The following is a 56,440-nucleotide window of genomic DNA, read 5'->3' as shown; positions in this document are numbered from 1 at the left end:
GGTCAACGGGGCGGCCGCGGTTGCGGTACGGCAGATGAGTCGCTATCGAGAACGGCTCGCGATGAGGTGGGTGAGGCCGTCCAGGATGCGCTGCAGCCCGAAAGCGAAGGCGTGTTCGGGGTTGTACACGCCCTGGTGGGTTTCACCCGCGGCACTTCCGACCCGAGCTGCGAGGGGGAACCGGGCAGGATCGAAGACCCTGGCCAGAAGGGGCGCGTTGGCGGCCCACCACTGCTTGTCGGACATGGCGCTGTCGCGGGCGGCGGCCTGGATGTCGAGGTCGGCGCGGGCGACGGACTGGACGAAGCCGAGCAGGAAGGTGAGGGCCGCGTCCATTTCGACGTCGTCGAGCCCGAGGCCGTCGAACGCGGCCAGTTCGTGTTCGTACTTGGCCATGAGCCCGGGACCGAGCGGCGGCCGTGTGGTGGGCAGGGTCGCCACCCAGTGGTGGCGCCTGTACAGGTCGCGGTTCTCGCGCGCGACGGCCTCCACCTTCGTACGCCACGGGGCGGCTGTGTGATCGGTACGCGGCATCCGCAGATAGGCGGTGTCCAGCATGAGGTCGAGCAGTTCCGCCTTGCCCGGGACGTACGTGTAGAGCGTCATCGGCGTGACGCCCAGCCGCTGGGCGACGCTGCGCATGGTCAGGGCATCCAGCCCACCGGAGTCGGCGAGTTCGGTGGCGGCCTGGATGACAGCGTCGACCGTCAGGCCCTGCCTGGGGCCGCGCCGGGGGCCGCCCTGTCCGGGTTCGCGCCACAGCAGTTCCAGGGTGCGGGCCGGGTCGTCTGTGCCGCTTCGTTCTTTGGCCATGTGCTCCATCTTTTCCCCTGAGGGATTCCGGGTCCGCACCCCCAAACTCTGTACGTTGTATATAGTACGGTGTACAGAGTTTAACTTCGAGCTCCAGGAGAAGTCATGAAGATCACTTCCACCGCTGTCTCCCTGACCGTCGACGACGTCCCCGCCTCCGCCGCATTCCTGACCAGGCACTTCGGCTTCCAGGAGGTCATTGCCGCCGAAGGCTTTGCCTCCCTGGTCCGCGAGGACGCCGTCAACGTGATCTTTCTGCAGCGCGGCATGGAGGTCCTGCCCGAGGGCGTCAGGGATCAGCGTGCCGCGGGTGTGATCACCGCGTTCACCGTGGCCGACCTGGAGGCTGAATACGAGCGACTGCAGAGCGAAGGCGTCTCCATCACCATGCCGCTGCGTGAAGAGCCGTGGGGTGAGCGCCTCTTCCAGGTCACCGACCCGAACGGGGTGATCCTCCAGCTGGTCGCCTGGGCCGCACCCGGGAACCGGTGACGGCCCCGAGGCCGATCGTGGAGCCGGCGGCCGACCCGTGACGCGAGAAGGGCCGTAGTGGTGCGGGTGCGGGTGAGCTGTGAAGCCGCCCCGGGCCCGTGCGGCCTGTGCCGACCCTGCCCTGTGCGGGGTCGTTCCCCGAGCCGTTAGCCTGCGACGGACCGGAACACGCGCCGCCACCAGGACAAGGGAGCCCCCGCCGTGCCCCGAATAGCCCTCGCCACCTACGATCCCGGCGCGGAGCCGAGCAAGGACCAGGATCTGCCGGTGCTGCTGCGCGCGCTGGCCGCCGCGGGGGCCGACGCTGTCGCCCGTCCCTGGGACGATCCCGACGTGGAGTGGGGCGCCTTCGACCTGGTCGTCATCCGCTCCACCTGGGACTACAGCTGGCGCACGGAGGAGTTCCTGCCGTGGCTGGAGCGGGTGGGCAAGGCGACCCGGATCGCGAATCCGGCCGCGGTGGTCCGCTGGAACAGCGACAAGCGGTATCTCGGTGATCTCGCGGGGGCCGGCGTGCCCGTCGTGCCGACCCGGTATCTCGCCCCGGGCGACCCGGTCGAGCTGCCGTCCGACCGCGACTTCGTGGTCAAGCCCACCTTCGGCGCCGGCGCCCGGTTCGCCGCCCGCTACACGCCCGACGAGCACGGGACGGCCGTACGGCACCTGGCCCGGATGCACGACGAGGGGCTGACCGCGATGGTCCAGCCGTACGTCGCCGGCATCGACGTCAGCGGCGAGCGGGCGTTGCAGTTCTTCGGCGGCCGGCTGCTGCACGCCAGCCGCAAGCGGGCCGTGCTCACCCCGGGCACGTCGTACGACGCGGACAAGGTCGCCCACCCCGACCTGCAGCGGTGGGACCCGACCCCGGCCGAACTCGCTCTCGCGGAGCGCGCGTTGGCCGCCGTGCCGGAGGCGCCCGAGCTGCTGTACGCCCGGGTGGACCTGGTCGACGGGGCGGACGGGCGGCCGCAGGTGATGGAGCTGGAACTGGTCGAGCCGAACCTGTTCCTGTTCCTGCACCCGGGGTCGGTGGACGCGGTGGCGGAGGCGATCCTCAGCGCGGCTCGTCGATGACCGCGGTGCGCTGGAGCAGGCCCCAGGTGAACTCCGCGACCACCTGACGGCCGTCCGGCACCTTGAAGGTGAGGCCCCAGCGGGTGGGGGCGGTGCCCTCCAGGGGGCGGGCGGGGGCGAAGGCGCGGGCGGCCTCGTCGACCGTGCAGGACCAGGGGGCGAGGTCGTCGAGGGTCTCCAGCTTCGGGGCGGCGGCGCCGGGCGCGCGGACCAGCCATTCGTTCCAGACCGCGCCGCCGGGGCCGACCATGACCTCGAAGCGGAGGGTGGGCCACAGGGGGAGCGGCCACTGCCAGGCCATGCACTCCAGGTCACCGACGGTGCGTTTGGTCTCGGAGTCGGGCGGGCCGAGGACCGAGCGGTAGCGAGACGCCGCGGAGCGGGAACGCGGCGAGCGGACCATCGCCTGCCACCGCTTGTTGGCCTCGCGCATGTCCGCGAGCGACGCGCCCAGCGTGCGCCGGGCGTCCTCGACCAGCTCCGGGTTGTGGTCGGCCATACGGCGCAGCAGCACCAGCTGGAAGTCCAGTTGCATGCCACCCATGGTGCACATAGCGCTACCCGGCTGGTTCCCGGCCATTGCCCGGGCAATCCTCGGTGGCTAGCCTGTGTTCGTCATGCCGATCGCCTGTTGATATCTCGAACGTTACCCGCAGCTTTGACGATATCCGGCGCTTAGACCCAAGGGAGGGGGCCGGACGTGGGACGCCTTGTGCCTGCCGTGACCCGGGCTCTCGACATTCTTGAGCTCTTCCTCGACGGGGACGGGACTCTCTCCGCCCCCGACATAGTGCGCAGACTCCAGCTGCCGCGCACCACCGTGCACGAGCTGGTGACCACGCTCTCCGCCCGGTCGTACATCGTGCCCGTACCCGGACAGCCCGGACGATACCGGCTCGGTGTCCGTCCGTACCAGCTCGGCAGCCGGTACGCCGAGCAGCTCGACCTCGCCGCCGAGGGCCAGCAGGTCGCCCGGTCCGTCGCCGAGACCTGTGACGAGACCGTCCATGTGGCGATCCTCGAAGGCACCGACGTCATCTACATCGCCAAGGTCGACTCCACGCACGCGGTCCGCATGGTCTCCGCCGCCGGCCGCCGCCTCCCCGCCCACTGCACCTCGGTCGGCAAGATGCTGCTGGCCTCGCTGTCGGAGCAGGAGCTGTCCGCGCGCATCCCGGACGACGCCGACCTCGTCGCGATGACCCCGAACAGCATCACCGAGCCGGACGCGCTGCGCGAGGCCCTCACCGGGATCCGGGCGCGGGGCATCGCCGTGGAGAGCCGGGAGTCCAATCCGGACGTCTCCTGCGTCGCCGCGCCGGTCCGCGACCGTACCGGCCAGGTCGTCGCGGCGATGTCCATCTCCGTCCCGATGATCCGCTGGAGCGACGAGCGCCGCGTCGAGCTGGAGCAGCTCGCGGCCAAGGGCGCCGCCGAACTCTCCGAGCGCCTCGGCCACCGGAGCGTGGCATGACGACGGCACGCACGGCACACACGGCGTACGAGGTCGCGGTGGCGGCGGAGGCGACGCTCGGCGAGGGCCCTACCTGGGACCCGGTGACCGGCCGCCTCGTCTGGATCGACGTTCTCGGCTCGCGGATCCACACGTACGACCCGGCTACCGGCCGCCGTACGATCCGTACCGCCGAGCAGCACATCGGCGCGGTCAAGCCCCGCGCGAACGGCGGCCTGGTCCTCAACCTCCGCGACGGCGTCGGGCTCCTCGACCCCGACGACACGTTCCGCTGGCTGCACCGCGAGCCGGTCCCCGGCCGCCGCGCCAACGACGCGGCCGTCGCTCCCGACGGCTCCCTGTGGGCGGGCACGATGCGCTACGACGAGACGGTGGGCGGCGGCACGCTGTCCCGGGTGACCGGTGACGGCTCGGTCACCACCCTGCTGCCCGATGTCACCGTCAGCAACGGGACGGGCTGGAGCCCGGACGGCAGCCGCGTGTACTACGTCGACACGCCGACCCGCCGGGTGGACGTCTTCGACTACGACGGCGAACTCCCGTCCAACCGGCGCCCGTTGGTGACCATCGAGGAGGGTGCCGGGTTCCCCGACGGCTTGACGGTCGACGCGGACGGCTGTGTGTGGGTGGCGCTGTGGGGTGGGGGAGCAGTACGCCGTTACACGCCGACGGGTGAGCTGGACCGGGTCATCACCCTTCCCGCCACGCTCACGACGGCCTGTGCGTTCGGCGGCGCCGACCTCACCGACCTGTACGTCACGACGGCACGCGTGGGGCTGGAGCGGCCGCATCCGACGGCGGGCTCCCTGCTGGTGATCCCGGGCGCGGGCAAGGGCGTTGCCCAACCTGCCTTCCAGGGCTGACCTTTCGACAGCGCCCCGTCAGGGGCGCGGGGAACTGCGCGACCAGCCACGACGGCGCCGCAGACGGTCGACTGCTCGGCGCGGCAGGGTCGTCTTTCGCCTGCGGGCCGGTGGGGGGCTGGTCGCGCAGTTCCTACCCCCGGCCTTCGGCCGGGGGTACCCCCCAGCGCCCCCTACGGGGCGCTCAGCTCGCCCAGAACCTTTCGTTCCGCCGGAGTCAGCGGCGGGCCCGAAAGCGGTGGCAGCAGCGGGCCGTTGAGTGCGGCCAGGATCGCGGTGGGCCGCAGCAGTCGTGACGGGCCCGTTTCCAGGCTGCTCACGTCCCACAGGGCTGCCGCCGCCTGGTAGGAACCCGTGGCTGCCTTCAGCAGGCGGCGTGAGTAGCGGGTGACCAGGCGGTCCGCCGTGCTCGGCTCGCCGCCGTGGGTTTCGGGGTACCAGACGTCCTGGCCCACCGCCGTGGCCCAGGCGCCCTCCACGACGCCGGCGACCCCGCGCTGCACGCGGCGGGACAGGCCGGGGGCGGCGAGGCCGGAGCGGTCCAGTTCGCGGGAGAGGGTTCGGGCGCCCTGTGCCGCCACCGACATGCCCTGTCCGTAGGCCGGGTTGAAGGTGGCCAGGGCGTCACCGAGGACGACGAGGCCCTCCGGCCAGGTCCGGGCCTTCTCCAGATAGCGGCGCGCGTTGTGCGTGCTGTGGCTGGTGTGGATGTCGGTCAGGGGTTCGGCGCCGGAGACGAGACGGGCGAGGATGGGGTCCGGCAGCTTGCGGATGTACTCCAGGAAGCCTTCCGGGTCGGACGGCGGTTCGCCGCCCCGGGTGCCGGCCAGGCTGACCATCCAGCGGTCGCCCTCGATGGGCAGGACCATTCCGCTGCGGCCCGGCCGGGACGCGTACGGGTCGGCGTGCAGCACCGTGAGGGGGAAGTGCTCGGCGCCCTCCGGCCTGCGGTAGATCCGGGTCGCGTTGACGAGGCCGGAGTCGACGGTCCGTTCGGGTATGCCGGTCACCCCGAACGCCTCCAGCCAGCGCACGACGCGCGAGCCGCGACCGCTGGCGTCGACCACGAAGTCGGCGTCGAGCACCGTCTCCCCGGATGTGGCCGCGGTGCTGGTAGAGGCCTTCGAGGAGACGCGGACGCCCGTCACGCGGCGCGCGGTGCCGGTCAGGGACAGGGCCTGTGCCGTGCGGATCTCGGTCTTGGAGTGGGCGAGCACCTCCGTGCGGACCACCCAGTCCAGCAGCGCTCGGCTACAGGTGATCATCCGGGGGCCGTCGTGCCGCCAGCGGCGCATCCAGCCCTCGGGCGTCAGCGCCAACATGCCCGAGCCGAGGGGTATCTCGTGGGCGCCTGCGGAGAGCAGCCGCTCGCGCATGCTCACGCCGGGCACGAGGTCCTCCACGGCGGCCAGACCGCCGGACATCAGCAGATGGGCGTGGCGGCCCTGCGGGAGACCCCTGCGGTGCTCGGGCCCGTCGGGCAGTTCGTCCCGTTCCAGTACGACCACTTCGTCCACGTGGCCGGACAGCGCGGCCGCGGCCAGCATGCCGGCCAGTCCGGCACCGATGACGACAGCTCTCCGCGGCATGGGGCTCCTTGTGTCCGGTCAGGGGTGTGCGGTCAGGGGTGTGCGGGCAGGGCGGGCAGTCAGGGGACTGTGGTGCGGACGGTCGGGTCACATACCCGTGTCTCAGGGGGTGTTCACCCGGGGGTGGCCCTCACCGTACCTTCCGGCACTGTGGCGGTGAGGCGTGACCGGGTGAGCGCCCGCGCCAGCTCGACCAGCCCGCCCGTGCCGGCCACCTCCGTGGCGTAGAGCCGGTACGTGCTCGGCGTGGTGCGGGGCTCCTCGTGGGCGGCGGCGCGGCGGGCCGCGTCGCTCACCATGGCCGCCTCGGCCGCGACGCGCGCCTCGTGCGCGGAGCGGCCCTGGTGCAGGGCGGCGTCCCGGGCGCGCTCGCGCACTCCGTCGTCGAAGTAGGGGGCGAGTGCCAACAGGCCGTCGTGGATGGAGACTTCGCGCCAGAGCAGGCGTACCCGGGGCGGCTGCCAGACGGAGATGGGCGGCTTCGGCGCGAGGGAGGCGAACCGCACCTCCGACCACAACGGGCCGAGGCCGCGCAGGTCGTCGAGGTCGCGCCGGCAAGCCAGGGCCACCGGCAGCAGCCTGGGCAGGACGAAGCCCGCGGAACATGTCAGGGCGCCCAGCGAGGCCATCGGCGGGGCGACACCGGTGGACAGGAAGTCGAGGTCGTGACCGGACCAACGGGCCACGAGCGCCGTGTACTTGGCGAGCTGGAAGCCCACCAGGTCCAGCAGTATCCCGGTCAGGATCAGCCGCAGCCCGGTCCTGAGCAGACCGGTGACCTCACGGCCCCAGGTGACGCACACGGCGCACATCACCAGGGTGGCCGTGCTGTGCCCGAGCAGGTAGAGCACGATCATCTCGCGCATGTACGGCGTGTTCGCGTAGTACGTGTCGAGGTCGGTGAGCCGTTCGGCGCTCGGGTCGGCCAGCGTGAACAGCACGACGATGGCGACGATCAGCGCGCCGTAGGCGGCCATGCTGCGCAGCACCAGGCGGCGGATCCGGGCCGGGGGTCCGCCCCGCCAGTTGATCAGCAGGACGAGCAGGGAGCAGCTGTACGCCGAGAGCATGCCGTAGGTGAGGGGGGCGCCGAAGTTCGGGATGCCCGTGAGGCGGTTGACGGCGGACAGGGTCAGCGGGGCCGAGCAGACGAAGACCAGGGCGCCCAGGACGATCGCGGCGCAGGTGGACACGGTCAGCGGGTTGCGCGGGACCGTCAGGGGCCGGCGGATCAGGACGACGCAGGAGAGTCCGAAGACGGCGCCCGCGAGGTACACCACGAGGCTCATGCCCGAGTACTCCCTTCCGTCGTACCGGTGCGGAGCCGGGCGGCGGCGACGAGCGGGGACAGCGCCAGGGCGTCGGCCACCCGTACGAGCAGGGCGGGAGCGGGGGTCCGCTCCGCGAACCGGTCCGGTTCGCCGGCGGGCGCGAGCCGGCGGCCCGGGTCGCGCTCCTCCGCCACGGCCGCGGCGATCACCGCCGCCCACGCGGTGGCCTCTGCCCTCTCCGGGTCGTCCGTGGTCCGCGCCGCGGTCTCCAGCGTCCGTTCGTACAGGGCCCGGTCGAAGAACGCGTCCAGGTGGCCGAGCGCGTTGTGGATGCTCGTCTGGCGCCACACCAGCCGGGTGGCGGAGGAGGACCAGCGCGGCGGGGGCAGCCGCAGCGCGCGCCGGGTGAGGAGTTCGTCCAGCTCCCGTTCCAGCGGTTCGAGGCGGGCGAATGTCCTCCGTGCCCGCCACCGCTGCGTCAGCCGGGGTCCGGTCAGCGGGGTCAGCACGCCGATGACGGTCAGCAGCGCGCTGAGTCCGGCGGCCGCCGGTGACACGGTCGTGCTGACCCAGGACCAGTCGAGGCCGCTCCAGCGGGCGACCACGGCGGCGAGCTTGGGCAGGCTGTACCCGGCGCCGCACAGCGAACCGACGCCCAGGATGATCAGGCCCGCCCGCAGCCAGCCGTGCACCTGCCGGGCCCAGCGCAGCGACGACACCGTGGTGACGGTGACGGCGGCGAGGTGCCCGGCCAGGTACAGCACGATCATCTCGGCGATGAACGGGGTGGTCGCGTAGTAGGTGTCCAGGTCGGTGCGGCGCTCCACGGGCGTGTGGCCCAGCGCGAACATCGCCGCGATGCCGACGAGGACGAAGGCGTAGCCCACGATCCAGCGGCGGGCCGTGCGGTGCACATGGGGTCCGCCGCGCCAGTAGACGATCAGGACCTGGGAGGAGGCGCTGTACGCGGTGATCGACGCGTAGGTCAGCGGGGCGGCGAGGTTCGGGACGCCGCTGAGGTGGTTGACCGCTCCGACGGTGGGCGGTGCCCCGAGGAAGAAGCAGGTGCCGGCCAGGCCCAGCACCACGCAGATGACGCGCAGGTAGGGGTCGCGCCAGTGACGTATCAGGTCGGGGGCCTTCACCAGCAGGCCCAGCCACAGCAGACCGCAGCTGACGTAGTTGATCAGGCCGTTCATCTTCCCGGTACGTCTCCTGATCCGCGTCCTGATCCGCTTCCCGGACCGCCGCTCGTGCCACGGTAGTTGAGGGCGGCGCCGATGCGCCCGGCCAGGCCCTGGTCGCTGTCCTCGGCCGCCGCGCCGTCCCGGGCGGCGGAGCCCGCGGCGGCCTCCTCCAGCCAGGGGCGCAGCCGCCCGCTCATCAACATGCCGAAGCGGTCGGCCTCCTGCTCGTCGGCGAGGCTGAAGTCGGTGCGGGCGGCGACGGGTCGGGGGCCGCCGTCGGCGGCCGGCCCGGGCGAGGGGTGGGCGTCGCGCTGGTGCATGTGCCACACCTCGTGGCAGAAGATCACGATCTGGTGCCAGACGGCGGCCCGCTTGTCGACGACGATGACGTCGTACGTGTCGCCCTCCAGCCACAGCCCGCTCGCGGTCCGGGGCGGGAACACCTCGCGCCGGACGACGACCTCACGTCCCCGCCAGCGGCGGACGGAGTCGACCAGTGAGTCGAACAGGGCCTCGGGGTCGGCGGGGACCGGAACGCGCATGGGCTCGACGAGGGCGCCGGCGAGCCGGCGCATCTCCTTCTTCGTGCGCACCGCTGCAATATGCCAGGACATACTCCGCCTCAGCCACCTCACCGTCGACGCGGCAGGAAGGAACCGGCCGCCTCCGCCGAACGCGCCGCCTCCGCCGAACGGGCCGCCTCCGCCGAACCGGCCGCCTCCGTCGAACCGGCCGCCTCCGTCGAACGGGCCGCCTCCGTCGAACGGGCCGCCTCCACCGAACGGGCCGCCTCCACCGCACCGGCCTCCTTCGGCCGGAGTGGCCCCGCCGCCACGCGTACGGCGTCGATGACGTCGGGGTGGCGCAACTCCCGTGAGACCGCTCCGATCTCCTGGAGCAGCTCCGTCGTGTCGGGGTGGCTCGTCGCACCGTCACGGTGAGCGGAGCGCCCCCCGTCGGCCACGGCGTCCAGGATCGCCACCGCCGCGGCGAGCGCCCTCGCCCGGGCCGGCGGGAACCCCAGCCGCAGCGCCGCCCGGTACGCCCGGGTGCGCAGCTCCTCGTCGAGGTGCCGGGCGAGTGGGAGCAGCACGTCGCGGATGTACGTCTCCCGTCGGACCAGGCGCAGTTCGGGGGTGGCGCGTGGCAGGAAGGGGAGGCCGTCGCCGTTGACGGTCCTCAGCAGCCGGTACAGCGGCCGCAGTTCGCGGTGGGCGAGCCGCACGCGCCGACGGTCGTGCAGGTACTGGCCGGTGTGCGGCAGGATGAAGCCGACGGCGATCAGGATGGCGGCCAGACAGGCCACGGGCGGGGCGACGTCCGTGCTCAGCCGGTCCAGGTCGTGCCCGGTCCAACGGGCCGTCACGGCGGTGAACTTGGCGAGGTCGAAAACGAGGTTCAGGCCGTAGCCGATCCCCAGGAACGTCAGCCCGCAGCGCAGCCGGGCGCCGAGGCCGTCGGCGCGGGCCCAGTTCCACACGAGCCACGAGGTGATCGCCACGGCCACCGTGTGGGCGAGCAGATAGAGCAGGATCTCCTCGCGCATGAATGGCGTGTTGATGTAGTACGTGTCGAGGTCCCGCAGCCGTTCCACGGGCACGTCCGCGAGGGCGAACAGCACCCACAGCGCCACGATCACGCCCGAGTAGACGGAGATCACCCAGCGCCTGGCGCGCCGGGTCGCGGCCGAGCGGTCGGCCGGGCCGCCCCGCCAGGCGATGATCAGCAGCAGCCCCGAGGCGCTGAACGCGGTCAGCAGCGAGTAGACCCAGGGCGCCGAGATGTTGGGCACGCCCGTGACCCGGTTGGTCCAGGCGATCGTGGACGGTGTCACGGACACGAACACGGCGCAGGCGAGCAGCAGCAGCCCGCCGACCGCGCGCAGCAGGGGGTCGCGCCAGAGCCGGAGGATGCTCGGAAGTCTGAGCACGAGGGCGGCGACGAGGATCGCGGTGGGGATCCACACGAAGGACGTGTACAGCTCGCCGAGGAAGGTCATCACCACGTCCTACGCTCCCCCCTTTCCCCGCCGTTCGCCGCACAGCCGGTCCGAGGTTACGCGCCCGGAACTGGCGGCGTCATGTCCTGCGTCGGCCGTCGTGGAACCGGAAACGACCGCTGTGTCCGGAAGTCGCTGTCGGGAAAGCGCGGAGAAAGCGCGGACCGAAATCCGTTGAAGCCTGTTCAACCCATTGACGCGGAAGCGCTTCGATTTTACGGTCCCGTTCGAAGTTACGAGCGCTCTACGAGATTTCGAACATCCTGAGGACTTCTACAGTAAGGGCAGGGCATGGGACGACCTGGCCTGAATCGCAGGCAGCTGCTGGGCGCGGCAGGGGGTTTGGCGGTCGCGGGCAGCCTCGGCTTCGCCGCGCTCGGGACCGGTGCCGACGCGCTCGCCTCCAGCGCGGACACCCGGGTGCGCTACTGGAACCTCTTCAGCGGCGGCGACGGCGCCAACATGATCGCGATGCTGGACGCCTTCCGCGGCGGACACCCCGGCATCGACGTGAAGGACTCCACTCTCCAGTGGGGCAACCCCTTCTACACCAAACTCGCCATGGCCGCCGCGGGCAACCGCGCCCCCGAGCTCGGTGTCATGCACATGGGCCGGGTGGCCGGCTTCTCCCCGGGCCGGCTCCTCGACCCGTGGGACCTGGACCTCCTCGCCGAGTACGGAGTCCGCAAGGCGGACTACAACCCCGCGCTGTGGAACCGCGGTGTCATCGACGGCAAGCTCTACGCCCTCCCGCTCGACGTCCACGTACAACTCTGCTTCTACCGCAGGGACGTCCTGAAGAAGGCCGGTCTGCTCGGCGACGACGGCCTGATGATCCCGGTCACCTCCACCGACGAGTGGTTCGACGTCCTGAAGAAGGCCAGGGCGGTCCAGAAGAAGGGCCTGCAGACCATCGGCCTGTGGACCAACGACCAGAACTTCCAGTGGTGGTTCTTCGTCGCCTTCTACACCCAGCTCGGCGGCACGTGGTTCGACGCCGACAACACCGAGGTCCTCTTCGACACCGACAAGGCCACCCAGGTCCTGGAGTTCTTCCGTAAGCACGTCACCGACGGATACGTCATCCCGGGCGCGCCGACCGGCGAACAGTTCATCAACGGCGCCCCCTTCACCTGGGAGGGCAACTGGTCGGTGCCCGTCTTCTCCGGCGCCGGGCTGGACTACGGCGCGACCCCGCTGCCGCCCGTCTTCGGCAGGCAGGCCACGCACGCCGAGTCGCACTCCTTCGTCCTGCCGCACCAGTCGGGCCGCGGCGGCGCCACGAACGAGGCCGCGCACGAACTGGCCGCGTACGTCGTCACCCACGCCCTCCAGTGGGCGGCCGGCGGCCACATCCCCGCCTACACGCCGACGCTGTCCACCGCCGCGTACAAGAAGCTCACCCCGCAGCACGAGTACGTCTCCGCGATGTACCACCAGGCCACCGAGCCGAAGGTGTGGTTCGCGGGCTCCACCGGCGTCCTCGCCCAGGACCTCGGCCCGGTGGTCGTCTCCTCGACGATGGGCTCGGCCAAGCCGCCCGCCGCCGCGCGGACGATGCGGAAACACCTCGTCAAGCTCCTCGCCTCGAAGAACCCCATGGACGGCAGGACCGCCGCGCAGGGAGGTACGGCCGCATGACGACCAGTGCAGGGACCGTCGTCGCACCGGTGCGGGCGCGGGCCGCCGCCGCCTCCGCGACCGTCCGCCGCAGGCAGGGCTTCCAGCACGGGGGCTGGTTCGTCGCCCCGTTCCTGGCGCTCTTCACGCTGTTCGTTCTCTGGCCGCTGCTGCGCGGTGTCTACCTCAGCTTCACCGACGCCAACATCTCCGGCGACGGCGCGAGCTTCATCGGCCTCGACAACTACCGTGAGGCGCTGCACGACCGGGCGATGTGGGACGCGCTCGGGCACAGCGCCTACTTCACGCTGCTCGTCGTCCCGTCCCTCACGGTGCTCGCCTTCCTGCTCGCGATGCTCGCCCACCACATCGAGCGCGGCAAGTGGCTGTGGCGCCTGTGCTTCTTCGCCCCCTTCCTGCTCCCGTCCACGGTCGCCGGCAACATCTGGCAGTGGCTGTTCACCCAGGGCATCGGCCTCTTCAACGAGACCTTCGGGCTCGACACCCCCTGGCTGACCGACAAGTCGTACGCGATGCTCGCCATCGTCATCACCACCCTGTGGTGGACCGTCGGCTTCTCCTTCCTCCTCTACCTCGCCGCCCTCCAGGGCATCCCCGACCACCTCTACGAGGCCGCCAAGCTGGACGGCGCGAACGCCTGGCACCGGACGGTCCACATCACCCTGCCGATGCTGCGCCACATCACCGGCCTGGTGATCGCGCTGCAGGTCCTCGCCTCGCTCCAGCTCTTCGACCAGGCGGTCGTGATGATGGACTTCGGCCCGGGCCCCGAGCTCTCCACCCGCGGCTTCGTCCAGTACACCCTCGAACAGGGCTTCACCAGCTACCGCGTGGGCTACGCCTCCGCGATGTCCGTCATCTTCTTCGTGATCATCGCTGCCGTCGCCCTCGGACGGACGGCGCTGCTGCGCAACCGTGAGGAGGGCATCCGATGAGCACCACCCAGATCCGCCTGAAGCCCCGCAGGCCGTGGACGCCGAGCCAGATCGTCCTGACCCTCCTCGGTGTCGCCGTCTCCGCCGTCTTCGTGGCACCGATCGCCGCGGCCCTGTTCACCTCGCTCAAGTCCGAGGCCGAGGCCGCCGAGATCCCGCCGCACTGGCTGCCGAAGGTGTGGACCGGCCAGGCCTGGAGGGCCCTGTGGGAGACCGGCAACATCACGAACTGGTTCGTCAACTCCCTCGTGGTGTCGATCCTGGTGACGGCCGTCGTGGTCACCGTCGCCGCCCTCGCCGGATACGGCTTCGCCCGCACCGAGTTCCGGGGCAAGGGCCCGCTGCTGGCCCTGGTCATGGCCGGCCTGATGATCTCCCCGGCCGTCCTCGGCGTCCCCCTGTTCACCACCGTCCAGCAGATGGGGATGGTCGACACCTACTGGGGCATGATCCTTCCCCAGTGCGCCCCCGCCGCCATGGTGTACATCCTCTACAAGTTCTTCCAGGGCATCCCGCGCGAACTGGAGGAGGCCGCCTTCATCGACGGCGCCGGCCGCTGGCGGATCTTCTTCACCATCGTCGTCCCGCTCTCCCGCCCCTCCCTCGCCGCGGTCGGTATCTTCACCTTCATCGCCTCGTGGAACAACTTCCTGTGGCCCTACATGGTGACCAACAACCCCGACCTGATGACCATGCCGAACGGCATCGCGACCGTCATGAACTCCTACGGCATCCAGTGGGCCCAGCTCATGGCCGGCGGCCTCATGGCGGGCCTGCCGCTGATCGTCGTCTTCGTCTTCTTCCAGCGCCAGATCGTGGCGGGCGTCGCCCACACGGGCCTGGCCGGCCAGTGAGGAGCCCCGAGTTGAAGCGCTTCCCCGGACTCGCCGCCCTGCTCGCGGCGGCGACGATCGCCCTCCTCCCCACCACCGCGTCCGCCGACGTCACCTACCCAGACCCGCTCCCGCTGACCGGCCAGCAGATCATCCACGACCCCACGGTCCACCAGCTCGAAGACGGCCGGTACGTCGCCTACTCCACCGGCGGCGTCATCGGCGCCCGCCTCTCCACGAACCTCCACGACTGGACCGACGCGGGCAACGCCTTCACCACACCGCCGAGCTGGTGGTACGACTACAACTCCACCGCCGACCCGTGGGCCCCCGACCTCTCCTACCGAGACGGCCGCTACTGGCTCTACTACGCCGTCTCCTCCTGGGGCACCAACCACTCCGCGATCGGCGTGGCCACCTCCCCGTCCGGCCTCCCGGGCACCTGGACCGACCAGGGCAAGGCGTTCTCGTCGGAGACGACGGACTCCTGGAACGCCATCGACCCGGCGATCGTCCGGGCCGACGGCAAGCTGTGGATGGCGTTCGGCTCGTACTGGACGGGCATCCGCATGGTGGAGCTGAACCCGCGCACGGGGAAGGCGATCCCCGCCGCCACCATCGCCCACCTCGCCACCCGCCCCGACGCCCCCTACGCCGTCGAGGGCGCCTCGATCCTCCACCACGGCCGCTACTACTACCTCTTCGCCTCGTACGACGCCTGTTGCGCGGGCGTGAACTCGACGTACAAGATCAGAGTGGGCCGCTCGACGACGGTGACGGGCCCGTACGTGGACAGCACGGGGAAGCCGATGCTGGAGGGCGGCGGCGACCTGCTCCTCGCCTCTCACGGCCGGTACACAGGGCCCGGCGGAGAGTCCACCTTCCGCGCCCACGGCAAGACCTGGCTGGCGTACCACTACTACGACGCCGACGACAACGGCACGCCAAAGCTGGGGCTGAACAGGTTGGGCTGGACAAAGAACGGCTGGCCAATGCCCCTTTAGGGGCGCGGGACTGTGTCCATTTGCGGCTCCGCCGCGTGGGCGCGAGCAATCCCCACCCATCCGCACCCGCCCACGAAACACAAGCCACCCCTCCCGAAAGGCGAAAATTGCGCACCGCCCGCTTCACCCTCGACCCGGCCTTCACCATCGGCGAAGTCAACCCCCGCCTCTTCGGCTCCTTCGTCGAGCACCTGGGCCGCTGCGTCTACACCGGCATCTTCGAGCCGACCCACCCCACGGCCGACGCCGAAGGCCTCCGCACCGACGTCCTCGACCTCGTCCGTGAACTCGGCGTCACCACCCTCCGCTACCCCGGCGGCAACTTCGTCTCCGGCTACAAGTGGGAGGACTCGGTCGGCCCGGTCGAGGACCGACCCCGCCGCCTCGACCTCGCCTGGCGGTCGACGGAGACCAACCGTTTCGGCCTCTCCGAGTACATCGCCTTCCTGAAGAAGGTCGGCCCGCAGGCCGAGCCCATGATGGCGATCAACCTCGGCACGCGGGGCGTGGCGGAGGCCCTGGAACTCCAGGAGTACGCCAACCAGCCCTCCGGAACCGCCCTGTCGGACCTCCGTGCCACCCACGGCGACAAGGACCCCTTCGGCATCAGGCTCTGGTGTCTGGGCAACGAGATGGACGGCCCCTGGCAGACCGGACACAAGACCGCCGGGGAGTACGGCCGCATCGCCGCGGAGACCGCCCGCGCCATGCGCCAGATGGACCCGTCCGTGGAACTGGTCGCCTGCGGTTCCTCCAGCCAGTCCATGCCGACCTTCGCCGAGTGGGAGGCGACGGTCCTCGCGGAGACGTACGACCTGGTCGACTACATCTCCCTGCACGCCTACTACGAGCCCCAGGACGGCGATCTCGACTCCTTCCTGGCCTCCGCCGTCGACATGGAGTCCTTCATCGAGAACGTGGTCGCCACCTGTGACCACGTGGGCGCCAGGCTGAAGTCCCAGAAGAAGATCAACCTCTCCTTCGACGAGTGGAACGTCTGGTACACCTCCAGGTGGCATGCGATCGAGAACTCCGACGCGCGGGACTGGCCCGAGGCCCCCCGCCTGCTGGAGGACAACTACAGCGTCACGGACGCCGTCGTCTTCGGCTCGCTCCTCATCGCCCTGCTCCGCCACGCCGACCGCGTCACGGTGGCCTGCCTGGCCCAGCTGGTCAACGTCATCGCCCCGATCATGACCGAGCCCGGCGGCCCGGCCTGGCGCCAGACGACGTTCTTCCCCTTCGCCCAGGCGTCCCGGTACGGCAGGGGCCAGGTCCTGGACGTTCGCGTGGACTCACCGACGTACGACACGAAGAAGTACGGCGAGACGAGCCTGCTGCACGCGACGGCGGTCAGGGCCGACGACGGCACGGTGGCCGTCTTCGCCGTCAACCGCAGCCGGACGGAGAACCTGCCCCTGGAGGTCGCCCTGAGCGGCCTCGACCTGACGTCGGTGACCGAACACAGCGTCCTGGCGGACGAGGACCCCGACGCCCGCAACACGTTGGAGGAGCCGGAGCGGGTGGCGCCGCACCAGGCCGAGGGCACATCGCTGAACGACGGCACGCTCAAGGCCACTCTGGAGCCCTTGTCCTGGAACGTGATCCGACTGACGTAGGGGCCGGCGCCCCTTGCTTTTAGGGGCGCGGGGCCGTATCAATTTGCGGCTCCGCCGCGTGGGCGCGACCAGCCCCCACAACCCGCGGTCAACGGCCGGGGGAGTCCACCCCCACCACCGGCACTCCTCCGGCCGCACTCCCCAGCAACTCCAGCCGCGCAACCCCCGGCCCGAACTCACTCGTCCCATCCGAAAGCACGGCCAAGGCCAACGTATTGGCTTCCTTGGTCCGCAGAATCCCGTTCGGCAGCACGAACCTGTGCTGCGGGCCCACATCGTTGATGTACTGCCCGAGGTTCCAGCCGTTCAGGAAGATCTGCACCCGGTACGCCCGCGCCGGATCGTCTTCCAGCACCAGTCCCACCGACGCGTCGACCCCGTCCGGCACGGCCAGTTTGAAGCCCGTGCGGTACCAGGTGACGCCCATCCCCTGGTCCGCGCGCGGGAGTTCGGCCAATTCCCAGCCGCCGTCGGCGAAGCCGGGCAGATGCCAGCCCTGCCGCTCCCCGTAGAGGCCGCCGTTGTTCAGCGGCCCCCGCACCGGATCGGGCGCGGTCTCGCCCTGGATCCGCCAACTCACCTTCGGCGAGGCGCCCTTGAAGGTCACGGCGGTCAGGCCGCGGGCCACCTTGTGGGTGTCCAGGGAGCGGCCGTCCATGTCGTGCTGCATCCGCCGCACCAGCACGGACAGCACATGCTTCTGCTGCTCGCGCCGTGCCTTCTCCGCGTCCTTCTGAGACGCCATCTGAGACGCCTGCTCCGCCTCCTTCTTCCACTGCTTCCGCAGCCCGGCGACGGAGAACTCGGCCGTGGCCGCCCAACTGCCCTGCCGGACCGTCTTCGTGTCCGGCACCGGCATCCGGTGCGAACCGAGCGGCTTTCCGTCCAGCCAGGCCATCAGCATGCCCTGGGTGCCCGTGCTGTAGGCGAGGGACAGGGACTCCAGGTCCTCGAGGTCGCCGTCCACCCGTGCCCGGTACCAGACGTCCCCGTAGTGGAAGCCGTAGTCGTCGGCGAACAGCACCGGCTGACCGTCCGGGACGGCCGTCGTACTGAACGAGGTCTTCTTGTCCGCGACCACCCACGACGAGTCGTCGAAGGTCGGCGCCGACTCGGGGTTCTCGGTCTTGCGGCGCCAGCCGGCGAGGACCGGCAGCGCCGGCTTCGGCGCCCCGGCCAGGTCCGAGGTGGCGACCAGGCTCTCCGAGAGGGTCACCCGGGTCTGTACCGGCCGCCCGTTCCAGGTGACCGAGGAGATCCCGCGCGGCCCCCACACCTCCACGCCGCTCGCCCCGACCGTGTCCCCGGTGAGCTGCACGGTCCCGCCGCTGAGCTTCGCGTGCCGCAGCAGCGCGGGGCCGTAGACCAGCAGGGTGCCGGACGGGGTGTCGTACGGGAACAGCCGGAGCGAGGTCGCGTCGTCGGCGAAGAGCAGGAGCAGCGGGGTGTCGCTCTCGCCGCGCTGGACCAGGACCCGGGTGAGCCCGCCCTGTCCGAGCGGCGCGGTGACGTGCAGGACGCCCTGGTCGTACACCCAGGCCGCCTCGGCGTCCAGGCGCTGGACGAAGGGCTCGGACGGGCACTCGAGGACCAGGTGTGCCATCTCGCCGTACCGGCCGGTGAACAGGGCGATGTCCTGCCTGCCGGCGGTGAACACGGCCATCGGCTGGGCGGTGGCGTACCGCAGCTTCCGCCTGCCGAGGGAGAGCCCGGTGGTGATGAGCCGGGCGTCGTGGGCCGGGACGGTGACCTCGATGTCGTCACCCCCGTCCCGCTTGCGGGTCTTCAGGGTGGACGTCACCTCGCTCGCCCCGTCGTTGCGCAGCACGTACACGTGCGCCTGGGTGTCCGGGTTGGTGAGGTGGTACGTCTTCAGCCCGTCCGCGTGGACATCCGCCGCGCGCTCCAGCTTGGCGAAGTCCGGGACGCGTTGCAGAAGGTGGCCGAGCTGGTGCATCGGCGCGATCTTCGGGGTGACGTTGCGGGCCTCGTCGATGACCGCCCCGTAGTCGTACGACGTGTAGACGACCGGCGCCGGCAGCCAGCCCCAGTTCGTGCCGCCGTAGGTCATGTAGACGTTGTGCAGGGTGATGCCGTTGGCGAGGTTGGTGAGGTAGAAGCGGCGTTCGTAGGCCGCGTCCCGGGTGCGCCGGGACTCGGCGTACCCCTTGCCGCCGAACTCGACCCCGCCCCACGGGTCGAACCAGCCGCCCCCGAACTCCGGCACGAACCCGGGCGTACGGGGGCTGGCGGTCGCGCCGCCCTTGAGGCCGCCGATCCCGAAGTCGCCCCAGTCCGGCGGGGTCTGGGTGGGGGCGGGGTAGCCGTCGAAGCCGTACAGCCACTTCCCGGTCTCGCCGCCGGTGTCGAAGGAGCCGGGGATCCAGTAGCCGTTGCGGCCCTTGTCGTTGTGGAAGAGGGGGACGTCGATGCCGTCCGCCCGCACCTTCTTGTAGAGGTGGGACATGTAGGCGGGACCGGCCGGGTCGGCGACGTGGCCGTCGTACTCGTTCTCGATCTGGTAGAGCAGGACGGTCCCGCCGCCGTCCGTGTGCTGGTGGCGGCGCACGATGCGGTTGACGGCCGTCAGCCACGCGTCGACGTGCCCGAGGTAGGTCGGGTCGTCGGTGCGGGCCGAGCCCCGCGTGGCGGTGAGCCAGCCGGGGAAGCCGCCGGCGTCGACCTCGGCGTTGATGTAGGGGCCGGGGCGCAGGATGACGTACAGCCCGGTCTCGGCGGCGGTGCGCAGGAACAGGTCCAGGTCGCGGACGCCGGTGAAGTCGAACGTGCCGGGCGCGGGGGAGTGGTAGTTCCACGCCACGTAGATGCTGACGGTGTTGTAGCCGTGCGCCCGCATCTTCTCCAGGACGTCCCGCCACAGGGACGGGCTCGGGAGCCGGAAGGGATGCAGTTCGCCGGACCACACCACCAGCCGGCGGCCGTCGACGACCAGGGAGTAGTGGTCGTGGCCGATGGCATGCCGCCGCCCGTCGGCGCTCGGTGCGGCGGGGGCCGGGCCGGTCGGCACGGTGCGTGCCGCGTAGGCCGCGGGCGCCACGGGGCCGCCGCTGCCGCCCAGGGCGAAGCCGAGCGCGGTCGAGCCGGCGAGGGCACTGAAGGTACGTCTGCTGAGCGCCAAGGGATCCTCCCGGGCGATCTTACGGGGCGCGGGTGCGGCCATTGTCCACGGGAGTACGCCCCACAATGGACACATGAGGATCTCGGCACGAGCGGATTACGCGGTACGGGCGGTCCTGGAGCTCGCCGTACGGCAGGACGACGGCCCGGTGAAGGCCGAGGAGATCGCCGGGGCGCAGGAGATCCCGCACAAATTCCTGGAGGGCATTCTGGGTGACCTCCGGCGTGCCGGGATCGTCGACAGCCGGCGTGGCGGGGGCGGCGGCTACCGGCTGGCCCGGGACGCGTCCGCGATCACCGTGGCGGACCTCATCCGGGCGGTGGACGGCCCGATCGTCTCGGTACGCGGCGAACGCCCGACGGGTCTGGCCTACACCGGCACCGCCCAGCCCCTGCTGCCCCTGTGGATCGCGCTGCGCGCGAACGTCCGCCGGATCCTCGAAGGAGTCACCGTGGCGGACATCGCGGCGGACGCCCTCCCGGAGCCGGTCCGGGCGCTGGCCGCGGAACCGGCGGCCTGGGAGAACCCGTAGGGGTGAGGCGAGGGTTGACGGGGCTGTGAAATCCGCCGTTGTGAATGGCCGGAGTTCGCCCTGACCGCTCGGTGCGGGGGTTCCTACGATGCGAGCGCCTCGTTCTTCACAGGAAACTCACAGGTTCTTCAAAGGTGAACCACATCGAACCTTGAGGGGCGTGAGGGTCCTGGGACCGAGGCTGTCACCCCCCACTCGATCACCGAACCGGAGAAACCATGAAACCCATGAGGCATGGACTCCTGCTCGGCGGAGCGCTCACCGCGCTGCTCACCGCCGGGTTGCCCGCTCAGGCCAACGCCTCGTCGTCGCCCGTCTTCGACGACCCGCCGCCGGACAAGATCGTGATCAACGTCGCCACGGTGAACGGCTCCGGCTGTCCGCAGGGCACCACCGCCGTCGCCGTCTCCGAGGACAACGAGGCCTTCACCGTCACCTACAGCGACTACCTCGCCCAGGCCGGCGGCAACTCCGACCCCACCGCCTTCCGGCGCAACTGCCAGCTCAACCTGGTCGTTCACGTGCCGGGCGGCTTCACCTACGCCATCGCCAGCGCCGACTACCGCGGCTTCGCCTCCCTCCAGCAGGGCGCCACCGGCACCCAGCGCGCCTCGTACTACTTCCAGGGCTCGTCCAACACGGCCTCCGCGAACCACCCCTTCCGGGGCCCCTACGACGACAACTGGCAGGCCACCGACACCACCGACTGGGCCCAGCTGGTCTGGGCGCCCTGCGGGGTGCAGCGCAACTTCAACATCAACACGGAGCTGCGGGTGACCGCCGGCAGCGCGAACCCCGGCAAGGTCAGCTTCATGACCATGGACTCCACCGACGGCGAGATCAGCACCGTCTACCACCTGGCCTGGAAGGAGTGCCCCGCCAAGTAGTCCGCCCCGCGCTCACAGGCTCCCCGGGCGGACCAGCCCGGTCCGCTTGACCCCCGCCAGGATGGGCGTGACCTCGGTCGTCATGACGTGTTCCAGGGCGCCGACGGTCTCGCTCAGGAAGACGTACAGCGCGTCGAGGTCGGCCGCGGCGACCGCCACCAGCAGGTTGGCCGAGCCGGTGGTCGCCGAGGCGAACCGCACCTGTGGATGGCGGCTGAGCCGCCGGCCGGTCTCCTCCAGGCCGCCGGGGGCCACCGTCATCCACAACAACGCCTCGGTACGGATGCCCAGCCGGGCGAGATCGACCTCGGTCGCGAGCCGTACGGCCATGCCGCCCGTCAGCGTCTCCAGGCGCCGGCGGGCGGTCAGCGCGGAGATGCCGGCGTGCCGGGCGAGGTCCGTGTAGGAGGCCCGTCCGTCCTCGACCAGTCCGGCGATCAGCTGGTGGTCGACGGGCTGGAGCGGGGTCCTGCCGTAGGCCGTCGGCAGGTCCGGGCGCAGACTGGCCAGTTCCGCCGCGGAGAGCAGGCCGCCGCTCCAGTCGAAGCCGGCCGGGAACACCCGCAGCAGCGCGTGCGAGGTCCACGACTGGACGGCCGCGGTGGCCGGAAGGTCGCGCAGCAGCAGGTTGTTGCGGGCGTCCGGGCCGTCCAGGAACAGCACGGCGCAGATCTCGTCGCCGCCGCCGAGGACGTCCACCCAGATCGTGTCGGGGCGGCGGGCCAGGGTGGCGGCGATGGCGCTGATCCGGTGGGGCTTGCACCGGATGCGCAGGGCCAGCGGGACCAGGTCGGGGAAGCGCACGGGGTTGCGGACGGCCGTCGCCCGCAGGGTGCCGTCGTGGTAGAGCGGCGCCGCCCGCCGGACCACGGTCCGCTCGGAGACGCCGAGGACCCGGCCGACGGTACGCCAGGAGGCGCGCGGGGAGGCCATCATCGCGGCGGCGATCCGGCTGTCGGTCCCTTCCAGCCGGTGGCGTTCTTTCTCCATATCCATCGATCATATGGCCGGCATTCTTGATGAGAAGCCCACTTTCTGGCTCATTTCCACGCTCCCGGTGAGGATCGGAGACATCGCAGCCGAACCGAGAGGGGTGAGCACCATGGCGGACGTCGGGAACCCGGTCGTGGCCACGGACCAGGGCAGGATCCAGGGGATCGTGGAAGGCGGGGCGGTCTGCTTCCGGGGCATCCCGTACGCCGCGTCGCCGGTCGGCGGACTGCGGTTCGCCGCGCCGCGGCCGCACCCGGGCTGGACGGGGGTGCGGGAGGCGGTGCAGGCCGGGCCGTCCGTTCCGCAGGGACCGTCCCGCCTGGAGCAGGTGATGGGACACCGGGTGCCGGACTGGGACGAGGACGGCAGCCTCACCGTCAACGTCTTCGCCCCGCGCCGGGCCCTGGCGGACGGCATGCCCCGCCCGGTCCTTCTCTGGTGGCACGGCGGCGGCTTCACGAGCGGCTCCGGCGGCTGGGACTGGTACGACGGCGGCCGCCTCGCCGCCCTCGGCGACATCGTGGTCGTCACCGCCAACTACCGGGTGGGACCGCTGGGCTACCTGTACCTCCCGGAGACCGGCGCCGCCAACCTCGGCCCCCAGGACCAGGCCGCCGTGCTGCGCTGGGTGCGGGACAACATCGCCTCCTTCGGCGGCGACCCGCGCGAGGTGACGGTCGGCGGCCAGTCGGCCGGCGCCTACTCCGCCCTGTACCTGGCGCTCGACCCGGAGACCTCCGGCCTCGTCACCCGGGTGCTGCTGCAGAGCGGCCCCTTCGGCCTGGCCCCGCAGGACCCCGAGGACGCCGCCGAGCACGCCGAGGCCTACCTGCGGCTGCTCGGCGTCCCGGCCGACGCGGACGTCCTGCGCGCCCTGCCCGCCGAGCGGCTCCTGTCCGCCTACGGGCGGCTCGCGGGCCGGCTCGCCCGCCCCGGCAACGCCGCCCCGCCGATGTACCCGGTGCTCGGCGCCCCCGGCATGCCCCGCACCTGGCAGCGGGCGCTCGCCGACGGCGCCCTGGAGGGCAGGCCGCTGCTCATCGGCACCACCGCCGACGAGGCGACCTCCTTCTTCGCCTTCGACCCGGCCGTCCAGCACCTCACCACCGCCGGCGCGTTGGACCTCCTGTCCGCCCAGGCAGGCGACCGGGCCCGGGAGATCTACGACGCGTACGCCGCCCGGCTCCCACAGGCCACCCCCGCGCGGATCTTCACCGCGATCGGTACCGACACCCTCTTCCGCGACGGCTCGCTGGAGATCGCCGACCACCACGCGGCCGGCGGCAACGCGACCCACGTCTACCGGTTCGACCACCGCCCGGCCGAGGACCCGCACTCCCTCGGCGCCGCCCACTGCGCCGAACTGCCCTTCCTCTTCGACACGTTCGAGGCCTACCCGGACAGCCCGATGCTCGGCAGGGTCGGAGACGCCGAGCGCGCCCTGGGACACGAGTTCGCCACCGCGGTCGCCGAGTTCGTCCGCACCGGATCGGTCCACGACTGGCTCCCCTACGCACCCGGGACCCCGGCCCGCATCCGCCACTTCGGCTGAGCGGCCGCTCCGGCTGATCGGCCCGGTTCAGACCCGGGCCGTCGCTGTCGGCGTCGGTGTCGCCGTCGCCCGGAACGTGTTCCGGTAGGTCTGCGGGGACACCCCGATCGCCGCGTGCAGGTGCTGCCGCAGGGACGTGCCGGTGGCGAAGCCGACCTCCGCGGCGATGCGGTCGATCGCCAGGTCGCTGGTCTCCAGCAGGTGGCGGGCCCGGTGCACCCGCTGCTGGATCAGCCAGCGGCCGGGGCTGACACCGGTCTCGTCCTGGAAGCGGCGCGCGAAGGTGCGCTGGCTCATCCGGGCGTGCTCCGCCAACTCCCTCAGGGCCAGCGGACGTTCGAGGTTCTCCAGGGCCCAGGCCCGGGTGGCCGCGGTCCCGGTGGCGCTCTCGTCGGGCACCGGCTGCTCGATGTACTGCGCCTGGCCGCCGTCCCGCCACGGCGGTACGACACACTGCCGGGCCACGCTGTTGGCGACCGCGCTGCCGTGGTCGGAGCGGACGATGTGCAGGCAGACGTCGACACCGGAGGCGGCGCCCGCGGAGGTCAGTATGTCGCCGTCGTCGATGAACAGCACGTCCGGATCCAGGGCGACCTGCGGGAACATCCGCCGGAACCGGGGCGCCAGCGCCCAGTGCGTCGTCGCGGGCCGCCCGTCCAGCAGCCCGGCCGCCGCGAGCGTGAACGCCCCCGTGCAGATGGAGACGATCCGGGCACCGGGCCGGATCCGCCCGAGCGCGGCGGCCACCGGCGAGGGCAGCTCGTCCGTGATCCGCGTCATGTCGTACGGCGGTACGACCACGGTGTCCGCGCTCTCCAGCACCTCGGGCCCGTGCCCGACGGTGACCGTGAAGTCGGCGTTGGTCGCCACCGTACGGTCGTCGGTCGCCGCGCAGGTCAGCACCTCGTAGGCGCCCGGCACGCACGGGAAGACCCGGTTCGGGATGCCCAGCTCGAAGGGGTAGACCCCGTCGAGGGCGAGCACGACGACCCGGTGGGGCCGGGTCTTCAGGAAGTCGATGTCGGCGGACATGGCACGATTCTATCGCCAGCCGCCCATGTGGCCATCGCGCGTCCCGCCCCGGAGAGGCGTTCGACGCCCGTCGGTGCCCGGGGACAGAAAGGCCTTCCGTGAGGTCCTAGCCGCGGACGACGCGACCTGCTCCGCCCGGCACGTGATCCGGGCGGTACTGGACGAAGGCCCGCCGCGGCCCACGGTGCGGCCGTCATGCCAGAAACGGCGGCAGTCTCCCGCCCTCGTTCGGGAGTCCGGCGACCGCGGAGCGCAAGGCCGTCCACGAGCGTGAGAAGAGATCCACGTCCGTAACCTACCGGGACTGTGTGGGCTCGCCCGCTGGGCGGTCGACCGGTAAAGGCGTCACGCGTTGTCGCGCGTGCTGGAACACTGCGTCGGTGACCGGCTCCGCACTGCCTCGGCTGCTTCGACCTCGTGCCCTGAGGCGCGGAGACCTCGTCGTCGCCTCGCTGTCCGGGCCACTCCATGCCGTGTACGAGCCCGACCTCGAGCAGGCGGTGGTCGTGCTCGAGCGGATGGGATTCCTCGTGCGTCGGGCACCGCTCGCGCGAGATCGCCGTGCTCGTGCAACAACCGCCCACGGAAGGCCGTCTGACGGTCCATCGGAATCCGGAGTCCGGGCGACGCGGCGTTCTTGTGCGATCCCTCCCGCGTCCCGATACTGATCGCGAACCACGCGCCAAAGGCGGCGTGCTTGCCCCAGTTAAAGGTCACGACTTCGGGTGCAAAGTCGCCGTCGCGCACGAAGTGTGGCCTCTCTGCGGTGAGTTCTCATGCTCGAACCCGAGGAGGCTGGACACCCGATGCCGTTCCCCCTGCTCAGACCCCCGAAGAGGCATGCCGACCGGCGCCGTCCAGCCGCCGTCGCCGTCGGCTTGGCCTGCGCTCTCCTGACCGCCTTTCCCGCCGCTGCGGACACGGGCACCCCCACAGGCGCCGCCGCCACCTCGTTGACGGCGACCGGTGTCAGCACCGACACGACGACCGTCACGCTGGTGACGGGCGACCAGATCGTCGTGACCACCCGGCCCGGTCAGCGGCCCACGTACATCGTGCTCCCCGCCGCGGGCGAGGACGGCGCCATCGAGTCGTACGACGACGCGTCCGGCGACCACTACGCCATCCCCGCGGTGGCGATGCCCTACCTGGGCAACGGACTCGACCTCTCGCTCTTCGACATCACCCGGCTCGCACAGGACCAGGAAGGTTCCGGCACCGCCGGCGCAGCCTCTGACAACGTTGCCAGCGCCGACGGCGGCCGAATATCCGTCGACCTGTCCTTCGCCCCGGGCACGACGCCGACCGGGCCCGCGGGGGTCACCCTGACCTCCGTGTCCGGTGCCACCGCGCAGGGATACCTGACCGCCTCCTCGGGCACCGCGTTCACCGCGGCGCTGCGCACGGCGACCGGCACCGACGTGGCCGCGGGCCGCCCGCCGGGCAGCACACCGCTGTTCGACGGGCTGACCTCGATGAGCCTGACCGGCGCGCACACCGAAGGCACTCCCGACGGAACCGTCAGCCCCAAGTACCCCCTGAAGATCCTGCAGATCGACGCGACGGGGCTGACCGGTCTGCCGGCCACCGCCTACCTGCAGCTGTACAACACGGATTCGTTCACGCGCGAGAACACCTCCGTCACCACGGTGAACGGCGTCGCGCGCATCGCGGTGCCGGCCGGGAACTACGGGCTCTACGGCCTCTTCTACGACTACGACGCGCAGGGCCGGCTGTCCGCCGTGCGCCAGTTCACCCTCAGCGACTTCACCGTGTCCGCCACCGGGACCACCACGGTGTCGCTCGACGAGACCACCGCGAGCTCCCTGTTCTCGGTCCGGACACCGCGTCCGGCGGTCCAGGACATCCTCATGGCGAACTACTTCCGGCGGGACGCGACCGGCGCCCTGGCCAGCATGCTGCTGACGATGTGGGGCAGCACCCCGCTGTACACCAACGCACAGCCCGCCGCCGAGGTCGGTGAGATCCACGACGTCATCCAGTGGGGCGCCACGGCGACCACGGCGAGCGACGCGTACCGCTACGACCTGGCGTACGGAGCGGACGGGGTGCCCGCGGACCAGACGCATGTGGAGACGGCCCGCACACTCGCCACGGTGCACCAGCACTTCGCCATCGACCCGGCGGCGAACAACAGTTACCACGGCTCCCTGCTGAGCGGCTTCGTCGACTCCTACAACGCCGTCGGCGGGGCCACGCAGGTCAGCCCGTGGAACGGGCAGCAGTGGCCCGCCGACCTGACGGAATACCTCGGCACGGGTGACGGCGGCACCTGGGCGCAGATGGCCAGTTCCCCGAGCTCCGTGTGGCAGTACGCCGATCCACTCACCTTCGCCGGCGGCCGCTCGTACTCGGTGGACTGGAACCACGGCCCGCTGAAGCCCGCGCTCGGCCGGCACGTCGGCTACCAGTTCTGCTACGCCTGCGCGGCGGGTCCGAACCTCACGATGATCCTGGACCCCGCGGTCGACAGCGTCTCGACGCACGTCGGCTTCTACGCCTTCGGGGCGGTGCCGCAGCACTTCACCCTGTACGCGGACGGGCAGCAGGTCTTCGACTCGACGAACCAGTACGGCGTCGAGATCAAGGGGGCGCCGACGACGCCGACGACCTACCGCACGGTGTACGACACCGACCTGAGCGCCAATCCGAGGTTCAGCCAGTCGACCAGGACGCACACCGACCTGACGTTCCGGTACATCCCGCATCCGGGTGGCGGCAGCCTGCCCGACGCGGACACCTGCTTCGGCGAGTCGGCGGACACCCCCTGCCAGATCCTCCCCGCCCTCACCCTCGGCTACCGGCTGACCTCCGACAACAACAACACGAGTGACCAGCTGATCCAGACCATGCGGCTCGACGTCGGCCATGTCTCTTACGACGGCGCCGGCTCGCACTCCCGGATCACCTCGGCGAAGGTGTCCGTCTCCTACGACGGAGGCACCACCTGGAAGCCCGCGCTCGTCGTGGGCCTGAACGGGACGTACCAGGCCGCGTGGCTCAACCCGGTTTCCGCGCGCGGCACTTCACCCGCGATCAAGGTGACCGCGACCGACGCGGCCGGCGGCTCGATCACCCAGACCATCACCAACGCGTACACCATCGCCGCCAGTGGAGGCACCCGATGACCCCGGCCCGCATCCGCGTGCTGCTGGTGGCCCTGACCGCCGCGGTGGCGGCCGCGGCCCCGTCCGTCTCCTTCGCGGGCACGCCTTCGCAGAGCACCGGCGGCACCGACCGCACCGGCGCGACCACGTCCACCGCGACGGCCGCGTCCACCGCGTCCACCACGTCCACCGCGAACGTGACCCCGGCGTGCGGCGCCGCGCGCCCCGGCTTCGCGCGGTGCTTCTCCCTGGTCCGCACCGACATCGACGGCGGCAAGGGGGTCCGGGGCCCGAACGCCGCGGGCAGCGCGACCGCCACCGCCACCGCCCTGCCCAGCGGATACGGACCAGCCGACCTGGACGCGGCCTACAACCTGCCGAGTTCGGGCGGCGCGGACCAGACGGTGGCGGTCGTCGACGCCGGCGACGACCCGAAGGCCGAGGCCGATCTGGCGGTGTACCGGCAGACGTACGGCCTGCCGCCCTGCACGACGGCCAACGGCTGCTTCCGCAAGGTCAATCAGCGGGGGCAGAGCGCACCGCTGCCGGTCGACCGCGGCTGGGGCGTCGAGATCTCCCTCGACCTGGACATGGTGTCCGCGGCCTGTCCGGACTGTCACATCCTGCTCGTCGAGGGCGACGACGCGAGCGTCGCCAATCTGTCCCAGGCAGTGGACACCTCGGTCGCGCTCGGCGCCACCGAGGTGTCCAACAGCTACGGCACGGCCGAGGCGAACGGACTGCAGAGCTACTCGGCCTCCTACAGCCACCCGGGAGTGGCGATCACCGTGTCCTCCGGCGACTACGGGTACGGCGTGCCGAACTGGCCGGCCGATCTCACCAGTGTCACCGCGGTCGGCGGCACCTCGCTCAGCCGGGCGGGCAACGCCCGTGGCTGGACCGAACAGGCGTGGGGCAACTCCACCGGCGGCGCCGGCAGCGGCTGCTCGGCGTGGATCGACAAACCGGCCTGGCAGACCGACCAGAACTGCCCCGGCCGGATGGTCGCCGACGTCGCGGCGGTCGCCGACCCGCTGACGGGGCCCGCGGTGTACGACAGCTACGGCGGCTATGCCGGGTGGCTCGTCATCGGCGGCACCAGCGCGTCCGCGCCGTACATCGCCGGGGTCATCGCCCTGGCGGGCAACCCGGAGCGGTACGCGGACGCGTCGTACTTCTACGGCGGCACGGCGGGGCTCAACGACGTCGTGGGCGGCACCAACGCGGAGCGCGTGGACTGCGGCGGCGACTACCAGTGCAACGGGGTCACCGGCTACGACGGGCCCACGGGCAACGGCTCGCCGAACGGCCTCGCGGCGTTCTGACCGTAGGTGGGGGCCGGCATCGTCGGCCCCCACCGAGATCAAGAAGCGGTACCGCGTAGTCTTCACCGACATCTCCCTGGCGGAGTAGGCGCTTCCGGGAGGGGTGACGCGGTGGTGAACCCGATCAGGTACGCGCGGGTGCTCGGCGGTGTCACCGCGCTGCTCGCGGGCGTGACAGGTTGCGCCGACACGACAGCGTGCGCCGGTGTCGGTGTGGTGGCCCAGGTCGGTGTGTTCTTCGCGCAAGAGGGTTACGGAGATCTGGCCGGAGCCTCCGTACGGTTGTGCGCGAACGGCACGTGTGTCGAGGACAGGCTGCGGAACGAGAGCGTCTCAAGCGTCATCTTGCCGCTGCCGGACGACATCGGCCCCGATCTCGGCACGGTCCGTTTCCGGGTGACCCGCGAGGGCAGCACCGAGCCCCTCATCGACGCGTCCGCCCAGAAGAAGCTCGGCTTCCAGTCCGACCAATGCGGCGGTGGCGTCTACAACGGGGGACTCGCCTTCACCAAGGAGCGCGGCCTGACGACCGAGATCCCGAAGAGCGTGTCGAAGGCCCGGCTCAAGCAGATCATGGACCGGGCCACCGAGCCGTCCTGACAGACCGGCGCCCCGGTCACTTCCCCGCGTACGCGAGGAAGCCGGCCCAGGCGGCGGGGGAGAGGGCGAGCGCGGGGCCCTGGCGGTGCTTGGAGTCGCGGATGTGGACGGTGGTGGGGCAGGTGGCTACTTCGACGCAGTCGCCGGAACCGCCGCTGCTGTAGCTCGACTTGTGCCAGGAGAGGGCGACTTCGAGGCAGTCACCGTCGCCGCCGCTGCTGTAGCTGCTCTTGAACCAGGTCAGTTCGGTGGTGCTCATAAGTCCCCTCGCATCCGCTGCAACAGGCTCCTGGAGTCTTCCAGCGTAAGAGCCTGTGAGCGCATCCTGGCATAGCGCTGCTGGAGGATGCTGACCTCCTTCGGTTCGGCTACGAGCAGGCCGCCGCGTTGCCCCTCGCAGTAGGCGAACCACTTGTTCTCCGGGGTCTCCAGAAGCTGCACCGGACCGTCGAGCCCTGCGTGTGACTCCCTTACCGTGGGCATGATCTGGATCTCCACGTTGCGCAGTTCAGCGATATCCAGGACGTTGGCGATCAGCTCGCGTGCGACTTCTGCACCGCCTGTGCGCCGCCGGAACAGGTGCTCTTCGAGGATGAAGCCGAAGGCGGTGTTCGGCCGCCGCGCGAGCAGTTTCTGTCGTTCCGACCGGGCCGCCCATTGCGCCTCGATCTGGTCGTCGTCGAGCGGCGGCAGTTGCTGCGTGAAGAGCGTTCGCGCGTATGCCTCTGTCTGCAACAGTCCCGGAATCAGGCGGCTCTCGTACGTGTACAGCGTGATCGCCGTCGCCTCCATCCGCGCCCACTGCCGAAACCAAGCCGCCAGCCCCGGTTGCCGCATCAGATGTACGGCCGCCCGCCGCAAGGCCCCCGTATTCCCCAGCACCCCCTCCGACGCCTCCACCAACGACTCGTCCGGCATCCGCCTCCCCAACTCCACCGATGCCACCGTGTGTTTCGAGAACCGCACCTGTTCCGCGAACTCCTCCCTGCTCAACCCGGCGTGCTCGCGCAACGCCTGGAGCACCGCTCCGAAGGTCCGCAGACTGTCCGACGACTCCGGCTCCACTCCATCGCCCACGTAGGCCACCTACCACCCCCCATGGTCACGGCCGGTGACCAGTACGGTCCAGTGCGTCACCGCGTACGCGGGCCCGGCGTACGCGGCTCTCAGCTGGAGAACCGCTGGTCCGGGGCGGCAGATTGGGCGCATGGACGCTCCCCCCACCGCCGTCACCGTGAGTCGAACACTCGCCCAGCGGCTCAGTGCCACTCCGCGTGGCGCCCGCCTCGCCCGTCATCTCGCTGTCGCCCAACTCCACGCGTGGGGCGGGCCGTTCGCGGCGGCGGAGGTGATCGACAAGGTGTCGGTGATCGTCGCGGAGCTGGCGGCCAACGCCGTGACGCACGGACGCGTGCCGGGGCGGGACTTCGAGCTGCGGGTGTCGCTGGTGACGGGGAGCGTGCGGGTCGAGGTCACGGACACCCTGGCCGAACGGCGGCCGCCCGCATCCGGCGTGGTACGGCCGGGCGGGCCGCTGGACGACGGCGGGCGCGGGCTCGTGCTGGTGGACGCGCTGGCCGATCGGTGGGAGGTGCTGAGCAGGGACTGCGCCGACGCACCGGGCAAGACCGTACGGGCCGAGGTGGACCTGCCGTTCCGGCGCAGACCCTGAGTCGGGCCCCGGGGGACGTGCCCCCGGGGCCCGGGCGTCAGCTGGAGACGCCGAGGGTGAGCGTGCCGGTGTAGCCGGCGGTGGTGGAGCCGGTGACGGTCATCAGGCCGGAGGTGGCGCCGCCGTCGTCGTAGATGGAGTCCTGGGCGAGGGTGGTGCGGGTGGTCGTGTTGGTCGAGTAGGGCGAGACCTTGGCGACGGCCGTGGTGATGGTCTCGTTGATGAAGAGCTGGCCGGTGTGCACGGTCCTGCCGCCGGTGAAGGAGCCGTCGGAGGTCAGGGTGACGCCCGTGTGGACCTTCACGTGGATGTGGATGCAGCGGCCCCGGTACCAGCCCGGGTAGATGGTGGTGATGTTGGCGACGCCGCTGGAGTTGGTGAGCACGCCGCCGCGCAGGAAGGTGCCGTCGTCGGCCTCGTTGTGGCCGTTGTTGCCGACGTACCCGGAGTACTCGCCGAGCGCGTCGGTGTGCCAGACCTCCACGAGGGCGTTGGGGATGACGGTGCAGGCGGAGTTGACGACGGTCAGGGCGAGCTTGAACGTGATGCCGGGCTTGCCCTCGGTGATGTCGGTGCGGACCAGCGCGCCGTCGAGGTAGTAGGGGCCTTCGGTCATCTCCTCCGTGAGCGTGCAGACCGCCGCGGCGGCGGCCGGCTTGAGGTCGGGGGCGGCGACTGCCGCGGGGGCCTCGGTCGAGACCGCTGCACCTACGGCCAGGGCAGCGGCGGTCGTCCCGGTGGCGACGAGTACGGTACGGCGCCCGACGGAGCGGGCGTCCTCTGAGGTGTCTGTCATGGACACGGCACCGTAGGAATGGTTGCTGTCGGAAAGCTGTCAGTTCAGCAAAGTGAACAACCGTCAAGTCCTGAGTTGAGACAGCCGGACGGACGATCACTGTTCGACGTCGCGGAACGCGCCGGTACCGGGCACGAAAGGGGCCATTGGGGTCGTTCGCCGCGACGAGGGCACCCCTTGAACGGCGAGGGCGCGCGGGAATCGGCACGGGATCCGGGTCTAATCGCGCCAGAGAACCGTGCTGGAGGAGGATTTCCATGGGTGCCACCCCGCTTCTGCCCACACCGTCCGGTCCCTACCTGGGCGCAGGGCGGCTGCCCGCCGATTTCTACTCCTTCGAGGAACTGCTGACGGACGGCGAGCGGGAGAAGATCGAGCGCGTCCGTGAGTTCCTCGACACGCAGGCCGCTCCCCTCGTCGACGACTACTGGGCCCGAGCCGAGTTCCCCTTCCAGCTGGTGGCGGGGTTCGGCGGGCTCGGGCTGGTGGACTGGGCGGACCCGGCCTCCGCGGAGACCAAGCCGAGCAATCTCCTGTCGGGATTCCTCGCGCTGGAATTCGCGCATGCCGACGCGTCCTTGGCGACCTTCTCCGGCGTGCACACGGGGCTCGCCATGGGCTCGATCCTCGCCTGTGGCTCCGAGGAGCAGAAGCAGCGCTGGCTGCCGGCGATGAGCCGCTTCGAGAAGATCGGCGCCTTCGGGCTGACCGAGCCGCACGGGGGTTCCGACGTGGCCGGCGGCCTGCGGACGACCGCGCGCCGCGACGGCGACGGCTGGATCCTCGACGGGGCCAAGCGGTGGATCGGCAACGCGACCTTCGCCGACCTGGTCGTCATCTGGGCGCGGGACACCGAGACGAACCACGTGCTGGGCTTCGTCGTGGAGAAGGACACCCCCGGGTTCACGGCGACGAAGATCGAGAACAAGATGGCGCTGCGGATCGTGCAGAACGCCGACATCGTGCTCGACGGCTGTCGCGTTCCGGAGGCCAACCGGCTGCAGAACGCGAACTCGTTCAAGGACACCGCCGGCATCCTGCGCCAGACCCGCAGCGGGGTGGCCTGGCAGGCCGTGGGGACGATGTTCGGCGCCTACGAGATCGCGTTGCAGTACGCGAAGGAACGCGAGCAGTTCGGGCGCCCGATCGGCGGCTTCCAGCTCGTCCAGGACCTGCTGGTGAAGATGCTCGGCAATGCCACCGCCTCGTGCGGGATGGTGGTGCGCCTGGCCCAGTTGCAGGACGCCGGGATCTACAAGGACGAGCACTCCGCCCTCGCGAAGGCGTACTGCACCGTGCGGATGCGGGAGAGCGTCGGGTGGGCCCGGGAACTGCTGGCCGGCAACGGCATCGTCCTGGACTACAAGGTCGGCCGATTCGTCGCCGACGCCGAGGCCCTCTACTCGTACGAGGGCACGCGGGAGATCCAGACCCTGATCGTGGGACGCGCCGTCACCGGCGGCCTGAGCGCCTTCGTGAAGTGATGACGATGACCACCGAATCCGTCTTCACCGGCCTGAAGGTCCTCGACGCGTCCTCGTTCATCGCGGCACCGGCCGCGGCCACCGTGCTCTCCGACTTCGGAGCGGACGTCATCAAGATCGAGCCACCGGGGGCGGGCGACCCCCAGCGGCGGCTGAGCTCCGTGCCGCCCAGTCCGCAGGCGAAGGCGAACTACAGCTGGCACCTCGCCAACCGCAACAAACGGGGCATGGTGCTGGACCTGAAGTCGCCGACGGCCGTCGAGGTCCTCAAGCGGCTCGTCGAGTGGGCCGACGTGGTGATCACCAACTTCCCGCACGGCACCCGCGAGAAGCTGCACCTCGGCTACGAGGAGGTCTCCGGCTGGAACCCGCGGGTCGTCTACGCCGACCTCACCGGCTTCGGGGACACCGGCCCCGACGCCCGGCAGCCGGGCTTCGACCTGACCGCCTTCTGGTCGCGCAGCGGCCTGCTGGCCTCCACCCGGGACGCGGGCGCCCCACCGACCGTGCCGGTCTGGGGGAGCGGCGACTACACGACGGCGATCGCCATCTACGCGGCGATCACGACCGCCCTCTACCGCCGCGAGCGGACCGGACAAGGGGCCAATGTCGGGACGTCACTGCTCGCCACCGGCGTCTGGGCCACCGGCACCCTGGTGGCCGGCGCCCTCGCCGACGGCACCCCCTTCGAGCTGCACGACCGGAAGGCCCCGGCGAACCCGCTGAACAACCCCTACCGGACCGCGGACGGCGAATGGCTCATGCTGGTCGCCTCACCCGCGCGCTGGCAGGGGCTCGCACGCGCCGTCGGACACCCCGAACTGCTGGAGGACCCCCGCTTCGCCGACCTGGAGGGTCTGATCCGGCACGCCTCCGCACTGGCCGAGCTGCTCGACACCGAGTTCCGCTCGCGGCCCTTCGCCCACTGGAAGGACGCGCTGGACCGGGAACGCATCACCTACAGCCTCATCCAGACACCGGAAGAGGCCGCGCGGGACCCGCAGCTGCGCGAGAACGACATCGTCGTCCCGCTGGAGGGGGTCAGCGGGCTGGCGGAGACCGTCAGCAGCCCGGTCAACCTCCGAGGGGTGCCGAAGGTGCCGGCGAGACGGGCGCCGGAGCTGGGCGAGCACAACGACGAGATCCTCGCCGAGCTGGGCTTCGGCCCCGCCGAGATCGCCGAGCTGCGCGCCCAGGGGACGGTCCCCGCCCCGGCGGAGACGGAGCCGCCGCGATGAGCATGGCGCCGGAGGAGTCCGCGGACCGGGACGCCCCTCCCCCTTCTTCACCTCCCCCTCCCCCGGCACCTCCCCCTTCGCCTTTCTCTTCACCTTTCTCTTCATCTCGCCTTCGCCCGGAAATCGTCTGGACGAAGGACTCCGGCCGGTCGGCGTTCACCGGGTGACACGGCGCCCGTTGATAGCGTCGGCGTACCCGTGCCGTCCGACCGAGAGAGACCTGATGCCCCCGACGATCCGCAGGGCCGTGATCCCCGCCGCCGGACTCGGCTCCCGTCTGCTGCCGCTGACGAAGGCCACGCCGAAGGAGATGCTCCCGGTCGGCGACAAGCCGGTGATCGAGCACACGGTGCGGGAGCTGGTGGACTCCGGCATCACCGACATCACCATCGTCGTCTCGGGCGGCAAGAGCCTGATCCAGGACCACTTCCGGCCCAATCCCGGGCTCGTTGAGCAGCTGCGCGCCGACGGGAAGACCGCCTACGCGGACGCCGTCGAGGAGGTCGCCGAGCTGGCCCGCCGCGGTCACATCACCTACCTCGACCAGTACGGCCCGTACGGCAACGGCACGCCCGTGCTGAACGCCGCCCGCTCCTTCGGCGACGAGCCCGTCCTGGTGCTCTGGCCGGACGACGTGTTCGTCGCCGACGTCCCCCGCTCCCAGCAGCTGATCCGCGCCTACGAGCAGACCGGCTGCCCGGTGCTGGCCCTGCTGCCGATGGACCCCGCCGACTCCCAGCGCTACGGCGTGCCCATAGTCAAGGAGGACCTCGGCGACGGCCAGCTGCGCATCACCGGCCTGGTGGAGAAGCCCGCACCGGCCGACGCGCCGTCCCCGTACGCGGCCATCGGCGGGTACGTCATCACCCCCGGCATCATCGACGAACTGCGCGAACAGACCCGCCGCTGGTACGAGCACCGCACCGGCGAGGTGTACCTGACCGACGCCATCAACGCCTACGCCGCCAGCCGGGCCGTGTACGGGCAGGTCATCCAGGGCCGCTGGTACGACACCGGCAACCCGGCCGACTACCTCGTCGCCCAGATGGCCTTCGCCCTCTCCCACCCCGAGTACGGGCCCGTCCTGCGCGGCCTGGTCCGCGGGCTCGACGAGGAGCAGGAGGACGCGCCGGATACGGTATGATCGTCTCAGAGCTGGTCACCACAACACCCGGTGGCTGGTACTGCGTTGGTGGTCCAAGGAAAGACGCCCCGCTTCCTGCGGGGAAATGCAGGTGCAAGGCCTGCCCGGCGCTCCATCCGGTGCCCGTCCGCATGATGCGGACGGGCACCGTGGCGTTTGCCCCCTGGCTTCTCGGCCTCTCGGCCTCGCGGTGTTCGTCGCCTCCGGCAACCCTTTCGGGCTAATCATCCCGCTTCAACCCCCTTCGGCCGCCTGTATCCAGGATCCGGCTGATATGAAACCTCCTGGCCAAAAGGAATCTTCGGGGGCGGGTATGACAACAGCACAGGTCGGTGTGGTGATCGTCGGGGCTGGACCGGCAGGGCTGGTGCTGGGGAATCTGCTCCTGGACCGCGGTGTCGACTGCGTGATCCTGGAGCGGCGCGGCCGGGACGCGGTCGAGGGCCGGGCCAGGGCCGGTTTCCTCGCCCCCCACTCGGTGCGGATCCTGACGGAGAACGGCCTGGCGGCCGGCCTGCTCGCCCGCGGGCAGACCCACACGACCTGCCTGTTCCGCAGCGACCGGGGCGAATTCACCCTGGACTACGGAAAGCTGGGCCTCGGCGAGCCGCACACCGTCTACCCCCAGCAGGAACTCGTACGGGACCTGGTCGCCGAGTACCTGCGGCGCGGCGGGGAGATCCGGTTCGGCGCCGAGGCCGAAGAGGTGACCGACGGCCGGGTGCGGGTGCGCGGCGGCGCGGACGTCACCGGGCGGTATGTCGCCGGATGCGACGGACACCGGGGCATCGGCCGCGCCGCCCTCACGGCCCACGGCGCCCGGACCGCCCGCTGGGACCATGGCGTCTCCTGGCTGGCCGTACTGGTCGCGGCCCCGCCCAGCCTGCCGGCCGTCGGATACGCCCTGCACGAGCGGGGGTTCGCCGGCCACATGGCCCGCACCGCCTCCGTCACCCGGTACTACCTGCAGTGCCCGCGAGGCACCGACCCCGCCGAGTGGAGCGAGGACCGGATCTGGACGGAGCTCGCGACCCGGATGCGGACGGCCGAGTTCGGACCGCTGCGCGAGGGCGCCGTCCTGGAGAAGACACTCGTCGACCTGCGCTCCGACGTCCTGGAGACCCTGGGCGCCGGCCGGCTGTGGCTGGCCGGCGACTCCGCCGGGCTCATCAGCCCGTCCGCGGCCAAGGGCGCCAACCTCGCCATCCTGCAAGCCGAGTCACTCGCCCGCGCCCTCGAAAGCGCCGTGGCCCACGGCGACGAAGCCGGCCTCGGCCGGTACGCCGGCTCCTGCCTGCCCCGCATCTGGCACGCCCACGAGTTCTCGCAGTGGATGAGCACCCTGCTGCACGGCCCCGACGGCGACGACGACACCGCCCGCTACGGACGGGCGCTGCAGTACGCCCGCCTGGAGAGCCTCCGCACCTCCCGCTCCCACCAGGACTTCTTCGCCGAGAACTACACCGGCATCTGATCCCCGGGATCCACAACCCCCGGTTTCTCCCCACCCCACGATCAACGGGAACCCTTCATGAACCTCTCCGTCGTTCAAGCATGTCTGACGGAAGCCGACCTGGAACGGATCCGGCACGCGGCCGGCCACGTCCGCGACCACGACACCGACCGGGTCCTCGCCGACCTGCTGCCCGATCTGACGGCCGAGGAGCGGACCGACGTCGCCCGCCATCTCGTCTACGACCACACCGCCGTGCTGGTCTTCCCCGTCTCCCTCGACGCCCTCCCCGACGAACTGCGGCGCGCCGGGCTGGAACCGGGACCCGTCACACCGAGCGTGGTGGTACGCGGACGGCTGGCCCGGCGCTATGGCCCGGCCGTCGCCGACAGCCCGGTCGGGATCGTGCATGTGCCCGTCGCCGGGCGGACCGTGGAGATCTTCGCGCTGCCCGTGCCGCCCGGCTCCCCGCTGGAGACGGTCGCCGCCGACGAACGCGCCGCCGGCCACGAGTCCCACCACGCCTTCGCCGTGACCGCCCCGGGACGGGTGATCCCGGCCGGACTGCGCACCCTGCTCACCGAACGCGCGGGCGCCGTCCCGGACGGCGGCGGCTACAACAAACACGAGAACGTCACCGTCCTCTACTTCCGCACCGCCCACCACCGCCGCTTCGAACTGCGGCTCCCCGGCCGCCACGACCCCGTGCCGGACGCGACCCTCTCCCTCCTCGGCGTCATGACCGGCGCCTGGGCCACCCAGGCCGTCCGCACCATGGCCGAACTCCGCATCGCCGACCACCTCGCCGCCCGGCCGGGCCTGGACGCCGACACCCTCGCGGACCACACCGGCACCGACCCCGACGCCCTGCGCCGGCTCCTGCGCTACCTGGCCGCCCTGGGCCTGCTGACCGCCTCGGCCGACCGCACCTACCACCTCACCGCCCTCGGCGAGCCCCTGCACACCGGCACCGAGTACTCCCTGCACCCGCTCGCGCTGCTGTACGGCGGCCCGTTCTACGACTCCTTCGCCGGCCTGACGTACGCCGTACGCACCGGGCAGGAAGCTTTCGCCCACCGCTACGGACAGCACCACTTCCCCTACTTCGCCGAACACCCCGAACTCGGCGACCTCTTCCACCGGGCGATGGCCGCGAGCGCGGAGATGTTCACCCCGGTCCCCGACCTGGTCGACTTCTCCGGCGTACGGCGCGTGGTGGACGTGGGCGGCGGCAACGGCGCGCTGCTCGGCCGGATCCTCCGGGCCCACGGCCACCTGGAGGGCGTCCTGCTGGAACGCCCCGAGGCGCTGGCGGCGGCCCGGTCTCACCTGGCCGACCTGACCGGCCGCTGCACCTTCGCCGCCGGCGACTTCACCGAGTCCGTCCCGGAGGGCGGCGACGTCTACCTCCTGTCCCGCGTCCTGCACGACTGGGACGACGAACGCTGCGTGACCATCCTGCAGCGCTGCGCCGAGGCGATGCGCGAGGGCAGCCAACTGCTCGTTGTGGAACGCCTGTTGCCCGGCGACACAGCGGCAGCCTGGGACGTCCACATGCTGTGCAACGTGGGCGGCCGGGAGAGGGAAGAGGCCCACTACGGGCGCCTGCTGGAGGGGGCGGGCTTCAAGCCGACGGCCTGCTACGCGCTCCCCCTCGGAGCGTCGCTGTTGCACGCCGTGCGGGGCTGAGCGCTCCGCCGGTTGCGCGGTCCGTTCACCGCGGGCCGGTGGGGGCCGGCCGCGCAGTTCCCCGCGCCCCTCACGGGGCACGGTTCCACCGGCCACGGCGACTTGCGACCCCGCGGGGCCGTGTCGATGTGCGGCTGCCGCCGCGTGGGCGCGGCCAGCCACGACGGCGCCGCACTCGCCCCCACACCGTACCTACCCGGCCTGCCCCATCCCCGCCGCGTTGGGCCAGCTCTGCGCGTTCGGCCACCCCGTGGCCGGCGCCGGGGCCAGTCCGGGCGGCGGAGGCGCCGGCGCGGTCATGCCCCGGACCTGCGCGGCGGTCAGTCCACCCCGCGCCGGAACCCCGGTCGGGGTGGGCCCGGCCGGGACAGGCGGCACGGGAGCCGGGGCCTGCATGGGCATCTGCATCGGCGGCGCCTGCATCGGCGCCTGCATCGGTGGTACCTGCATGGGCGGCTGCATCTGGGCCACCATCGGCTGAGGCTGCTGCATCGCGGGCGCCGCCGCCGGCATCGGCATCCCGGCGCCGCCCTGCTGCGCGGCGACGGGGAGCGGCATGCCGACACCGGCGGGGGGAGCGGCGGCGAGACCCGGCCCCATGGCCGGCGCCGCCGCGAGACCGGGCACGGGCCCCATGCCGACGGCCTGCGCGAGCTGCATGCCCGCCCCGTTGGTCTCGCTCACCAGCCGGTCCACCGCCGCCGTACCCGAGCTGTAGCTGGTCCCATTGCCCAGCTCGGGCACGGCGGCTCCCCTCCTGGACCCGTAGAGCACCTGTTCCATGGCGGACACCAGGCGACGCACGTCCACCTCGGGGCGCACGACGAGCCTCAGGAAGCGGCTGGACGAACCGATCTTGTTTCCGCACTCGCGGACCAGGATGCGGTGCTCGGTGAGCATCCGGTCCCGGACCACCGTGCCTTCGGCGCCGACGGGAAGGCGCACGAAGAGGAAGTTGCCCTGCGAGGGGTAGACGGTCAGACCCGGCAGGACGGAGAGCTGGCTGGCCATCTCCAGCCGGTCCTTGCGGACCTGGAGCAGGCTCTGCGCGTACTCGGCGCCGTGCTCCTTGAGCATGAAGACGACGTACTCGGCGAACGCGTTGAGGTTCCACTTCGGCAGCATCGAGCGGACCTTGCCGGCCAGCGAGGGGTTGGCGACCATGTAGCCGAACCGGATGCCGTGCAGACCGAAGTTCTTGCCGAGGCTGCGCAGCACGATGACGTTCGGCCGCAGCATCGCCTCCTGGACGACGCTGGGCTCGGCCTCGGCGTCGGCGAACTCCAGGAACGACTCGTCGATGACGATCAGGTCCAGGTCGGCCATGGCGTCCATGAACTGCACCAGGGCCTGCTTGTGGAGGAAGCCGCCGTCAGGGTTGTTGGGGTTGCAGATGACCGCGACCCGGGTGCCCCGCTTGCGGATGAACTCGGCGTACTGCGCGAGGTCGAGGGCGAAGCCGTTGGACTCCTGGAGCGGGAACATGTCGACGCGCTTGCCGGTCTCCATCGGCTGGTCGGTCCAGCGGCCGAAGGTGGGGACGGGGATGGCGAGGGACTCGCGGACCAGCAGGTGGTCGATCCAGGTGATCAGCTCGGTGGAGCCGTTGCCCATGGCGACGGCCTGCGGCGGGAGCTGGAGGAGCTGGCAGAGCTCGGCGGTGATGGTGTCGGCGCTGCTCGGATAGAACGTGATGATGTCCTTGAGTCTGGACGCCATCGTTTCCATCATCGCCGGGGTGGGAAAGTACGGATTGCAGGGAATGCAGAAGTCAACGGGACCGGCCCCCTCGCCCCCCTCACGGGTCAGCGCCGCCATCGACGGGCTGTGCGCGCCGCTGCGGAACAACGAGGTGACGTTGCCTGCCATTGAACCTCCGTATGAGGCGGGCCCGGTGGGGACGACCGGGCCCGTCGTCTTGGGTGGCCCGCGCGGGGGAGCACGGGCCACCTTTGAGTACGGAGACGGGTGCGGCGCTGTTCAACCCGTGTGAAAAAAGTGTGCGTTTACGTTTCTTCTTGGAACCGGGTGGTGCGGCGCCCCGTAAGGGGCGCGGAGCTGCGCCGATATGCGGCTCCGCCGCGTGGGCGCGACCAGCCCCTTACCGGCCGCGCCCACGCTCTCTCAGGCCCCGAACGAATGAACCGTCCGTGTCCTGTAGACCTGCCCCGGCCGAAGCACCGTCGACGGGAAGTTCGCGTGGTTCGGCGAGTCAGGGAAGTGCTGGGTCTCCAGGCACAGCGCGTCACCCTGCCGGTACGTCCGCCCACCCGTCCCCGTCAGCGTCCCGTCCAGGAAGTTCCCGGAGTAGAACTGCAGTCCCGGCTGGTCGGTCGCGATCTTCAGCGTGCGGCCCGACCGCGGGTCCCGCAGCGTCGCGATGTGCTCCGGCTTCGCGGTGATCCCCTTGTCGAGGACCCAGTTGTGGTCGTACCCCTTGGCCTGCACCTGCTGCGCGTGCCCGGCCCGGATGTCCCGCCCGATCGTCTTCGTCTCGCGGAAGTCGAAGGGCGTGCCGTGGACGGTCGCCAGCTCACCGGTCGGGATCAGCCCCGAGTCGGTCGGCGTGTACCGCCCCGCCGCGATCGTCAGCTCGTGGTCCTCGATCGTGCCGCTGCCCTCGCCGGCGAGGTTCCAGTAGACGTGGCTGGTGAGGTTGACGACCGTGGCCTTGTCGGTGGTGGCCCGGTAGTCGATGATCCACTCGCCGTGCTTGGTGAGGGTGTACGTCACCGTCGCCTTGAGCGTGCCCGGGTAGCCCATCTCCCCGTCGACGCTGGTGTAGTGCAGGACGAGGCCGACGTCCGAGCCCTTGGTGAACGGCTCGACGTCCCAGACGTGCTTGTCGAAACCCTGAGTGCCGCCGTGCAGGCTGTTCACGCCGTCGTTGACGGAGAGCTGGTAGCTCTTGCCGTCCAGGGTGAACTGACCCTTGCCGATCCGGTTGCCGTAGCGGCCGATCAGCGCGCCGAAGTACGGCGAGCCGGCGACGTAGTCGGCGATGTCGTCGAAGCCGTTGACCACGTTGGCGTAGTGGCCGCGCCGGTCCGGGACCTCCAGGGTCTGGACGACACCGCCCCAGTTGAGGACCTTCAGGCGGGTGCCGCCGTTCTCCAGCGACCAGCGGTAGATCTTGGTGCCGTCGGCGAGCTTCCCGAAGGACTCCTTCACCGGCTTCCTGCCTCCCGAGGCGGCCTCGGCAGTGCCTGTGCCGAGGGTGGTGGCGGCGATGCCCGCGGCCGCGGCTCCTGCGATGACCGTGCGTCTGTTCAGTTCCATCTAGCGGCTCCTTGAGAAGAGAGTTGAAAGGCGCTCGCTGGGCCCCGCGCCCCAAAGGGGCGCGGGGCGGTATCGAATGTGCGGCTACCGCCGCGCGGGCGCGACCAGCTTCCACCGGCCCGCAGTTTCCATTCGGCCTTCCAGCGGAGCGTTCGCGCTGACTTACGAACCGGACTTGCGCTTGTTCCACACGTCGAATCCGACCGCCGCGAGGAGGGCGAGGCCCTTGATGACCTGCTGCCAGTCGGTGCCGACGCTGAGGAGGTTCATGCCGTTGTTCAGCACGCCGAGGACGAGACCGCCGATGATGGCGCCGAGGATGGTGCCGACACCGCCGCTCATGGAGGCGCCGCCGATGAACGAGGAGGCGATCGCCTCCAGTTCGAAGCCGTCGCCCGCCTTCGGCGAGGCCGCGTTCAGCCGGGCGGCGACCACCAGACCGGCCAGGGCCGCGAGCACGCCCATGTTCAGGAAGACGTAGAAGGAGACCTTCTTGTCCTTGACGCCGGACAGCTTGGCCGCCGGCAGGTTGCCGCCGATCGCGTAGATGTGCCGGCCGAAGACCGCGTTGCGCATCACGTAGCCGTAGCCGACGACCAGCGCGCCCAGGACGATCAGGACGATCGGGGCGCCCTTGTAGCTGGCGAGCAGCATGGTGAGGACGAGGATCGCGGCGATCAGCGCGGTCAGCTTCAGCAGGAACAGCCGGGTGGGCGGCACGTCCAGGGCGAACTCCTGCTGGCGGCGCCGGTCGCGGAACTCCTGCCAGACCACGGCGGCGATCAGCACGATGCCCAGCAGCAGCGTGATGTTGTGGTAGTTGGTGTGCGGGCCCACCTCGGGCAGAAAGCCGTTGCCCAGGTTCTGCAGGCCGTTCGGGAACGGGCCGATGGTCTGGCCCTGGAGCAGGATCTCGGTGAGACCGCGGAAGAGCAGCATCCCGGCGAGGGTGACGATGAACGACGGTATGCCGAGGTAGGCGATCAGCACGCCCTGCAGCGCGCCGGCCACGGCACCCATCGCCAGGCACAGGACCAACGCGAGTGGCCAGGCCACTCCGTGATTGACCGTCAGCACGGCGGCGAAGGCGCCCACGAACGCCGTCAGCGATCCGACCGACAGGTCGATGTGCCCGGCGATGATCACCATCATCATGCCGATGGCCAGGATCAGGATGTAGCTGTTCTGCAGCACCAGGTTGGAGACGTTGCGCGGCAGCAGCAGGTCCCCGTCGGTCCACACGGCGAACAGGGCGACGATCAGGCCGAGCGCGATCAGCATCCCGTACTGGCGCATGTTGCGGCGCAGCCCGTCGAGGACCATCCGGAGCAGGTTCCCGTCGGCGGCCGATCCGCTCTTGCCCGGCGGCGCGGGCGCCGGGCTCTTGGCGGTGACATCCGTGCTCATCGCGTTACCTCTTTGTCCTTCGTCATATGGCGCATCAGCACTTCCTGCGTGGCCTCGGCCCGGGGCACCTCACCGGTCAGCCGGCCCGCGGCCATGGTGTAGATGCGGTCGCACATGCCGAGCAGTTCGGGCAGCTCGGAGGAGATGAAGACGACCGCCTTGCCCTGGGCGGCGAGCTGGTCGATGACCGTGTAGATCTCGTATTTGGCGCCGACGTCGATCCCGCGGGTCGGCTCGTCCAGGATCAGCACGTCCGGTCCTGCGAAGATCCATTTGCTGAGGACGACCTTCTGCTGGTTGCCGCCCGACAGCTTGCCCACCAGCTCGAAGACCGTCGGCGCCTTGATGTTCATGGACTTGCGGTAGCCCTCGGAGACCTGCCGCTCCTCGTGTTCGTCCACGATCCCGCGCCTGGCGACCTTGTTCAGCGCGGTCAGCGAGATGTTGCGGTTGATGGTGTCGATGAGGTTGAGGCCGTAGTGCTTGCGGTCCTCGGTGACGTACGCGATGCCGTGCCCGACCGCCTCGGCGACCGACTTGGTACGGATCTCCGTGCCGTCCTTGAGGACCGTGCCGCCCGCGTAACGGCCGTAGGTCCGCCCGAAGACGCTCATCGCGAGTTCGGTGCGGCCGGCGCCCATCAGGCCCGCGATACCGACGATCTCGCCGCGCCGGACATGGATCGACACGTCGTCGACGACCTTGCGCTCCTGGTCGATCGGGTGCCGCACGGTCCAGTCGCGGATCTCCAGGGCCGGTGCCGCGTCCTCCTCGCCCTCGTAGGGGGTGCGCTCGGGGAAGCGGTGGTCGAGGTCGCGGCCGACCATGCCGGAGATGATCCGCTCCTCCGTCGTCTCCGCCGACTTCACGTCAAGGGTCTCGATGGAGTGACCGTCACGGATGATCGTCACCGAGTCGGCGACCCGGCGGATCTCGTTGAGCTTGTGCGAGATGATGATCGAGGTGATGCCCTGGTTCTTCAACTCCAGGATCAGATCTAGGAGTTTGCCGCTGTCCTCGTCGTTCAGAGCCGCGGTCGGCTCGTCGAGGATGAGCAGTTTCACCTTCTTCGAGAGCGCCTTCGCGATCTCCACCAGCTGCTGCTTGCCCACGCCGATGTCGGTGACGCGGGTCTCCGGGTGGTCTTCCAGACCCACCCGGCGCAGCAGCTCGGTGGCGTGCCGCAGGGTCTCCCGCCAGTCGATGAACCCGCCCTTGGCGTGTTCGTTGCCGAGGAAGATGTTCTCCGCCAGCGAGAGGTACGGCGACAGCGCCAGCTCCTGGTGGATGATCACGATGCCGCGCTGCTCGCTCGCCCGGATGTCACCGAACGCGCAGGGCTCGCCCTCGAAGAGGATCTCGCCCTCGTAACTGCCGTGCGGATGGACGCCGGAGAGGACCTTCATCAGGGTCGACTTGCCGGCGCCGTTCTCCCCGCAGATGGCGTGGACCTCGCCCTGACGGACGGTCAGAGTGACGTCCGACAGTGCCTTGACGCCGGGAAAGGTCTTGACGATCGAGCGCATTTCCAGGACGGGTCCCGCCATGGTCTGCCTTCCAATCAGTGCTTGGCGATCAGGGGTCGGCGGATTACTTGAGCTCGGCGTCCGTGTAGTAGCCACCCTTGACCAGGATGTCCTCGTAGTTGGACTTGTCGACGCTCACCGGCTGGAGCAGGTAGGCGGGGACGACCTTGGACCCGTTGTCGTACGTCTTGGTGTCGTTGACCTGCGGGGTCTTCTTGTTCAGGACGTCGTCGACCATGGTCGCGGCGACCTTGGCGAGCTGCCGGGTGTCCTTGTAGACGGTCTGCGTCTGCTCACCCGCGATGATCGACTTCACCGAGGCCAGCTCGGCGTCCTGGCCGGTGATGACGGGCAGCGGCTGGCTGCTGGACCCGTAGCCGTCCGACTTCAGCGCGGCGAGGATGCCGATCGAGATGCCGTCGTAGGGCGAGAGCACCGCGTCGACCTTGGCGGACTTGTAGGAGGAGGTGAGGATGTCCTCCATGCGCGACTGCGCGGTCGCACCGTCCCAGCGCAGGGTGGTGACCTTGTTCAGCGCGGTCTGCCCGGACTTGACCACCAGCTCCTTCTTGTCGATGTACGGCTGGAGCACGCTCATCGCGCCGTTGAAGAAGTACTTGGTGTTGTTGTCGTCGTTCGAGCCGGCGAACAGCTCGATGTTGAACGGACCCTTCTTGCCGCTGTCCAGACCCAGCTTGTGCACGATGTACGTGCCCTGCTCGACACCGACCTTCTCGTTGTCGAAGGACGCGTAATAGTCGACGTTCTTGGTGCCGAGGATCAGCCGGTCGTAGGCGATGACCGGGATGTTGGCGTCCGCGGCCTCCTGGAGCACGTTGTTCAGGGACTTGTTGTCGATGGCCGCGATGATCAGGCCCTTGACGCCCTGGGTGATCAGGTTCTCGATCTGCGAGACCTGGGTCTCCGGGTTGTCCTCGCCGTAGACCAGCTGGGTCTTGTAGCCCTTGGACTTCAGGTTCTTGACGACGTTGTTGCCGTCGGCGATCCAGCGTTCGGAGGACTTGGTCGGCATCGCGATGCCGATCGTGCCGCCCTTGGCGCTGCCGCTGTCCTCCTTGCTGCCGCCTTCACCGCTCTGGCCGCAGGCGGACAGGGTCAGAGCGAGGGAGGCGGCCCCGGCTATGAGGGTGAGGGCGCTTCTACGAGTGCGCATGGTGATCGTCCTTGTCCTTCTCGTCGTTGAGATGTGTCAAGCAAGGTCGGTTTGAAGCGCCCCGAGGGGCGCGGGGAACTGCGCGATCAGCCACCGACGGCCCGCAGCCCCCATCGCTCATTCAGCGGCACCTTCGACGGGGAACCGGCGGAGAGAACCCGGCAACCGGGACCCCAGCGGCGCCATGTCCCCGTCCGCCCCGTGCCGCGCCAGCAGGTCCAGGGCGAGCCGGCCCCGCCGCACCCGCTCCCGCGCGGTGTCCAGGGTCACGTCCCGCAGATGGGTGCCCCACGGGTAGATACCGGGAGCCTTGGACAGACCGAACTTCAGATAGATCGGTGCGCCGCGCCGGATCAGCTCGGCGACCTCGTACATCCGGACGTAGCCGCCGAGGTCGTCGGGGGCCTCGATGTACATGTCCATGGGAGCGCCCGACACCCGGCGGATCTCGGTGAGGTGATCGAGCGTCAGATCGCTCGGCACGTTGACGGAGTCGGCGCCGAGGTGCTCGAAGACCGAGTACGAGGCCGGGTTGACCGGCCCGACGAGCGCGGACACCTTCAGCGTGGTGTCGGCCGGGATGATCCCGGCCTGCCGCGCCCGGTGCAGCGTCCACAGCACGCCCTCGTCGGCGACGAGCAGGCACTTGACGCCCAACTCCGTGGCCCGCAACGCGTCTTCGACGCATCCGGCGACGGCGTCGTGGCCGCGTGCGCGCAGTCCGGCTCCCCGCGAGTCGGAGCGCACCGACCCGCCGATGTCCCAGGTGCCGCGCGGGCCGGTGAACAGGCACAGCTCGATGTCCCGCTCGTCGGTCGCCTCGACCATCTCGGTGATCTCGGCGTCGGTGAGCATCCACACCCCGCTGCCCTGGCTGATCCGGTGGATCGGCACGTCCAGCCGCGAGGACTCCTTGAGCACGACGGCCAGCGCCTCGGGGCCCTCGCAGGAGGGGATCTCGGTGCGCCACTTGCCGCCGCCCGGGAACGTGTGGGCGGAGGCGTCGGCGGGGTCGAGGGCGGGCGCGCCCAGTCCGAGTGCGGTGAGCGCCTGCTCACCGGGTCGGCGGGCCGCCGTAACGGAAGCGTCGGTCGTCACAAGCTGTCCTTCTTGTTCGGTATTTCGGACGAGGTTCGCGGCTCGGGGTAGGAAAAGGCTTTGGTGGTACGCCGGCCACGGCGAGGTCAGGGCACGCCGCGGCCGGCGTACGGCTAGGGGCGGAGCAGCACCTTGCCCACCTTCGGATCACCGGCCCCCACCAGCTCGATGGCCTGGGGGAACCCGGTCAGCGGCAGCTCGTGCGTGACCAGCGGCAGCGGGTCGAGGAGTCCGGCCCCGAAGACGCGTACCGTGTGCGCCCAGGCATCCGGCGGCGCCCCGAAGACGGTGTGCACCTCCAGCTGCCGTACGACGAGGTCGGTCGGGTCCAGACCCTCGGCACCCGCGGCCGGGATACCGGTCAGGACCAGGCGCCCGCCACGCCGGAGCAGGGCGGCGGCGGTGCGCGCGGCGGACGCGGACCCGGCGGTCTCGATGACCACGTCGAAGTCGTCGGGGAGCTTCTGGTCCCTGGTACGGAAGTCGGTCGCCCCGAACTGCCGGGAGAGCGCCTCCCGGTCGTTCCGGGTACCGACCACCAGCAGTTCGCCCGGCGAGATCGCCTTCAGGAACTGCACGGCGAACATCCCGAGCGTCCCGGTGCCGACCACCGCGACCCGCTCGCCCGGCTGGGCGTTGCCCTTCAGCGCGGCCGCCGCGATACAGGCGGCGGGTTCGAGGAGGGCGGCGGCGGTGAGGTCGGCGTCGTCCGGCAGGGGGTGCAGCAGCCGGGCCGGCAGGGTGAGGGTGGCGGCCATGGCGCCCGGCTGGGTGAACCCGGTCTCCTCGTACCCGTCCGTGCACAGCGTGGTCTCACCGGCGTGGCACCGGTCGCACACCTGGCAGTTCCGGAACCCCTCGCCGACGACCTTGCGCCCGACGAGCGAGGCGGGCACCCCGGCCCCCACCCGGGAGACGGTCCCCGACCACTCGTGGCCGGGTGTCAGCGGGTAGCGGACGTACCCCTCGGGCCGGTTCCCCTGGTACACCTCACGGTCGCTACCGCAAATCCCGACCGCGTGCACGGCGACCAGCGCCTCGCCGGGACCGGGCTCGCGGGGCGTGTGCTCCTCGACCCGGTGGACGCCCGGCGCCTCGACGACGACCTGGGAGCTCACTTGGTCCCCTTGGGCTTGCGCTGCTCCCAGCCGTCCGCCCAGAGGTCGAAGCGGGCCTGCTGCTGCGGGAACTCCGCGGCGGCGTCGGCGTCGAACTCGACCCCGAGGCCGGGTGCGTCGGAGAGGTGGAAGTACCCGTCGACGACCTCCGGCGCGCCCTTGACCACCTTCTTGATGTCGGCGTCGGCGAAGTCGTTGAAGTGCTCCAGGATCTTGAAGTTGGGGGAGGCGAACCCGACCTGGAGGGAGGCGGCGGTCAGCACGGATCCGCCCACGTTGTGCGGGGCGACCAGCACGTAGTGCGTCTCGGCGGTGGCGGCCAGCTTCCGCGTCTCCCAGATACCGCCGATATGGCCGACGTCCGGCTGGATGATGTCGACGGCCTGGCTCTCGAAGAGCTCGCGGAACTCGATGCGGTCGTGGATGCGCTCACCGGTGGCGACCGGGATGTCCACCTTGGCGGCGACCTTCTCCAGCGCCTTCAGGTTCTCCGGCGGGCAGGGCTCCTCCAGCCAGGCCGGCTTGAAGGGCGCCAGCTCGCGCGCGAGCCGGACGGCCGTCGCCGGCGAGAACCGCCCGTGCATCTCCAGCATCAGCTCGGCGTCGGGCCCGATGGCGTCCCGCACGGCCTCGATCAGCGACACGGAGTACAGCGTCTGCTCGTGGTCCAGCTCGAAGTGCCCGGTCCCGAACGGGTCGATCTTCAGCGCCCGGTACCCGCGCTCGATCACCCCCTGGGCGGCCTTGTGGTACGCCTCCGGCGTTCGCTCGGTCGTGTACCAGCCGTTGGCGTACGCCTTGACCTTGTCGGTGACCTTCCCGCCGAGCAGCTGCCACACCGGTACGCCCAGCGCCTTGCCCTTGATGTCCCAGCAGGCCATCTCCACCACGGCGATGCCGGACATGACGATCTCACCCGCCCGGCCGTAGTCGCCGTACTTCATCCGGCGTACGAGGTCTTCCGCCGCGAACGGGTCCGAACCGAGAATGTGGTTGGCCTCGGCCTCCCGCAGATAGCCGATCAGCGCGTCGGTGTGACCGAGCATCCGGGTCTCGCCGACTCCCGTGATCCCCTCGTCGGTGTGCACCTGGACGTACGTCAGGTTGCGCCACGGCGTCCCGACCACGTGTGTGCTGATTCCGGTGATGCGCACGGCAGTTGCCCCTCAGCTGTTCGAGATTTCGTCACACGTTCGAAATGCTGGCGTGACAGTAAGGACGGGGCGGCGGGGGTGTCAATGGGTCGAACAGGTAACGGTTTCGGCAAGGCTTTCGACAGGTTTTTCGGTCCCCCACAGAACCTTCACAGGGGTGGCTGGTTATGTGACCCGTGGGGAACTTAGTCTTCCCGCGTCATGGACTACTGCTACCCGTGCCGACGGCACCTCAATGGCGCCCTCACCTGCCCGGGGTGTGGCGCTCCGGCCGAAACGCTACGCGCGTCCGCGCGGGAAGCGGCCGCCCCCGACCCGGCCGCGACCGGTGAGACGCCCTACCCGGAGCCGGAGTTCCGCGAGGACGCACGCGCGGCCGACGACGAGGACGCACGAGCGGCCGGCGACGGTGACAGTGACGGCGACGAGGGCGACGAGCCCCTGACGGGTGGCCGCGCGGACCGGCGGCGGGCGGCGCGCGGGCGTGGCGGCCGGAGTCGGGGACGAGCCGCGGAGAGCCTTGCCGAGGACGTCGAGGAGCCTTCCGCGGCCGACGGCAGCCGTCGCGACCGCAAGGCCGCGGCCCATCGCCGACGGCGCCGCAGAATCCTTCTCGTGAGCGCGGCGTGCGTCCTGGCGGTGGGTGGCCTGAGCCTCGCCGAACTCGGTACGGACGCCATACCGTTCACGAGCCCGGGCCCGGCCTCGGCGGGCGGCGACACCGCCGACGGCGGTACGTCCACGTCGTCCCCGGGTACGACGGCCGAGCCCCTGGGCGACACGTCCGGCGCGTCCGGCGCGGCGAACTCCGCCTCGGCCGACCCTTCCGCCTCCGCGTCCCCCTCCGCGTCGAAGGACAAGGAGTCGCAGTCGCCGTCGGCGTCCCCGAAGGACCCCTCGGCACAGTCGGCGACGACGGGCACGGGCTCGGGCCCGCAGACACCGACGGCGGCACCGACTTCCTCGGCGGCCTCGACCCCGACGGCGAACCCGACGACCTCCGACCCGAGCCCCACCCCGTCGCAGAGCCACTCGTGCACGCGGTTCCTGTGGTGGTGCAGCTAGAAGAGGCGCCCACCGAAGCGCCCCCGAAGGTCTGCCGAAGCAAACCCTGCAAATCTTCGGTCACCGTGTCACATCCGCAGAGCCCGCTCCGTCATAGGTGTGTATCCCGCTGAACCCAACGGAGGAACACACCATGGAAGCCCGTCTGAACCTCTTCGCCAGCCCCACCGCCAACAAGCTGATCAAGGCGTTCAACGGCGCGGGCAAGGCCGCCGAGGGGACGTCGATCCCCGCCGCCACCCTGGAGCTGGTCAAGATCCGCGCCAGCCAGATCAACGGCTGCGGCTTCTGCCTCGACATGCACACCAAGGACGCGGCCGCCGCCGGCGAGACCCAGCAGCGCCTCCTCATGGTCGGCGCATGGCGCGAGGTGACCGTGTTCACCGACGCCGAGCGCGCCGCGCTGGAGCTGGCCGAGCAGGGCACCCGGATCGCCGACGCGGCGGGCGGGGTCCCCGACGAGGTGTGGGAGAACGCGGCCAAGCACTACACCGAAGAGGAACTCATCGCACTGGTGGCGACGATCGCCCTGATCAACGCCTACAACCGGCTGAACGTCATCTTCCAGCAGCCGGCGGGCGACTACCGCCCCGGCCAGTTCGCGTAACCGTCCGAAGGGGGGTCCCGCCGGGTCTCGGCGGCGCCCCCCGGCTACGCATCCAGCATCCGCCGCAGCAGATCCCGCAGCGACAGCCGCTCCGCGTCCGACAGCCCCGCCAGCGGCTCCCGCGCGAAGCGCAGCCCGTCGCGCAGCTCGCGGGCGACCCGCCGGCCCTCGTCCGTCGCCGCGGCCAGTTTCACCCGGCGGTCGGCCGGGTCGGGCCGCCGCTCCGCGAGCCCCCGCGCCTCCAGCCGGTCCACGATCCCCGTCACGTTCGACGGCTCGCACTTCAGCTTCTGCGCCAGCTTCCGCATCGGCAGCGGCTCCAGCGAGAGCAGGCTGAGCAGGCGCGCCTGCGCCCCGGTGAGCGCGTGCTCGCCGGCCGCCTCCTCGTAGTCCGCGTAGAAACGGGCCACGACGTCCCCGATCAGCTCGACGACCTCGAAGGTCAGGGCGTCTGGGCGCTGGGTCTTCGCTGGGCTGGACTGTGAGGACGACATACGCTCCAGGGTACCCGGTTACTTGACATCATGAAATATTCAGGAGCATGGTTGTTTCAGGTACTGAAGTAATTGGGAAAGGCGCATCATGATCAACCGCGAGTGGCACCTGGTCAGCCGTCCTGTCGGCTGGCCGAAGCCGGAGGACTTCGCCCTGGTCGAGGCGGAGGCTCCGACGCCGGGTGAGGGACAGGTGCTGGTACGGAACGAGTACCTCTCCGTCGACCCGTACATGCGCGGCCGGATGAGTGCCGCCAAGTCCTACGCCGCCCCCTTCGAGCTGGGCAAGGTCATGCAGGGCGGCGCGGTCGGCGAGGTCGTCGAGTCCAACGCCGAGGGCATCGCGGTCGGCGACCACGTCCTGCACTTCTTCGGCTGGCGCGAGTACGCGGTCATGGACGCGAAGAACGCCGTCAAGGTCGACGCGGCGGCGGCGCCCCTGTCGACGTACCTCGGCGTCCTCGGCATGACCGGCCTCACCGCCTACGCCGGCCTGCTGCGCACCGCCTCCTTCAAGGAGGGCGACTCGGTCTTCGTCTCCGGCGCGGCCGGCGCGGTCGGCAGCCAGGTCGGGCAGATCGCCAAGCTCAAGGGCGCCTCGCGGGTGATCGGCTCGGCCGGCTCCGACGACAAGGTCAAGCTGCTGGTCGAGGAGTACGGCTTCGACGCGGCCTTCAACTACAAGAACGGCTCGGTCGCCGAGCAGCTCCGTGCCGCCGCGCCCGACGGTGTCGACGTCTACTTCGACAACGTCGGCGGCGACCACCTGGAGGCGGCCATCGGCCAGCTGAACCGGGACGGCCGGATCGCGGTCTGCGGCATGATCTCCGTCTACAACAACACCGAGCCCGCCCCAGGCCCGCGGAACCTCGCCCGCCTCATCCAGACCCGTGGCCGGATCGAGGGCTTCCTGGTCGGCGACCACTACGACCTGCAGCCGCAGTTCGTCGCCGAGGTCGGCCCGTGGGTGGCCTCCGGGCAGCTGAAGTACCGCGAGACGGTCGTCGAGGGCATCGAGAACAACCTGGAGGCGTTCCTCGGGGTCCTGCGCGGCGACAACACCGGGAAGATGATCGTCAAGCTCTGAGCGACCGCGTGACGCCGGTCCGACGGCCGTCGTTGTGTATGGCGGAGGCCGCACCCTTGGACGTGGGGTGCGGCCTCTCGTGTGCCGGGTGCGTGCGCGTTTCAGTTGGCCAGGGCTGCCAAGTGCACCGCTCTTGCCAACCGGTCGTTCTCCGGTGCCGCTCCTCCCGGGAACGCGAACCTCCGCCGTGTGTAGCCGTAGGCGACCCCGCTCCGCGGGTCTGCGAACGCCTGCGACCCCGCCGCGCCGCTGTGCCCGATCGTGCCCGCGCCCAGGAACGGGTGCCAGGTGTCGGCCGTCGCCTGGAAACCCAGGCCGTACGACTTGTGGGCGCGCGCCACCAGGTCGTAGCCCACCGAGTGGAACTGGCCGAACTCCGCCACCGTGTCCTCCTTCAGCAGCGGGGCCTTGCCGTCGATCTCGCTGAGCAGCGCCGCGTACATCCCGGCCAGGCCGCGCGCCGACGCCACCCCGCCGAACGACGCCGGGCCCCTGGCGCGGACCCGCGGGTCGTTGGGCAGGGCCGCCAGGTCCACGGGCTCGGCCGCGTGCTCGTTGAAGGCGATCCCGGCGAGCGTCCAGGGGCCGGACGGGCCGGAGTCGAGCAGCGCCTGCTGCTCGGACGTCGGCCGCATCGGCTGCGTCGTGCGGAAACGCGGCTCGTGCGCGGCCGGCAGGCCCAGGAAGAAGCCCAGGCCGTAGGGCGCCCGGACCCGCTCCTCGTACACGTCCTGGAGGGTACGGCCGGTCGCCCGCCGTACCACCTCGCCGGTGAGCGCGCCGATGACCAGGGCGTGGTAGCCGAAGGCGGTGCCCGGGCGCCAGAACGGCCGCTGGTCGGCGAGGCGTTCGGCCATCGCCCGGTCGTCCGCCAGCTCCTGTGGGCTGAACCCGGTGTCGGTGCCGATCAGACCCGCCTGGTGCGCGATCAGTTCCCGCAGGGTCAGCGTGCCCTTGCCCTCGGCGGCGAACTCCGGCCAGTAGTAGGTGACTTTACGGTCCAGTTCCAGCGTGCCGTCCTGCACCAGCATCGCCACGACCAGGTGCGCGGCGCCCTTGGTGGATGAGAACACGCCGTAGAGGGAGTCCCCGTCGGATCCCTCGCCCGCCCACAGGTCGACGACCCGCCGGCCGTGGACGTACGCACACAACTGTCCCTCGTAGTCGGCCGGTTCGCCGGCGACGAAGGCGGCGAATTCCTCGCGCACCGCCTCGAAGCCCTCCGCGACCGTGCCCCGGACGGTGATCTCCTGCGTCATCCGCTCTCCTCAACCGAGCCGCCGCGGGCAGCTCCCATGGTGAACAACGCCCTGCTGGTTCCTGAGATCGGTACGGCGGGACGTACCCGTTCGACTCAACAGTGACCAGGAGGTTTTGGTGTCACCGCCTCCCGGTGGGTTCCTGCCCCACTGTGCCCCGGGACCACGCCGGTAAAGTCTTCACCATGCGTGATCTCGGGGTGGGCTTCGGATATCTGCTCAAGGGCCAGCGGTGGGTCGGCCGGCACGGCAAGCAGTACGGCTTCGGTCTGCTGCCCGGCCTGATCACCCTCGTCCTGTACGCGGCGGCACTGGTCGTCCTCGCGATATGGGGAGAGGACCTCGTCGCCTGGGCCACCCCGTTCGCCGACGACTGGTCCAGCCCCTGGCTCGGGCTCTTCCGCGGCTTCCTCACCGCCGTGCTGTTCGTTTTCGGCCTGCTCCTCGCCGTCCTCACCTTCACCGCCGTCACGCTGCTGGTCGGCCAGCCCTTCTACGAGAACCTCTCCGAGAAGGTCGACGCGGACGTCTCGCCCGACGGCACCGCTCCCGAGTCCGGGCTGCCGTTCTGGCGCGAGCTGTGGATCTCGGCCCGCGACAGCCTGCGGGTGCTGGTCCGGGCCGGCCTGTGGGGCCTGCTGCTCTTCGCCCTCGGCTTCCTGCCCCTCGTCGGGCAGACCGTCGTACCCGTCGTCGGCTTCTTCGTGACCGGCTTCTTCCTCACCGAGGAACTCGCCGCCGTCGCCCTCCAGCGCCGGGGCGTCGACCTGCGCGCCCGGCTCGCCCTGCTGCGCTCCCGCAAGACCCTGGTGTGGGGCTTCGGCACCCCGCTGGGCCTCGCCTTCCTGGTCCCGTTCGTGGCGGTGTTCCTGATGCCGGGCGCGGTCGCGGGCGCCACCCTCCTCGCCCGCGACCTGCTGGGCGAGGAGACGGCGCAGGAGGACCCGGACCAGGACCCGGACCCGGATCAGGACCGGGACCGGGACCGGGACCGGCGGCTCACTTCCTGAGGCTCGCGTCCGCCGCCACGGTCACGATCGCCCGCACCTGGTCGATGATGTCCACCCGGTTGCGCACGAACTCCGGATCGGTCACCTCAGTGGTGTTCCCTGCCCCGAACTGCAGCACCGGCGTGTGCACATGCCCGCCGGGCAGGCTGTCGTGCAGCCCCAGCCGGTCGCGCAGCAGCGTGGCCCGATAGGCGATCTCGTTGGACAGATAGTCCCCGCCGCCCCCGGCCCGTGCCGTGGACCCGGGAGTCGGCCCGTCCGCCCGTACGACGGCCTCCGTGCCCCCCGCCGGTATCTCGGTCACCTCGGTGTGGTCGTACACCGGGAACCGCCCGGTCGGCGCCGCCACGATCGCCGCGTACGGCAGGGTCGTGGTCGTCCACTGCGGCTGCGAGGCCGGGTCGGTGACCGGGACGGTCTCCGTCCGGCTCACGTTGTCGTTGTCGGGGAACCCGCCCCGCCAGGCCCCGTTGGTCCGCTCCACGTCGAACCGCCCGACCCGCCCCTGGCTCACGGTCGTGAACAGGTCCACCTTCGGCAGATACGGCCGCAGCGCCCGCTCCACGGTCCCCTGCGCGAAGTCGTCCCACCGCACCGGGAAGACGGCCGTCTCCACCCGCGCGGGCCCCTGCGCCGTCTGCACGACCGTGCCGTCGAGGGCCAGGGCGCTCGCCCCGGACGGATTGGAGATCCGGATGTCCCGG

General features: G+C 70.7%; 49 protein-coding genes (1 of these 49 running past the window's edge). 25 read left to right on the top strand and 24 right to left on the bottom strand.

Going from position 1 to position 56,440, the window contains the following annotated elements:
• Positions 1-42: 42 nt before the first annotated feature.
• Positions 43-813, bottom strand: coding sequence for a TetR/AcrR family transcriptional regulator (locus ACZ5K7_RS07565; RefSeq protein WP_468911554.1), 771 nt, complete (start codon positions 811-813; stop codon positions 43-45).
• 105 nt (positions 814-918) lie between these two features.
• On the opposite strand from ACZ5K7_RS07565, the gene ACZ5K7_RS07560 reads away from it, so the two are divergent.
• Positions 919-1,305 carry a VOC family protein gene (locus tag ACZ5K7_RS07560; RefSeq protein ID WP_351691926.1) on the top strand — a complete coding sequence of 129 codons (387 nt, stop codon included), beginning with the start codon at positions 919-921 and terminating at the stop codon, positions 1,303-1,305.
• A gap of 201 nt (positions 1,306-1,506) precedes the next feature.
• Entirely contained in the window at positions 1,507-2,379 is an 873-nt protein-coding gene (locus ACZ5K7_RS07555; protein WP_468911551.1) for an ATP-grasp domain-containing protein, read from the top strand.
• Here ACZ5K7_RS07555 and ACZ5K7_RS07550 read toward each other — a convergent pair.
• Entirely contained in the window at positions 2,360-2,959 is a 600-nt protein-coding gene (locus ACZ5K7_RS07550; protein WP_468911549.1) for a hypothetical protein, read from the bottom strand. The two genes, ACZ5K7_RS07555 and ACZ5K7_RS07550, sit on opposite strands and share 20 nt — an antisense overlap.
• Before the next feature lie 120 nt (positions 2,960-3,079).
• On the opposite strand from ACZ5K7_RS07550, the gene ACZ5K7_RS07545 reads away from it, so the two are divergent.
• Positions 3,080-3,853 (top strand): IclR family transcriptional regulator, encoded by a 774-nt coding sequence (locus ACZ5K7_RS07545; protein WP_468911546.1) that lies wholly within the window; start codon positions 3,080-3,082, stop codon positions 3,851-3,853.
• Complete coding sequence (locus ACZ5K7_RS07540; protein ID WP_468911543.1) at positions 3,850-4,716, top strand: SMP-30/gluconolactonase/LRE family protein; 867 nt, start codon at positions 3,850-3,852, stop codon at positions 4,714-4,716. Before ACZ5K7_RS07545 ends, ACZ5K7_RS07540 begins: the two co-directional genes overlap by 4 nt.
• 173 nt (positions 4,717-4,889) lie before the next feature.
• Here ACZ5K7_RS07540 and ACZ5K7_RS07535 read toward each other — a convergent pair whose 3' ends face one another.
• The 5 genes from ACZ5K7_RS07535 to ACZ5K7_RS07515 form a co-directional block, all read right to left on the bottom strand.
• Positions 4,890-6,305, bottom strand: coding sequence for an NAD(P)/FAD-dependent oxidoreductase (locus tag ACZ5K7_RS07535; RefSeq protein WP_351691941.1), 1,416 nt, complete (start codon positions 6,303-6,305; stop codon positions 4,890-4,892).
• A gap of 113 nt (positions 6,306-6,418) precedes the next feature.
• Positions 6,419-7,594 (bottom strand): MAB_1171c family putative transporter, encoded by a 1,176-nt coding sequence (locus ACZ5K7_RS07530; RefSeq protein ID WP_351691944.1) that lies wholly within the window; start codon positions 7,592-7,594, stop codon positions 6,419-6,421.
• On the bottom strand, positions 7,591-8,775 hold the full coding sequence (locus ACZ5K7_RS07525) for an MAB_1171c family putative transporter (protein WP_351691947.1): 1,185 nt from the start codon (positions 8,773-8,775) through the stop codon (positions 7,591-7,593). The genes ACZ5K7_RS07530 and ACZ5K7_RS07525 overlap by 4 nt, the downstream gene beginning before the upstream one ends.
• The gene (locus tag ACZ5K7_RS07520; protein ID WP_468911539.1) at positions 8,772-9,356 is read right to left on the bottom strand and encodes a toxin; all 585 of its coding nucleotides are present in this window, start codon (positions 9,354-9,356) and stop codon (positions 8,772-8,774) included. Before ACZ5K7_RS07520 ends, ACZ5K7_RS07525 begins: the two co-directional genes overlap by 4 nt.
• Positions 9,357-9,394: 38 nt before the next feature.
• Entirely contained in the window at positions 9,395-10,762 is a 1,368-nt protein-coding gene (locus tag ACZ5K7_RS07515) for an MAB_1171c family putative transporter (RefSeq protein WP_468912000.1), read from the bottom strand.
• Positions 10,763-11,053: 291 nt separating this feature from the next.
• On the opposite strand from ACZ5K7_RS07515, the gene ACZ5K7_RS07510 reads away from it, so the two are divergent.
• The 5 genes from ACZ5K7_RS07510 to arfA all read left to right on the top strand — a co-directional run bounded on the left by ACZ5K7_RS07510 (position 11,054) and on the right by arfA (position 16,794).
• Positions 11,054-12,403: an extracellular solute-binding protein gene (locus tag ACZ5K7_RS07510; protein WP_468911536.1), complete on the top strand. Its 1,350-nt coding sequence runs from the start codon at positions 11,054-11,056 to the stop codon at positions 12,401-12,403.
• Positions 12,400-13,338: a carbohydrate ABC transporter permease gene (locus tag ACZ5K7_RS07505; protein ID WP_351691956.1), complete on the top strand. Its 939-nt coding sequence runs from the start codon at positions 12,400-12,402 to the stop codon at positions 13,336-13,338. Before ACZ5K7_RS07510 ends, ACZ5K7_RS07505 begins: the two co-directional genes overlap by 4 nt.
• Entirely contained in the window at positions 13,335-14,192 is an 858-nt protein-coding gene (locus ACZ5K7_RS07500) for a carbohydrate ABC transporter permease (protein ID WP_468911534.1), read from the top strand. Before ACZ5K7_RS07505 ends, ACZ5K7_RS07500 begins: the two co-directional genes overlap by 4 nt.
• Positions 14,193-14,203: 11 nt before the next feature.
• Positions 14,204-15,175: an arabinan endo-1,5-alpha-L-arabinosidase gene (locus ACZ5K7_RS07495; protein WP_468911532.1), complete on the top strand. Its 972-nt coding sequence runs from the start codon at positions 14,204-14,206 to the stop codon at positions 15,173-15,175.
• Positions 15,176-15,282: 107 nt separating this feature from the next.
• A complete protein-coding gene (gene arfA, locus ACZ5K7_RS07490) occupies positions 15,283-16,794 on the top strand; it encodes an arabinosylfuranosidase ArfA (RefSeq protein ID WP_468911530.1) in 1,512 nt (503 codons plus the stop codon).
• Between the two features lie 88 nt (positions 16,795-16,882).
• Here arfA and ACZ5K7_RS07485 read toward each other — a convergent pair whose 3' ends face one another.
• Positions 16,883-19,933: a glycoside hydrolase family 35 protein gene (locus tag ACZ5K7_RS07485; protein ID WP_468911527.1), complete on the bottom strand. Its 3,051-nt coding sequence runs from the start codon at positions 19,931-19,933 to the stop codon at positions 16,883-16,885.
• A 73-nt stretch (positions 19,934-20,006) separates the two neighbouring features.
• Between ACZ5K7_RS07485 and ACZ5K7_RS07480 the strand changes: the two genes are divergently transcribed.
• Positions 20,007-20,465: an RrF2 family transcriptional regulator gene (locus ACZ5K7_RS07480; RefSeq protein ID WP_382526754.1), complete on the top strand. Its 459-nt coding sequence runs from the start codon at positions 20,007-20,009 to the stop codon at positions 20,463-20,465.
• A gap of 227 nt (positions 20,466-20,692) precedes the next feature.
• Positions 20,693-21,352, top strand: coding sequence for a DUF4360 domain-containing protein (locus ACZ5K7_RS07475; protein ID WP_351691974.1), 660 nt, complete (start codon positions 20,693-20,695; stop codon positions 21,350-21,352).
• 12 nt (positions 21,353-21,364) lie between these two features.
• On the opposite strand, the gene ACZ5K7_RS07470 is transcribed toward ACZ5K7_RS07475, so the two are convergent.
• On the bottom strand, positions 21,365-22,342 hold the full coding sequence (locus ACZ5K7_RS07470) for an Lrp/AsnC family transcriptional regulator (RefSeq protein ID WP_468911522.1): 978 nt from the start codon (positions 22,340-22,342) through the stop codon (positions 21,365-21,367).
• A gap of 112 nt (positions 22,343-22,454) precedes the next feature.
• On the opposite strand from ACZ5K7_RS07470, the gene ACZ5K7_RS07465 reads away from it, so the two are divergent.
• Positions 22,455-23,897, top strand: a complete 1,443-nt coding sequence (locus ACZ5K7_RS07465) for a carboxylesterase/lipase family protein (RefSeq protein ID WP_468911519.1) — start codon at positions 22,455-22,457, stop codon at positions 23,895-23,897.
• 27 nt (positions 23,898-23,924) lie between these two features.
• Here the strand turns inward: ACZ5K7_RS07465 and ACZ5K7_RS07460 are convergent, their stop codons facing one another.
• The gene (locus tag ACZ5K7_RS07460) at positions 23,925-24,929 is read right to left on the bottom strand and encodes a GlxA family transcriptional regulator (protein WP_468911517.1); all 1,005 of its coding nucleotides are present in this window, start codon (positions 24,927-24,929) and stop codon (positions 23,925-23,927) included.
• 806 nt (positions 24,930-25,735) lie between these two features.
• Here ACZ5K7_RS07460 and ACZ5K7_RS07455 point away from each other — a divergent pair.
• The 3 genes from ACZ5K7_RS07455 (at position 25,736) to ACZ5K7_RS07445 (ending at position 29,982) form a co-directional block, all read left to right on the top strand.
• A complete protein-coding gene (locus ACZ5K7_RS07455) occupies positions 25,736-28,078 on the top strand; it encodes a hypothetical protein (RefSeq protein WP_468911515.1) in 2,343 nt (780 codons plus the stop codon).
• Complete coding sequence (locus ACZ5K7_RS07450) at positions 28,075-29,382, top strand: S53 family peptidase (protein ID WP_468911512.1); 1,308 nt, start codon at positions 28,075-28,077, stop codon at positions 29,380-29,382. Before ACZ5K7_RS07455 ends, ACZ5K7_RS07450 begins: the two co-directional genes overlap by 4 nt.
• Before the next feature lie 114 nt (positions 29,383-29,496).
• Positions 29,497-29,982 carry a hypothetical protein gene (locus tag ACZ5K7_RS07445; RefSeq protein WP_468911509.1) on the top strand — a complete coding sequence of 162 codons (486 nt, stop codon included), beginning with the start codon at positions 29,497-29,499 and terminating at the stop codon, positions 29,980-29,982.
• Between the two features lie 16 nt (positions 29,983-29,998).
• On the opposite strand, the gene ACZ5K7_RS07440 is transcribed toward ACZ5K7_RS07445, so the two are convergent.
• Entirely contained in the window at positions 29,999-30,241 is a 243-nt protein-coding gene (locus tag ACZ5K7_RS07440) for a DUF397 domain-containing protein (RefSeq protein WP_468911507.1), read from the bottom strand.
• A complete protein-coding gene (locus ACZ5K7_RS07435; protein WP_468911505.1) occupies positions 30,238-31,059 on the bottom strand; it encodes a helix-turn-helix domain-containing protein in 822 nt (273 codons plus the stop codon). The genes ACZ5K7_RS07440 and ACZ5K7_RS07435 overlap by 4 nt, the downstream gene beginning before the upstream one ends.
• Before the next feature lie 130 nt (positions 31,060-31,189).
• Between ACZ5K7_RS07435 and ACZ5K7_RS07430 the strand changes: the two genes are divergently transcribed.
• Positions 31,190-31,654: an ATP-binding protein gene (locus ACZ5K7_RS07430; RefSeq protein ID WP_468911502.1), complete on the top strand. Its 465-nt coding sequence runs from the start codon at positions 31,190-31,192 to the stop codon at positions 31,652-31,654.
• A 37-nt stretch (positions 31,655-31,691) separates the two neighbouring features.
• Here ACZ5K7_RS07430 and ACZ5K7_RS07425 read toward each other — a convergent pair whose 3' ends face one another.
• Complete coding sequence (locus tag ACZ5K7_RS07425; protein ID WP_468911499.1) at positions 31,692-32,450, bottom strand: intradiol ring-cleavage dioxygenase; 759 nt, start codon at positions 32,448-32,450, stop codon at positions 31,692-31,694.
• A 257-nt stretch (positions 32,451-32,707) separates the two neighbouring features.
• Between ACZ5K7_RS07425 and ACZ5K7_RS07420 the strand changes: the two genes are divergently transcribed.
• The 5 genes from ACZ5K7_RS07420 to ACZ5K7_RS07400 all read left to right on the top strand — a co-directional run bounded on the left by ACZ5K7_RS07420 (position 32,708) and on the right by ACZ5K7_RS07400 (position 39,458).
• A complete protein-coding gene (locus ACZ5K7_RS07420) occupies positions 32,708-33,934 on the top strand; it encodes an acyl-CoA dehydrogenase family protein (RefSeq protein WP_351692018.1) in 1,227 nt (408 codons plus the stop codon).
• A gap of 5 nt (positions 33,935-33,939) precedes the next feature.
• Entirely contained in the window at positions 33,940-35,172 is a 1,233-nt protein-coding gene (locus ACZ5K7_RS07415) for a CaiB/BaiF CoA transferase family protein (protein ID WP_468911494.1), read from the top strand.
• Positions 35,173-35,395: 223 nt separating this feature from the next.
• Positions 35,396-36,316: a UTP--glucose-1-phosphate uridylyltransferase gene (locus ACZ5K7_RS07410; protein WP_351692024.1), complete on the top strand. Its 921-nt coding sequence runs from the start codon at positions 35,396-35,398 to the stop codon at positions 36,314-36,316.
• A 313-nt stretch (positions 36,317-36,629) separates the two neighbouring features.
• Complete coding sequence (locus tag ACZ5K7_RS07405; protein ID WP_468911490.1) at positions 36,630-37,790, top strand: 4-hydroxybenzoate 3-monooxygenase; 1,161 nt, start codon at positions 36,630-36,632, stop codon at positions 37,788-37,790.
• 57 nt (positions 37,791-37,847) lie between these two features.
• Complete coding sequence (locus ACZ5K7_RS07400; protein ID WP_468911488.1) at positions 37,848-39,458, top strand: methyltransferase; 1,611 nt, start codon at positions 37,848-37,850, stop codon at positions 39,456-39,458.
• Positions 39,459-39,650: 192 nt separating this feature from the next.
• On the opposite strand, the gene ACZ5K7_RS07395 is transcribed toward ACZ5K7_RS07400, so the two are convergent.
• The 8 genes from ACZ5K7_RS07395 to ACZ5K7_RS07360 form a co-directional block, all read right to left on the bottom strand.
• Positions 39,651-41,327: a pyridoxal phosphate-dependent aminotransferase gene (locus tag ACZ5K7_RS07395; RefSeq protein WP_468911485.1), complete on the bottom strand. Its 1,677-nt coding sequence runs from the start codon at positions 41,325-41,327 to the stop codon at positions 39,651-39,653.
• Between the two features lie 255 nt (positions 41,328-41,582).
• A complete protein-coding gene (locus ACZ5K7_RS07390) occupies positions 41,583-42,737 on the bottom strand; it encodes an aldose epimerase family protein (protein WP_351692036.1) in 1,155 nt (384 codons plus the stop codon).
• A 162-nt stretch (positions 42,738-42,899) separates the two neighbouring features.
• On the bottom strand, positions 42,900-44,144 hold the full coding sequence (mmsB, locus tag ACZ5K7_RS07385) for a multiple monosaccharide ABC transporter permease (protein WP_351692039.1): 1,245 nt from the start codon (positions 44,142-44,144) through the stop codon (positions 42,900-42,902).
• Positions 44,141-45,691 (bottom strand): multiple monosaccharide ABC transporter ATP-binding protein, encoded by a 1,551-nt coding sequence (mmsA, locus tag ACZ5K7_RS07380; RefSeq protein WP_468911481.1) that lies wholly within the window; start codon positions 45,689-45,691, stop codon positions 44,141-44,143. Before mmsA ends, mmsB begins: the two co-directional genes overlap by 4 nt.
• 43 nt (positions 45,692-45,734) lie before the next feature.
• The gene (chvE, locus tag ACZ5K7_RS07375; RefSeq protein WP_468911478.1) at positions 45,735-46,844 is read right to left on the bottom strand and encodes a multiple monosaccharide ABC transporter substrate-binding protein; all 1,110 of its coding nucleotides are present in this window, start codon (positions 46,842-46,844) and stop codon (positions 45,735-45,737) included.
• A 117-nt stretch (positions 46,845-46,961) separates the two neighbouring features.
• Positions 46,962-47,942, bottom strand: a complete 981-nt coding sequence (locus ACZ5K7_RS07370) for a hypothetical protein (protein ID WP_351692048.1) — start codon at positions 47,940-47,942, stop codon at positions 46,962-46,964.
• A 113-nt stretch (positions 47,943-48,055) separates the two neighbouring features.
• Entirely contained in the window at positions 48,056-49,060 is a 1,005-nt protein-coding gene (locus tag ACZ5K7_RS07365) for a zinc-dependent alcohol dehydrogenase (RefSeq protein WP_351692051.1), read from the bottom strand.
• On the bottom strand, positions 49,057-50,214 hold the full coding sequence (locus tag ACZ5K7_RS07360) for a mandelate racemase/muconate lactonizing enzyme family protein (RefSeq protein ID WP_468911474.1): 1,158 nt from the start codon (positions 50,212-50,214) through the stop codon (positions 49,057-49,059). The genes ACZ5K7_RS07365 and ACZ5K7_RS07360 overlap by 4 nt, the downstream gene beginning before the upstream one ends.
• Before the next feature lie 201 nt (positions 50,215-50,415).
• On the opposite strand from ACZ5K7_RS07360, the gene ACZ5K7_RS07355 reads away from it, so the two are divergent.
• Together ACZ5K7_RS07355 and ACZ5K7_RS07350 are read left to right on the top strand one after the other, a co-directional pair.
• Positions 50,416-51,279, top strand: a complete 864-nt coding sequence (locus ACZ5K7_RS07355) for an SCO2400 family protein (RefSeq protein WP_351692056.1) — start codon at positions 50,416-50,418, stop codon at positions 51,277-51,279.
• Positions 51,280-51,412: 133 nt separating this feature from the next.
• Complete coding sequence (locus ACZ5K7_RS07350) at positions 51,413-51,886, top strand: carboxymuconolactone decarboxylase family protein (RefSeq protein ID WP_468911471.1); 474 nt, start codon at positions 51,413-51,415, stop codon at positions 51,884-51,886.
• Positions 51,887-51,930: 44 nt separating this feature from the next.
• Here the strand turns inward: ACZ5K7_RS07350 and ACZ5K7_RS07345 are convergent, their stop codons facing one another.
• Complete coding sequence (locus ACZ5K7_RS07345; RefSeq protein ID WP_351692062.1) at positions 51,931-52,380, bottom strand: MarR family winged helix-turn-helix transcriptional regulator; 450 nt, start codon at positions 52,378-52,380, stop codon at positions 51,931-51,933.
• Between the two features lie 88 nt (positions 52,381-52,468).
• On the opposite strand from ACZ5K7_RS07345, the gene ACZ5K7_RS07340 reads away from it, so the two are divergent.
• Positions 52,469-53,467, top strand: coding sequence for an NADP-dependent oxidoreductase (locus ACZ5K7_RS07340; RefSeq protein ID WP_351692065.1), 999 nt, complete (start codon positions 52,469-52,471; stop codon positions 53,465-53,467).
• A 101-nt stretch (positions 53,468-53,568) separates the two neighbouring features.
• Here the strand turns inward: ACZ5K7_RS07340 and ACZ5K7_RS07335 are convergent, their stop codons facing one another.
• A complete protein-coding gene (locus ACZ5K7_RS07335; protein ID WP_351692068.1) occupies positions 53,569-54,726 on the bottom strand; it encodes a serine hydrolase domain-containing protein in 1,158 nt (385 codons plus the stop codon).
• A 185-nt stretch (positions 54,727-54,911) separates the two neighbouring features.
• Here ACZ5K7_RS07335 and ACZ5K7_RS07330 point away from each other — a divergent pair, with 185 nt between their 5' ends.
• Positions 54,912-55,736: an EI24 domain-containing protein gene (locus tag ACZ5K7_RS07330; RefSeq protein WP_468911466.1), complete on the top strand. Its 825-nt coding sequence runs from the start codon at positions 54,912-54,914 to the stop codon at positions 55,734-55,736.
• On the opposite strand, the gene ACZ5K7_RS07325 is transcribed toward ACZ5K7_RS07330, so the two are convergent.
• Positions 55,726-56,440: the 3' portion of a pyroglutamyl-peptidase I gene (locus tag ACZ5K7_RS07325; protein ID WP_468911463.1), read on the bottom strand. The gene runs 557 nt beyond the window's last position; 715 of the gene's 1,272 nt are visible here — the last part of the coding sequence; the start codon falls outside the window, past its right edge; the stop codon is at positions 55,726-55,728. The two genes, ACZ5K7_RS07330 and ACZ5K7_RS07325, sit on opposite strands and share 11 nt — an antisense overlap.

It is taken from the genome of Streptomyces sp. NPDC031497, from assembly GCF_055580905.1.
The sequence above is the reverse complement of the archived record's forward strand: the minus strand, read 5'-3'. Positions and strand labels throughout refer to the sequence as shown.

What these genes read in the sequence shown, in the direction of transcription:
- ACZ5K7_RS07565 (WP_468911554.1), bottom strand. Translation starts at nt 813, where the DNA reads ATGGCCAAAGAACGAAGCGGCACAGACGACCCGGCCCGCACCCTGGAA.
- ACZ5K7_RS07560 (WP_351691926.1), top strand. Translation starts at nt 919, where the DNA reads ATGAAGATCACTTCCACCGCTGTCTCCCTGACCGTCGACGACGTCCCC.
- ACZ5K7_RS07550 (WP_468911549.1), bottom strand. Translation starts at nt 2,959, where the DNA reads ATGGCCGGGAACCAGCCGGGTAGCGCTATGTGCACCATGGGTGGCATG.
- ACZ5K7_RS07540 (WP_468911543.1), top strand. Translation starts at nt 3,850, where the DNA reads ATGACGACGGCACGCACGGCACACACGGCGTACGAGGTCGCGGTGGCG.
- ACZ5K7_RS07535 (WP_351691941.1), bottom strand. Translation starts at nt 6,305, where the DNA reads ATGCCGCGGAGAGCTGTCGTCATCGGTGCCGGACTGGCCGGCATGCTG.
- ACZ5K7_RS07530 (WP_351691944.1), bottom strand. Translation starts at nt 7,594, where the DNA reads ATGAGCCTCGTGGTGTACCTCGCGGGCGCCGTCTTCGGACTCTCCTGC.
- ACZ5K7_RS07525 (WP_351691947.1), bottom strand. Translation starts at nt 8,775, where the DNA reads ATGAACGGCCTGATCAACTACGTCAGCTGCGGTCTGCTGTGGCTGGGC.
- ACZ5K7_RS07515 (WP_468912000.1), bottom strand. Translation starts at nt 10,762, where the DNA reads ATGACCTTCCTCGGCGAGCTGTACACGTCCTTCGTGTGGATCCCCACC.
- ACZ5K7_RS07510 (WP_468911536.1), top strand. Translation starts at nt 11,054, where the DNA reads ATGGGACGACCTGGCCTGAATCGCAGGCAGCTGCTGGGCGCGGCAGGG.
- ACZ5K7_RS07505 (WP_351691956.1), top strand. Translation starts at nt 12,400, where the DNA reads ATGACGACCAGTGCAGGGACCGTCGTCGCACCGGTGCGGGCGCGGGCC.
- ACZ5K7_RS07500 (WP_468911534.1), top strand. Translation starts at nt 13,335, where the DNA reads ATGAGCACCACCCAGATCCGCCTGAAGCCCCGCAGGCCGTGGACGCCG.
- ACZ5K7_RS07480 (WP_382526754.1), top strand. Translation starts at nt 20,007, where the DNA reads ATGAGGATCTCGGCACGAGCGGATTACGCGGTACGGGCGGTCCTGGAG.
- ACZ5K7_RS07475 (WP_351691974.1), top strand. Translation starts at nt 20,693, where the DNA reads ATGAGGCATGGACTCCTGCTCGGCGGAGCGCTCACCGCGCTGCTCACC.
- ACZ5K7_RS07470 (WP_468911522.1), bottom strand. Translation starts at nt 22,342, where the DNA reads ATGGAGAAAGAACGCCACCGGCTGGAAGGGACCGACAGCCGGATCGCC.
- ACZ5K7_RS07465 (WP_468911519.1), top strand. Translation starts at nt 22,455, where the DNA reads ATGGCGGACGTCGGGAACCCGGTCGTGGCCACGGACCAGGGCAGGATC.
- ACZ5K7_RS07460 (WP_468911517.1), bottom strand. Translation starts at nt 24,929, where the DNA reads ATGTCCGCCGACATCGACTTCCTGAAGACCCGGCCCCACCGGGTCGTC.
- ACZ5K7_RS07455 (WP_468911515.1), top strand. Translation starts at nt 25,736, where the DNA reads ATGCCGTTCCCCCTGCTCAGACCCCCGAAGAGGCATGCCGACCGGCGC.
- ACZ5K7_RS07450 (WP_468911512.1), top strand. Translation starts at nt 28,075, where the DNA reads ATGACCCCGGCCCGCATCCGCGTGCTGCTGGTGGCCCTGACCGCCGCG.
- ACZ5K7_RS07440 (WP_468911507.1), bottom strand. Translation starts at nt 30,241, where the DNA reads ATGAGCACCACCGAACTGACCTGGTTCAAGAGCAGCTACAGCAGCGGC.
- ACZ5K7_RS07430 (WP_468911502.1), top strand. Translation starts at nt 31,190, where the DNA reads ATGGACGCTCCCCCCACCGCCGTCACCGTGAGTCGAACACTCGCCCAG.
- ACZ5K7_RS07425 (WP_468911499.1), bottom strand. Translation starts at nt 32,450, where the DNA reads ATGACAGACACCTCAGAGGACGCCCGCTCCGTCGGGCGCCGTACCGTA.
- ACZ5K7_RS07420 (WP_351692018.1), top strand. Translation starts at nt 32,708, where the DNA reads ATGGGTGCCACCCCGCTTCTGCCCACACCGTCCGGTCCCTACCTGGGC.
- ACZ5K7_RS07415 (WP_468911494.1), top strand. Translation starts at nt 33,940, where the DNA reads ATGACCACCGAATCCGTCTTCACCGGCCTGAAGGTCCTCGACGCGTCC.
- ACZ5K7_RS07410 (WP_351692024.1), top strand. Translation starts at nt 35,396, where the DNA reads ATGCCCCCGACGATCCGCAGGGCCGTGATCCCCGCCGCCGGACTCGGC.
- ACZ5K7_RS07405 (WP_468911490.1), top strand. Translation starts at nt 36,630, where the DNA reads ATGACAACAGCACAGGTCGGTGTGGTGATCGTCGGGGCTGGACCGGCA.
- ACZ5K7_RS07400 (WP_468911488.1), top strand. Translation starts at nt 37,848, where the DNA reads ATGAACCTCTCCGTCGTTCAAGCATGTCTGACGGAAGCCGACCTGGAA.
- ACZ5K7_RS07395 (WP_468911485.1), bottom strand. Translation starts at nt 41,327, where the DNA reads ATGGCAGGCAACGTCACCTCGTTGTTCCGCAGCGGCGCGCACAGCCCG.
- ACZ5K7_RS07390 (WP_351692036.1), bottom strand. Translation starts at nt 42,737, where the DNA reads ATGGAACTGAACAGACGCACGGTCATCGCAGGAGCCGCGGCCGCGGGC.
- mmsB (WP_351692039.1), bottom strand. Translation starts at nt 44,144, where the DNA reads ATGAGCACGGATGTCACCGCCAAGAGCCCGGCGCCCGCGCCGCCGGGC.
- mmsA (WP_468911481.1), bottom strand. Translation starts at nt 45,691, where the DNA reads ATGGCGGGACCCGTCCTGGAAATGCGCTCGATCGTCAAGACCTTTCCC.
- chvE (WP_468911478.1), bottom strand. Translation starts at nt 46,844, where the DNA reads ATGCGCACTCGTAGAAGCGCCCTCACCCTCATAGCCGGGGCCGCCTCC.
- ACZ5K7_RS07355 (WP_351692056.1), top strand. Translation starts at nt 50,416, where the DNA reads ATGGACTACTGCTACCCGTGCCGACGGCACCTCAATGGCGCCCTCACC.
- ACZ5K7_RS07350 (WP_468911471.1), top strand. Translation starts at nt 51,413, where the DNA reads ATGGAAGCCCGTCTGAACCTCTTCGCCAGCCCCACCGCCAACAAGCTG.
- ACZ5K7_RS07345 (WP_351692062.1), bottom strand. Translation starts at nt 52,380, where the DNA reads ATGTCGTCCTCACAGTCCAGCCCAGCGAAGACCCAGCGCCCAGACGCC.
- ACZ5K7_RS07340 (WP_351692065.1), top strand. Translation starts at nt 52,469, where the DNA reads ATGATCAACCGCGAGTGGCACCTGGTCAGCCGTCCTGTCGGCTGGCCG.
- ACZ5K7_RS07335 (WP_351692068.1), bottom strand. Translation starts at nt 54,726, where the DNA reads ATGACGCAGGAGATCACCGTCCGGGGCACGGTCGCGGAGGGCTTCGAG.
- ACZ5K7_RS07330 (WP_468911466.1), top strand. Translation starts at nt 54,912, where the DNA reads ATGCGTGATCTCGGGGTGGGCTTCGGATATCTGCTCAAGGGCCAGCGG.